The organism is Nonomuraea sp. NEAU-A123 (assembly GCF_018603905.1).
GTDB lineage: Bacteria > Actinomycetota > Actinomycetes > Streptosporangiales > Streptosporangiaceae > Nonomuraea.
In genome coordinates this window covers 57,672-115,342 of sequence record NZ_JAHFZZ010000031.1, presented here as the reverse complement: position 1 = coordinate 115,342, position 57,671 = coordinate 57,672, and the positions used below count along the sequence as shown (strand labels likewise).

Annotated in this window: 41 protein-coding genes, 1 pseudogene and 1 CRISPR repeat array (2 of these 43 cut by a window edge); of the genes and pseudogenes, 22 read left to right on the top strand and 20 right to left on the bottom strand. The window is 67.6% G+C overall.

The genetic code is table 11. From position 1 onward, the window contains the following. Both KLK06_RS52470 and KLK06_RS52465 read left to right on the top strand, forming a co-directional pair. Positions 1-144, top strand: partial view of an extracellular solute-binding protein gene (locus KLK06_RS52470; protein WP_214643382.1) — the 3' portion only. 1,128 nt of this gene lie to the left of the window's left edge; 144 of the gene's 1,272 nt are visible here — the last part of the coding sequence; the start codon falls outside the window, past its left edge; it ends in the stop codon at positions 142-144. A 65-nt stretch (positions 145-209) separates the two neighbouring features. After that, a complete protein-coding gene (locus KLK06_RS52465; RefSeq protein WP_284735390.1) occupies positions 210-1,490 on the top strand; it encodes a Gfo/Idh/MocA family protein in 1,281 nt (426 codons plus the stop codon). A gap of 49 nt (positions 1,491-1,539) precedes the next feature. Here KLK06_RS52465 and KLK06_RS52460 read toward each other — a convergent pair whose 3' ends face one another. Then, a complete protein-coding gene (locus tag KLK06_RS52460; RefSeq protein ID WP_214643381.1) occupies positions 1,540-2,139 on the bottom strand; it encodes a GNAT family N-acetyltransferase in 600 nt (199 codons plus the stop codon). A 209-nt stretch (positions 2,140-2,348) separates the two neighbouring features. On the opposite strand from KLK06_RS52460, the gene KLK06_RS52455 reads away from it, so the two are divergent. The 4 genes from KLK06_RS52455 (at position 2,349) to KLK06_RS52440 (ending at position 9,045) form a co-directional block, all read left to right on the top strand. Beyond that, positions 2,349-3,962, top strand: a complete 1,614-nt coding sequence (locus KLK06_RS52455; protein ID WP_250907407.1) for an FAD-dependent oxidoreductase — start codon at positions 2,349-2,351, stop codon at positions 3,960-3,962. Positions 3,963-4,012: 50 nt separating this feature from the next. After that, entirely contained in the window at positions 4,013-5,248 is a 1,236-nt protein-coding gene (locus KLK06_RS52450) for a cytochrome P450 (protein ID WP_214643380.1), read from the top strand. A 140-nt stretch (positions 5,249-5,388) separates the two neighbouring features. Then, entirely contained in the window at positions 5,389-7,131 is a 1,743-nt protein-coding gene (locus KLK06_RS52445) for a pyruvate dehydrogenase (protein ID WP_214643379.1), read from the top strand. 285 nt (positions 7,132-7,416) lie between these two features. Then, positions 7,417-9,045 carry a hypothetical protein gene (locus KLK06_RS52440; RefSeq protein WP_214643378.1) on the top strand — a complete coding sequence of 543 codons (1,629 nt, stop codon included), beginning with the start codon at positions 7,417-7,419 and terminating at the stop codon, positions 9,043-9,045. Between the two features lie 94 nt (positions 9,046-9,139). On the opposite strand, the gene KLK06_RS52435 is transcribed toward KLK06_RS52440, so the two are convergent. Beyond that, positions 9,140-10,003: a LysR family transcriptional regulator gene (locus KLK06_RS52435; protein ID WP_214643377.1), complete on the bottom strand. Its 864-nt coding sequence runs from the start codon at positions 10,001-10,003 to the stop codon at positions 9,140-9,142. A gap of 92 nt (positions 10,004-10,095) precedes the next feature. Between KLK06_RS52435 and KLK06_RS52430 the strand changes: the two genes are divergently transcribed. Beyond that, a complete protein-coding gene (locus KLK06_RS52430) occupies positions 10,096-10,833 on the top strand; it encodes an SDR family oxidoreductase (RefSeq protein WP_214643376.1) in 738 nt (245 codons plus the stop codon). Here KLK06_RS52430 and KLK06_RS52425 read toward each other — a convergent pair. Then, positions 10,820-11,188 (bottom strand): hypothetical protein, encoded by a 369-nt coding sequence (locus KLK06_RS52425; protein ID WP_214643375.1) that lies wholly within the window; start codon positions 11,186-11,188, stop codon positions 10,820-10,822. The two genes, KLK06_RS52430 and KLK06_RS52425, sit on opposite strands and share 14 nt — an antisense overlap. Before the next feature lie 460 nt (positions 11,189-11,648). Here KLK06_RS52425 and KLK06_RS52420 point away from each other — a divergent pair, with 460 nt between their 5' ends. The 11 genes from KLK06_RS52420 to KLK06_RS62800 all read left to right on the top strand — a co-directional run bounded on the left by KLK06_RS52420 (position 11,649) and on the right by KLK06_RS62800 (position 22,317). Further along, on the top strand, positions 11,649-12,536 hold the full coding sequence (locus tag KLK06_RS52420; protein ID WP_214643374.1) for a LysR family transcriptional regulator: 888 nt from the start codon (positions 11,649-11,651) through the stop codon (positions 12,534-12,536). Positions 12,537-12,674: 138 nt separating this feature from the next. Then, on the top strand, positions 12,675-13,055 hold the full coding sequence (locus KLK06_RS52415; RefSeq protein ID WP_214643373.1) for a VOC family protein: 381 nt from the start codon (positions 12,675-12,677) through the stop codon (positions 13,053-13,055). A gap of 212 nt (positions 13,056-13,267) precedes the next feature. Continuing rightward, complete coding sequence (locus KLK06_RS52410) at positions 13,268-14,500, top strand: serine hydrolase (protein WP_250907406.1); 1,233 nt, start codon at positions 13,268-13,270, stop codon at positions 14,498-14,500. A 182-nt stretch (positions 14,501-14,682) separates the two neighbouring features. Then, entirely contained in the window at positions 14,683-15,090 is a 408-nt protein-coding gene (locus KLK06_RS52405; RefSeq protein ID WP_214643372.1) for a hypothetical protein, read from the top strand. A 209-nt stretch (positions 15,091-15,299) separates the two neighbouring features. Continuing rightward, positions 15,300-16,829 carry an FAD-dependent monooxygenase gene (locus KLK06_RS52400; RefSeq protein ID WP_308168866.1) on the top strand — a complete coding sequence of 510 codons (1,530 nt, stop codon included), beginning with the start codon at positions 15,300-15,302 and terminating at the stop codon, positions 16,827-16,829. 368 nt (positions 16,830-17,197) lie between these two features. Beyond that, complete coding sequence (locus KLK06_RS52395) at positions 17,198-17,593, top strand: VOC family protein (RefSeq protein ID WP_214643371.1); 396 nt, start codon at positions 17,198-17,200, stop codon at positions 17,591-17,593. 235 nt (positions 17,594-17,828) lie between these two features. Further along, positions 17,829-18,329 (top strand): hypothetical protein, encoded by a 501-nt coding sequence (locus tag KLK06_RS52390; RefSeq protein WP_214643370.1) that lies wholly within the window; start codon positions 17,829-17,831, stop codon positions 18,327-18,329. 99 nt (positions 18,330-18,428) lie between these two features. After that, on the top strand, positions 18,429-18,551 hold the full coding sequence (locus tag KLK06_RS52385) for an integrase (protein ID WP_250907405.1): 123 nt from the start codon (positions 18,429-18,431) through the stop codon (positions 18,549-18,551). A gap of 411 nt (positions 18,552-18,962) precedes the next feature. Next, positions 18,963-19,847, top strand: coding sequence for a DUF2637 domain-containing protein (locus KLK06_RS52380; RefSeq protein ID WP_214643369.1), 885 nt, complete (start codon positions 18,963-18,965; stop codon positions 19,845-19,847). Between the two features lie 137 nt (positions 19,848-19,984). Next, a complete protein-coding gene (locus KLK06_RS52375; RefSeq protein WP_214643368.1) occupies positions 19,985-20,146 on the top strand; it encodes a hypothetical protein in 162 nt (53 codons plus the stop codon). Beyond that, positions 20,143-22,317: an FtsK/SpoIIIE domain-containing protein gene (locus KLK06_RS62800; RefSeq protein WP_214643367.1), complete on the top strand. Its 2,175-nt coding sequence runs from the start codon at positions 20,143-20,145 to the stop codon at positions 22,315-22,317. Before KLK06_RS52375 ends, KLK06_RS62800 begins: the two co-directional genes overlap by 4 nt. A gap of 170 nt (positions 22,318-22,487) precedes the next feature. On the opposite strand, the gene KLK06_RS61005 is transcribed toward KLK06_RS62800, so the two are convergent. After that, on the bottom strand, positions 22,488-23,165 hold the full coding sequence (locus KLK06_RS61005) for a hypothetical protein (RefSeq protein ID WP_250907404.1): 678 nt from the start codon (positions 23,163-23,165) through the stop codon (positions 22,488-22,490). 550 nt (positions 23,166-23,715) lie between these two features. Between KLK06_RS61005 and KLK06_RS52360 the strand changes: the two genes are divergently transcribed. Continuing rightward, positions 23,716-24,363, top strand: coding sequence for a hypothetical protein (locus KLK06_RS52360; RefSeq protein ID WP_214643365.1), 648 nt, complete (start codon positions 23,716-23,718; stop codon positions 24,361-24,363). Positions 24,364-24,926: 563 nt separating this feature from the next. Here the strand turns inward: KLK06_RS52360 and KLK06_RS52355 are convergent. The 16 genes and pseudogenes from KLK06_RS52355 to KLK06_RS52280 all read right to left on the bottom strand — a co-directional run bounded on the left by KLK06_RS52355 (position 24,927) and on the right by KLK06_RS52280 (position 52,940). Further along, entirely contained in the window at positions 24,927-27,110 is a 2,184-nt protein-coding gene (locus tag KLK06_RS52355) for a DEAD/DEAH box helicase (protein ID WP_214643364.1), read from the bottom strand. Beyond that, positions 27,110-28,438, bottom strand: coding sequence for a BREX system ATP-binding protein BrxD (gene brxD, locus KLK06_RS52350; protein ID WP_214643363.1), 1,329 nt, complete (start codon positions 28,436-28,438; stop codon positions 27,110-27,112). Before brxD ends, KLK06_RS52355 begins: the two co-directional genes overlap by 1 nt. Before the next feature lie 25 nt (positions 28,439-28,463). Then, complete coding sequence (gene pglZ, locus KLK06_RS52345) at positions 28,464-31,298, bottom strand: BREX-2 system phosphatase PglZ (protein WP_214643362.1); 2,835 nt, start codon at positions 31,296-31,298, stop codon at positions 28,464-28,466. Between the two features lie 35 nt (positions 31,299-31,333). After that, on the bottom strand, positions 31,334-35,218 hold the full coding sequence (locus tag KLK06_RS52340) for a hypothetical protein (protein ID WP_214643361.1): 3,885 nt from the start codon (positions 35,216-35,218) through the stop codon (positions 31,334-31,336). A gap of 54 nt (positions 35,219-35,272) precedes the next feature. Continuing rightward, positions 35,273-37,516 (bottom strand): BREX-2 system adenine-specific DNA-methyltransferase PglX, encoded by a 2,244-nt coding sequence (gene pglX / locus KLK06_RS52335; RefSeq protein ID WP_214643360.1) that lies wholly within the window; start codon positions 37,514-37,516, stop codon positions 35,273-35,275. Beyond that, positions 37,513-38,901, bottom strand: coding sequence for a BREX-2 system adenine-specific DNA-methyltransferase PglX (pglX, locus tag KLK06_RS52330; RefSeq protein WP_214643359.1), 1,389 nt, complete (start codon positions 38,899-38,901; stop codon positions 37,513-37,515). The genes pglX (KLK06_RS52335) and pglX (KLK06_RS52330) overlap by 4 nt, the downstream gene beginning before the upstream one ends. Further along, positions 38,898-43,547 carry a BREX system serine/threonine kinase PglW gene (pglW, locus tag KLK06_RS52325; RefSeq protein ID WP_214643358.1) on the bottom strand — a complete coding sequence of 1,550 codons (4,650 nt, stop codon included), beginning with the start codon at positions 43,545-43,547 and terminating at the stop codon, positions 38,898-38,900. Before pglW ends, pglX (KLK06_RS52330) begins: the two co-directional genes overlap by 4 nt. 933 nt (positions 43,548-44,480) lie before the next feature. Further along, positions 44,481-46,355: an NAD-dependent epimerase/dehydratase family protein gene (locus tag KLK06_RS62795; protein ID WP_214643357.1), complete on the bottom strand. Its 1,875-nt coding sequence runs from the start codon at positions 46,353-46,355 to the stop codon at positions 44,481-44,483. After that, positions 46,352-46,999, bottom strand: a complete 648-nt coding sequence (locus tag KLK06_RS52315) for a histidine phosphatase family protein (RefSeq protein ID WP_214643356.1) — start codon at positions 46,997-46,999, stop codon at positions 46,352-46,354. The genes KLK06_RS62795 and KLK06_RS52315 overlap by 4 nt, the downstream gene beginning before the upstream one ends. Further along, complete coding sequence (locus KLK06_RS52310) at positions 46,996-47,748, bottom strand: phosphotransferase (protein ID WP_214643355.1); 753 nt, start codon at positions 47,746-47,748, stop codon at positions 46,996-46,998. The genes KLK06_RS52315 and KLK06_RS52310 overlap by 4 nt, the downstream gene beginning before the upstream one ends. Further along, positions 47,745-48,596: a class I SAM-dependent methyltransferase gene (locus tag KLK06_RS52305; RefSeq protein ID WP_214643354.1), complete on the bottom strand. Its 852-nt coding sequence runs from the start codon at positions 48,594-48,596 to the stop codon at positions 47,745-47,747. The genes KLK06_RS52310 and KLK06_RS52305 overlap by 4 nt, the downstream gene beginning before the upstream one ends. 34 nt (positions 48,597-48,630) lie before the next feature. After that, a complete protein-coding gene (locus tag KLK06_RS52300; RefSeq protein ID WP_214643353.1) occupies positions 48,631-49,143 on the bottom strand; it encodes a topology modulation protein in 513 nt (170 codons plus the stop codon). 78 nt (positions 49,144-49,221) lie between these two features. Next, the gene (locus tag KLK06_RS52295; protein ID WP_308168865.1) at positions 49,222-50,289 is read right to left on the bottom strand and encodes a hypothetical protein; all 1,068 of its coding nucleotides are present in this window, start codon (positions 50,287-50,289) and stop codon (positions 49,222-49,224) included. Further along, on the bottom strand, positions 50,274-51,584 hold the full coding sequence (locus KLK06_RS52290) for a carbamoyltransferase C-terminal domain-containing protein (RefSeq protein ID WP_250907402.1): 1,311 nt from the start codon (positions 51,582-51,584) through the stop codon (positions 50,274-50,276). The genes KLK06_RS52295 and KLK06_RS52290 overlap by 16 nt, the downstream gene beginning before the upstream one ends. A gap of 268 nt (positions 51,585-51,852) precedes the next feature. Further along, positions 51,853-51,987, bottom strand: a pseudogene (locus KLK06_RS60995) (hypothetical protein); the annotation flags it as partial. 5 nt (positions 51,988-51,992) lie between these two features. Further along, positions 51,993-52,940: a thymidylate synthase gene (locus KLK06_RS52280; RefSeq protein ID WP_308168864.1), complete on the bottom strand. Its 948-nt coding sequence runs from the start codon at positions 52,938-52,940 to the stop codon at positions 51,993-51,995. Positions 52,941-53,139: 199 nt separating this feature from the next. On the opposite strand from KLK06_RS52280, the gene KLK06_RS52275 reads away from it, so the two are divergent. The 3 genes from KLK06_RS52275 (at position 53,140) to KLK06_RS52265 (ending at position 56,197) form a co-directional block, all read left to right on the top strand. After that, positions 53,140-54,345: a hypothetical protein gene (locus tag KLK06_RS52275; protein ID WP_214643350.1), complete on the top strand. Its 1,206-nt coding sequence runs from the start codon at positions 53,140-53,142 to the stop codon at positions 54,343-54,345. Beyond that, on the top strand, positions 54,345-55,268 hold the full coding sequence (locus tag KLK06_RS52270) for a bifunctional diaminohydroxyphosphoribosylaminopyrimidine deaminase/5-amino-6-(5-phosphoribosylamino)uracil reductase (RefSeq protein WP_214643349.1): 924 nt from the start codon (positions 54,345-54,347) through the stop codon (positions 55,266-55,268). The genes KLK06_RS52275 and KLK06_RS52270 overlap by 1 nt, the downstream gene beginning before the upstream one ends. Positions 55,269-55,516: 248 nt before the next feature. Next, positions 55,517-56,197: a DUF6193 family natural product biosynthesis protein gene (locus KLK06_RS52265; protein ID WP_214643348.1), complete on the top strand. Its 681-nt coding sequence runs from the start codon at positions 55,517-55,519 to the stop codon at positions 56,195-56,197. Between the two features lie 319 nt (positions 56,198-56,516). Then, positions 56,517-57,671: a CRISPR direct-repeat array (repeat unit 28 nt; unit sequence GGACCATCCCCGCGAGCGCGGGGCCGAC) (it continues 1,364 nt past the right edge of the window).

The window sequence follows — 57,671 nt, the reverse complement described above, 5'->3', positions numbered from 1 at the left end:
CCGATCGCCGCCCCGCCGAAGGGCGCCCTCCAGGTGGATGACATCCTCAAGCGCGTCACCGAGGAGGTCGTCTTCGCCAAGACGACACCGGACGCCGCCGCGCAGAAGTTCCTGACCGAGGCCAACGCCGCCCTCGCCGGCTGAGGCCGGTACCGCAGGGCCGGGGCCGTCAGCGGCTCCGGCCCGTCATTTCTACTCGGGGAGAGAAGTTGAGCACCAGGTACGCCTTCGTCGGCCTCGGTCACCGCGCCCGGATGTACATCGACGCCCTGCTGGGCGACTGGCGGGACACCGGTACGATCGTCGGGCTCTGCGACACCAACCAGACCCGCATGGACTACTACGCCGAGCGCATCGGCGGCGAGGTGCCCCGCTTCCGTCCGGACGAGTTCGGCAAGCTGCTGGAGCTGGCCGACGCCGTCGTGGTCACCACGGTGGACGCGACGCACGCCCGCTATGTCGTCGCCGCGCTCGACGCGGGGCTCGACGTCATCGTGGAGAAGCCGTTGACGGTGGACGCCGAGGGCTGCGAGGCCATCGCCGCCGCCGCCGAGCGCAATCCGGGCAAACTGGTGGTGACCTTCAACTACCGCTACTCGCCGCGCAACTCGGCGGTGAAACGGCTGATCAGCGCGGGCGAGATCGGTGATGTCACCTCGGTCCACTTCGAGTGGGCGCTCGACACCATCCACGGCGCCGACTACTTCCGCCGCTGGCACCGCGACAAGGTCAACTCGGGCGGCCTGCTCGTCCACAAGTCCACCCACCACTTCGACCTGGTCAACTGGTGGCTCGCGGCGGCGCCCGAACTCGTCTTCGCCCAGACCGACCTGCGCTTCTACGGCCAGGCCCTGCCCCGGGGCCCGCGCCCGTCCCGCGGCCAGGGCGCGCCGGGCCTGGGCACCGACCCGTTCATCCTGGACATCTCCACCGACGAGCGGCTCAAGCGCCTCTACCTGGACGCCGAGCACGAGGACGGCTACATCCGCGACCAGGACGTCTTCGGGCCGGGCGTGACGATCGACGACAACATGTCGGTCCTCGTCCGCTACGCGAACCGGGCCATGCTCACCTACTCCCTCACCGCGCACGCCCCCTCCGAGGGCTACCGCGTCGTCTTCAACGGCACGGCCGGGCGCGTCGAGCTGGAGGTCTGCGAGCGATCGTGGACGCCGCCGCACGCCGCGATCGACCCGAGCGCCGCCACCAAGCAACATGCGGCCGGAGCCTGGGAGCGGCTCACCCTGCACCGGCACTGGCAGGAGCGCGAGGAGATCCCGATCGAGCAGGGAGAGGGCGGCCACGGCGGCGGCGACCGACTGCTGCTGAACGACGTCTTCCGCGGCCCGAGCGAGGATCCACTGGGCCGTCCTGCCGGGTACCGCGACGGCATCCGCAGTGTGCTGGTGGGAGCCGCGGCCACCCGCTCGGCCGCCACCGGCCGCGCCGTTCGCCTGACCGACGACGGCACCCGCCTGGCCGACGCCTGACCGACGGCCGGTCACCCCGGCGGGCCATCTATGGGAACGCCGGCCTCCGTCAGGTCCTTGATTGCCGGCGGGGGGAGGAGCCTGGCCCACCCGCCTGTGAACCATGCAGGACGACCTTGGCGTCTCGTCCCAGCTCCAGGTACATCCGGACCTCGTCGAAGCGGAGGTCGCCCACCTCGATGATGTTGGGCAACCTGCCCCACTCGCGGAAGCCGAGCCGCTCGTAGAGGTCGATCGCTCCGAGGTTGTTGCCGCGCGCTCCTAGCGTCAGGGTCTCGATGCCGGCCTGTCGTGCGTGGTCGATGAGTGCGCTCACGATCAACCGGCCCAGTCCGAGTCCTCTCGCCGAGGGGTGCGCCATGATCTTCCCTATCTCGGCGGAGCGCGTGAAGATCGGCGCCGACCCACGCATCCAGAGCCCCATTCCTTCGACCCGCCCGTCCACAAGGGCCAGTGCCAAGGCCGCATCGTCGCGTTGTACGGCATCGAGCACGCCGGCCAGCCAGGCGTCGGCCTCGTCGCGGTCGGGTGGCTCCAGATAGCCGACCGCGCCTCCCGATTCGACGACCGCTCGCAAGACCCTGTGGATCTCGGCGCGGAGGGCTTCATCGGCGTTGACCGGCCAGAACAGCTCAATTTTCGGCTTCATATTCGACCCATTATGGCTAGACACACCGGGTGAACGGTTGGGTGGGCCTGTCCAGCGGGTATGGCAAACCGTACGTCCGGGGAAGGCGTTTCGGCATCTGTCTGATGCTGCCGCCATGGCCGTTTTCATGTTCGGGGGCAGAGACGGCCAGGCTTTCCTTTCGCGTGCGGACGGGACGTAGCTGTGCCCCCGTCTCGCTGGGGGTTCTGATGCGCGTGATCGTTGATCTCACGCGGTGCCAGGGTTACGGTCAGTGCGTCTTCGCGGCGCCGGGCGTCTTCGCCTTGCACGGGCAGGAGGCGCTGATCTACGACCCGAACCCGGATGACGCCGAGCGTGATCGGGTGATGCGGGCGGTGGGGGCGTGCCCCGTCCAGGCCGTCCACGTCGACGGGCCCGTCACTCCTGTGGCGAAAGGGAAGAGGCGCGCGCGACCGGCCGCCCAGAACGGTCAGAGAACCAGGTGGAAGGGCCGCATCGTCATCGTCGGCGCTTCGCTGGCGGGCCTGCGAGCCGCCATGGTGCTGCGGCGTGAGGGGTTCACCGGACCGTTGACGCTGATCGGCGACGAACAGCACGAGCCCTACGACCGGCCGCCGCTGTCCAAGCAGGTGATGGTCGGGCAGGTCCCGCCCGACCACACCGCGCTGCCCCGGTTCGGCGAGCTGGACGCCGAGTGGCTGCTGGGGCAGCGGGCGGTGGGGCTGGACCTGCCGGGCCGGCAGGTGCGTCTGGCCGATGGCCGGCAGGTGGGCTTCGACCGGCTGCTGATCGCCACGGGGATGAGCGCCCGGCCCTGGTTCAAGCCGGAGGAGGCGGCCCTGGACGGGGTGTTCGTGCTGCGCACGATGGAGGATGCGGCCGGGCTGCGCCGGCACCTTGCCGCCACTGACGGGCGGGTCCTGGTCATCGGCGCCGGCTTCACCGGCTCGGAATGCGCCTCGGTCTGCCGGGAACTGGGCCGGCCGGTGACGGTCGCCGAGCGCGGTCCGGCCCCGCTGTCCGGAGCGCTGGGCGGAGTGATCGGCGCGATCGCCGCCGACATCCAGCGCGAGCACGGCGTGGACCTGCGCTGCGACACCTCGGTCACGGCCCTGGAGGGCGACTCGTCCGGCCGGTTGCGCTCCGCGCGCCTGTCCGACGACAGCACACTGGAGGTGGACACCGCGGTGGTCGCGCTCGGCGGAGTCCGCAACGTCGAATGGCTGGACGACTCCGGCCTGGCGGCCGGCGTATGGGGCGTGGCCTGCGACGCGGGCTGCCGTGCCGTCGATGTCAACGGCGTCGTCACCGACGACATCTTCGCCGCCGGGGACATCGCGCGCTTCCCTCACCCGGTCTACGGCTACCAGTTCGTGACTCTGGAGCACTGGGGCAACGCCGTCGCCCAGGCGGAAGTGGCCGCCCACAACATGCTGTGCGACCAGAGCGAACGCTGGCCGCACCTGTGGCTGCCGGTCTTCTGGTCCAGCCAGTTCGGCCTCAATATCAAATCCGTCGGGGTGCCGACCTTCGCGGACCAGGTCGTGATCGCCCAGGGTTCGGTGGAGGAGCGGCGTTTCGTCGCCGTCTACGGCTATCAGGGACGCATCACCGCCGCGGTCACCGTCGACCAGGCGATGTGGCTGCCCTTCTACCAGCAGCTGATCGAGCGGGCGGCGCCGTTCCCGCCCGAGCTAGCCACCGCAGAGGGGCCCGTCGAGCTGCGCCCGGTCGCGGCAGAAGTGTCCGACCACGTCGCGGCCACGCAGAACGCCACGGTCGTGGTGACCGGCCACGACCCCGGCGAACGCCGCGCCACGCTGGTACGCCGCCGCGCCTGACCGCCCAATCCTGAACCGCCGCGTACAACTCCGCACAAGGAACCGTCACCATGCCGCAGAGCAGCACTCCGACCAGCGTCTACGAGCAGGTCCTGGACCAGTCGAACCGCGCGAACCCCTACCCGCTGTACGCCGAACTGCGCAAGACGCCCGTGGCGCGGCAGGACGACGGCAGCTACGTGGTCAGCACCTACCGGGAGATCGTCGCGTTGCTGCACGATCCGCGCGTCAGCTCCGACCGGCTCAGCGGCCCCGACGTCGGGCGGCCCGGCGAGGATGAGCGCTCGGGGGAGCCGCCGACCTCCTTCATCCATCTCGACCCTCCCGCCCACGATCGGAGCCGGCGTGCCGTGATGCGGCACTTCGGGCCGCCGGAGACGCCCGGCCGGATCGAGGGCATGCGCGGCCGGATAACCGAGATCGTCACGACGCTCATCGACGGGTTCGAGGGCAGGGATCAGGTGGACATCGTCCACGACTTCGCCTACCCGCTGCCGGTCACGGTGATCTGCTCGCTGCTGGGCGTGCCTCGAGAGGACGAACCGCGTTTCAGCAAGTGGGCCGACGCGCTCATCGAGACGCTCGACCCCAGGACCGAGGACCCGGAGCGCCTGCTCGCCACCACCCAGCGCGAGATGAGCTCGTACCTGAACGATGTGATCGAAAGCAGCCTCGCCAACCAGGGCGACGACCTGCTGTCCACGTTGGCCGCCGACGACCCCACCTGCGGAGGGCTGTCGCGTCAGGAACTGCTGGCCAACGCCATCTTGCTGTTCGTGGCCGGCCACGAGACCACCGTCAACCTCATCACCAACGGCATGCTGACCCTGCTGCGCCACCCCGACACCCTCAACAGGCTGCGCGAGGAGCCCGAACTGATCGACCCCCTTGTCGAGGAGCTGCTGCGCTACGAGCCGCCGGTGCACTTCGCCCTGCGGCGCATCGCTCTGACCGACATCGACATCGCCGGCACCACCATCCCCCAAGGCGCCTCCATCGTCCTGGCACTGGCCGCCGGCAACCGTGACCCCGACCGCTTCGACAACCCAGACCGGTTCGACCCCGACCGCCCAGACAACGAGCACCTGGGCTTCAACAGCGGCATCCACTACTGCTTCGGCGCGCCCCTGGCCCGGCTCGAAACACAGCTCGCGCTGACCGAACTCGTTCACCGGCTACGCAATCCCCGCCTGCTCACCGACCCGCCCCCTTACCGGCCGAACCCGCGCCTGCGCGGCCCCAGCCACCTGCCGGTCGCCTTCGACGGGGTAGCCCCCTCCTCGTGATCACCGCACTCTTCGTACCGGCGGAAACGGGAACGCTAGGGGAATCCAGCAGGACAAGGCGATTCGATGGAGATTCGGCTGATCGAGGGCGGGGGCCCGCCGGTCGGCCGGGGGTTTCGAGCAGACGGGGGCGTCGGGATATGGCCAAGCAAAGCGTCGCGGAGCAGTTCGTCGACATCCTCGCGCGAGCCGGGGTCGAGCGATTGTACGGAGTCGTCGGTGACAGCCTCAATCCCGTCACCGACGCCGTACGCCGTCATCCGGCGATCGAATGGGTGCAGGTGCGGCACGAGGAGGTGGGAGCGTTCGCGGCAGGTGCGGAGGCGCAGCTCACCGGGCGGCTGGGCGCGTGTGCGGGCAGCTGCGGCCCTGGTCATCTGCATTTGATCAACGGATTGTTCGACGCGCATCGCAGCATGGCGCCGGTGCTGGCGCTGGCCGCGCACATCCCCAGCGCCGAGATCGGCACCTCCTACTTCCAGGAGACCCACCCGGAACGGTTGTTCGCCGAGTGCAGCCACTACTCCGAGCTGATCTCACACCCGGAGCAGATGCCACGCATCCTGCAGACCGCCATCCAGCACGCCATCGGCCTGGGCGGGGTCGCCGTCGTCAGCATGTCGGGAGACATCGCCGGCCAGGACACCGCGCAGCCGGGCGCGGAAGTGGCGATCCTCACCCGGCGACCGGTCGTACGTCCCGCCGAGGCCGAGGTCGCCGAGCTGGCCAGGCTGGTCGACGAGGCCGAGAGGGTCACGCTGTTCTGCGGCAGCGGCACCGCCGACGCCCATCAGGAGGTCATGGCCTTCGCCGAACGCGTCAAGGCACCGGTCGGACACGCGCTGCGCGGCAAGGAATGGATCCAGTACGACAACCCGTTCGACGTCGGCATGTCCGGCCTGATCGGCTATGGCGCCGCCTATGAGGCGATGCACGAAGCCGACCTGCTCATCCTGCTGGGCACCGACTTCCCCTACACCGCGTTCCTGCCCGAGGACGTACGCGTCGTCCAGGTCGACATCCGCGCCGAGAACCTGGGCCGCCGCTGCAGACTGGACCTGGCCGTCTGGGGCGACGTCCGCGAGACCCTGCTCGCCGTGGCGCCGCAGGTGCGGGAGAAGAGCGACCGCCGCTTCCTGGACCGGATGCTGCAAAAGCACGCCGCCGCCCTGGAAGGCGTCGTCACCGCCTACACCCGCGACGTCGAACGGCACCGCCCGATCCACCCCGAATACGTCACCTCCCTGCTGGACGACGAGGCCGCCGACGACGCCGTCTTCACCGTCGACACCGGCATGTGCACCGTGTGGGCGGCCCGCTACCTGTCCCCGAACGGCCGGCGCCGCCTGCTCGGCTCTTTCAGCCACGGATCGATGGCCAACGCCATGCCACAGGCCATCGGCGCGCAACTGACCGACCGCGGCCGGCAAGTCATCTCCCTCTCGGGCGACGGCGGACTCTCCATGCTGATGGGCGACCTGCTCACGCTGACCCAGTACGATCTGCCCGTCAAGATCGTGCTCTTCAACAACTCCGCGCTCGGCATGGTCGACCTGGAGATGATGGTCGCCGGCTTCCCGCCGTACGGCACCACTTACCCCCACACCGACTACGCGGCCATCGCCCGCGCGGCCGGAATCCACGGCGTACGGGTCGACGATCCACGCGACGTGCGGGACGCGCTACGCCAGACGCTGGACCACGACGGACCGGCCCTCCTCGATCTCGTCACCGACCCCAACGCCCTGTCCATGCCCCCACACATCACCGGCCAGCAACTGGCCGGCTTCGCCACCACCACCAGCAAGCTCGTGCTCAGCGGCGGCGTGGGCCGCATGATCCAACTTGCCCGCTCGAACCTGCGCAACATCCCGCGCCCGTGACGCGCGTCATGGGTTCAGCCCCGAACACAGGTCAACGAGCGCCGACCACGAAACCACGTCAGCCAACCCACAACTTCTGAAACACGCCCGGGGAAACGGCGACACGGTCCATCCGACGCGATGATCTTAGGCGCGGGGGCCCTTCGGCCCGAGCCGGATCGAGCGCTTCCAAACATCGACAACCCGGGCATATGCTTTCGAAAATCTGCCGCCGAGCAGCGCCGAAGCCCCCAGGGGGACATGATGCCACGGCGATCTGGGCTGTTGCGCTGGTCAGCTGGCATCGTGGCGGTGGCGCTCGCGGTGTCGGGACAGTCGGCGCCGGCCGCAGGCGCCACCGGAAGCCCGTCCAGGGCGGGGGACTTCGTCGTGTACGGGTTCAGCCAGTCGGACGTGCACGAGGAGGACCCGCAGGTCTACGAGCTCGACCCGGACACCACCATCCGCGCGATCGGGAAGTGGTCCACGGCGGGGGACGAGGCAGCTGACTACAACTTCGCGCAGATCGACCGCTACCACGCCAAGGGCATCAACTTCATGGGCAGCGGCACGGCGAGCGTGATCTTCCCGAAGGACTTCGCCACCGCCGAAATCTTCGACGACATGTCGACGCGCGACGCGGACGGCAATCCGGTACCCCATGACGAATTCGGCTTTCCGGAGCCGGCGCGGCGGGGCAACATCTTCAACCCCAAGTACCGCGAGTACCTCCTCTCCTGGGCACGCATCCAGGTCGACGGCGGAGTCGACGGGCTCAACTTCGACGAGATCAACGCCGGATTCAGCGGCGGGTCGAAGTACGGCTTCAACGGCAACGAGGGCTTCGACGACTACGCGATCGCCGACTTCAACCGGTACCTCCTGGCGAAGTATCCGACCTTCACCGCCGCGGACTGGAAGTCGCGCTTCGGCATGACCGACGACAACATCCTCCGTCGCGACGTGCCGGCCGGCGACCTGGCGGCCAACTTCAACTACCGCGATTACCTGCGAACCGGCGGCTGGAACCTAGACCCCCTGAACGCGGCGAACGCGCTCGCTCCCGAGTGGGGCCGGGTGGTCGCCAACCGCATGTACGCCGAGGACACGTCGTTCACCGCCACGTACATCCGCCGGTACTGGAAAGAGACCGTCGACGAGATGCGCGCGTACGCCTGGCGCACCCAGCACCGCGGCATTCTCATCTCCTCGAACGGGCTGTGGCCCTACGTGGACTTCAACAGCGTCGGCATGTACCCGTGGAACCCGGACGAGCAGACGCCCGACTTCCGAGGCGCCGACTATGTGCCGGTGGTCGACGGCCACCTCAACGGCGCCAAGTCGCTCCAGTCGCAGTACCGCTACCTGAAGGAGCAGAGCGCCCGGATCGCGGGCCACGTGCCGGTCGTCGTGTTCATCGACTGGCCGAACGACATGATGACCAACTATCTCAACCTGCCGCTGCAGGAGAAAAGGGACTACTGGCAGATCTTCGGCGCCGAGGCGTACGCGAACGGCATCTTCCCCGCCTTCCACCTGAAGGACACAGTCGGCAGCCCCACCGCGACGGACCTCGGAATGATGGACTTCTTCAAGACGTACACCCGCTTCTACAAGGACCATCGCGCGATCTTCAAGGACAACGCGATCGGCACCCAGGCGGTACGGGTGGGTGTGGCCAACGTCGCGGCGAGCCTGCTCGTGCAGCGCGGTACCAGCAAGCGCTCCATCCACCTCGTCAACCACAACTACGACCAGGGCATCGCGCCCCAGTCAGGGTTCGTTGTGCAGGCTGACCTGGGCTCCTGCCCGCGCCGCGTCTCGTTGGTCTCGCCAGATTTCCCGCCGTCGAAGTCACCGGCATTCTCCTGTCGGCACGGCAAGCTGAAGCTGACCGTCGACCGCCTCGACTACTACGACATCATCCAGCTGTAGCCGAATCCAGGCGTGAGGCGCCCGACCGCCTGATCGACCAGTGGAGAGACCAGATCGGGCGCGGCCTGGGTCACTCCGCACCACGGGCGCAGGGTCATAGCTGTGCGGCCGTGCGGACCAGCCCGGCGAGGGCGAGGGAGTGGCTGTGCGCGGGCCAGGCGATGTGGGTGACGACGGGGGGCGCGTCGGTCAAGGGGACGGCGGTGTGCTCGGTCCACAGCCAGGCGCGGGCGGAGTCGGGGATGACGGCCACGGTGCGTCCGAGGGCGATCAGCTGGGCCAGCTGCGTCTGGTCGTGGATCTCGGGGCCCGGGCCGGGTGGGTACGTGCCGTGGCAGGGCCAGCGGGCGAGCGGAAGATCGGGGACGTCGCTGACGTCGGCCAGGGACAAAGTCTTGCGCGCGGCGAGGGGGTGCCTGGCGGGCAGGATAGCGATCTGCCCCTCGGTCAGCAGTTCCTCGCTGTCGAACCCGGCGAGGGAGTTGAACGGCGCCTGCATGAGCGCCACATCAGCGCGGCCATCGCGCAGCAGCCCTTCCTGCTCACCAATGCCGCACGGCAGCACCTCGATCTCGGCGGCGTCGGGCTCGGCCGCGTAGGCGTCGAGGAGCTTGTGCAGCAGCTCGTGAGACCCGGCGGCCTTCACCGCCAGCACCAGGCGATTGCGGGGGCCACCCGGACTGTCGGCGCCACCGGCGCGACGGGTGCGGCGAGCGGCAGCGGTGGTCGCGTCGAGGGCTGCGCGGCCTTCGTGCAGCAGCACCTCTCCGGCGCTGGTCAGGGAGACGCCGCGGCGATTACGTTCCAGTAGGGAGACGCCGAGGCGCCGCTCGAGCTGCTGGATCGCCCGGGACAGCGGTGGCTGGGCCATGCCGAGGCGCTCGGCGGCGCGGCCGAAGTGCAGTTCCTCGGCGACGGCCACGAAGTACCTCAACTCGCGGGTCTCCAAGGTGTCCACGGCTACAGCATACTCAGTGATACCTACCGGGTATTACAGGGCACCGTATCGGTGTTGGATGCGCCGCTCGTCCGTGAGCGAACATCAACGGCATGAGTGAAACGAAGTTCGCGCTGGTGACCGGCGCGAACAAGGGAATCGGGTACGAAATTGCGACCGGGCTGGGCGCCCTCGGATACCGCGTGGGCGTGGGAGCCCGCGACGAGGCCCGGCTCGAGACCGCCGTTGAGAAGCTGCGCGCCGCCGGGGTGGACGCATTCGGGGTGCCGCTGGACGTGACCAGCGACCAGAGCGTCACCGATGCCGCGGAACTGATCGAACGGCAGGCCGGGCGCCTGGATGTCCTGGTCAACAACGCCGGCATCTCAGGAGAGATGGGTCCGGGGTGGGTGCAGGACCCGACCACGCTCGACCTCGACGTGGTCCGCACAGTCGTGGAGACCAACGTCATCGGTGTCATCCGGGTGACCAACGCGATGCTGCCGCTGCTGCGGCGCTCGACCTCGCCACGCATCGTCAACGTCTCCAGTGCCGTCGCCTCCCTGACCCGGCAGGCGGACCCGGACATCGAGATCGGCCCCATCATGGCGGCCTACGCGCCGTCGAAGTCGTTCCTCAACGCCATCACCGTGCAGTACGCCCGGCAGTTCACCGGTACGAACATCCTGATCAACGCCGCCTGCCCCGGCCTGGTCGCGACCGACTTCACCGGCTTCCATGGACCCCGCACTCCTGAGCAGGGCGCGGCCACAGCGATCCGGCTCGCCACGCTGCCCGACGGCGGCCCGACGGGGTCGTTCTTCGAGGACGACGGCGTCATACCCTGGTAACCCTCTGCCTGTCGTGACCATGCTGCAAGCCCTGGCGTGGCTCGACGCCGAGGGCGGTGTGCTCGTCCAGCAGCATGCGGGCCTGCCCGTACGACAGCCGGACCAGCCCGGTTTCCGGGCACACGTCGCGAGGGCTGACGCCGAGGATCTCCTCCGACCGTGCGACCGTTTCGTAAAGCATCCGCCACAACGTCTTCTCCTGAAGGTGGACGTTGCGGCGGGCGATCAGCCGGTCGATGACCATCTTCGAGCGGGCCGGGGTCTCGGAGCCCGGCGGGGCCATCCGCTTCGCCCACGCCGGCACCTTCGGGCCGTCGTACTCGTGCTCGCCGCACCAGCCCAGCCACGACAGCACCGACGCCCGGCGGGCGTTCCAGGTGTTGACCGCAGTTTCGCCCCCCGGCGATGCCGGGGGCCGTGTACGCGCTGAACAAGATCAAGCCAACTGTTGGTGCGACCGCACGTGTCGCGTGCCGCCGCATGCCCTCGTCGGGCGAGGCTGCCGTCCGGCGCCGGTTTCCCCGGCCCGGTGGATGAAGGCAGTTCTCTGCGACGAGAGGAACATCACGATGAGGCACATCCGAGGGATGTGTTACCCGGTCGCCGCCCTCTAGGCCAGCAGGGGAGGTGTTGGCGCCGTCTTCGGCCGTGCGAGTAGGGCGGCGGCCGGCCGGAGAGCGCGCCGGACGCGACGCTGCTGGTAGCGCACCTACACCTCGATGTCCACGTACTTGTATGTCAGACTTGCCCGCCAAATGAGGGTCTTAACCGGTTTGGAGCCTTCAGGGTGACTCGAGGTCGGGGAGGGAGGGCCTGTGGAGCTGCGTGACATTGAGATCTTCCTGACCCTTACCGAGGAGCTGCACTTCGGCCGCGCGGCCGAGCGGCTGCACGTCTCCGTGGCGGCGGTCAGCAAGGCGATCAAGAAGCAGGAACGGGCCATCGGCGTCGAGCTCTTCGCCCGTGATAGCCGCAATGTTCGGCTCACGCCGGTGGGTGAGCAGCTCCGCGACGACCTGCGCCAGGTGCATCAGGGGTTGACGCAGAGCCTGGAGCGGGCGCGGCTGGCGGGCCGGGGAAAGACCGGCACGCTCCGGGTCAGCCTGTTCCCGGCCAACGTTCAGGAACTGCGCCGCTACTTTGAGACCTTCCGCGCCCGGCACCCGCAGTGGGAGCTGCGCCTGCGCGTGTCGGCCTACCGGGACCCGTTCGCCCAGCTACGCGACGGGGAGACCGACATCCTGGTCACCTGGCCGCCGGTCGAGGAGCCCGACCTCACGGTGGGTCCGCTGCTCTTCGCCGAGCCGAGGGTGCTGGCCGTGGCCGGCGACCATGCGCTCACCAGACGGTCCTCGGTCTCCCTGGAGGCGGTCAGCGACTTCCAGCACGTGTCCGTCGAGTCTGCGCCCGGCTACTGGTTCGACCACTACGTCCCGAGGCTCACCCCCAAGGGCCGGGCGATCGACCGCACCGCCGCCGTGAACAACATCGAGGAAGTCTTTATGCACACGGTCCTGGGCGAGGCCGTCGCCCTCTTCCCAGTCCACGTGAGCAGGTACTTTCCCCGCCCCGACATCGCCTATCTGCCCGTCAAGGACATGGAGGCGCTGCCGTACGGGCTGGTGTGGCGCAGCGACGCGGAGAACGACCTCATCCGCGCCTTCGCCCGCGTGGCGCGCGACCTGGGACCGCTGCGCGATTGAGACCGTCAACCGTGGGGTTGACGACCGTTGCGATAGTCGCCGTTGATCCGCAGCACTGCCCGGCGTGATGCTTGATCCATCCAAAGAACACGCCCGTCGGGAGGTGGATGGAGATATGTCCTTTTCTGGTGCTGTGGCGTGAACATCGTCTCTTCCACGGTATCCCTGACCGTCGCTGACCCGGCCGCTTCCAGCCGGTTCTTCACCAGTCATCTCGGCTTTCGCGAAATCCTGACCGGCGAGGAGTTCATCGCGCTGGGCCGTGACGACGCGGCCGTCGACCTGGTCCTGATGGAGCGCGACCTCGAGCGGTGGCAGCCGGGACAGGGACTGGCAGAGGTGATCGTGGTGTTCACGGTCACCGGCCTCGCCGCCGAGTACGAGCGGCTGCGCCGTGAAGGCGCCCCCATCACCATCCCGCTCCGGCGGGAGCCGTGGGGTGAGCTGCTGGTGCAGCTCACCGACCCCAACGGCGTGGCGATCCAGCTCATCGAGTGGATTTCCCCGATCACGGGCTGACTCCTGGCTGGCCGACCGGGTCGCGTCGTTCACCGTCACCGCCATCACCGCCGACCACGCGGAGGCGTGTCAGCGGCTGCGTCAGGACGGCGACGGCCCGGTATCAGAGCGGTCGGTGATGGTGACTTCCGTGAACGGTTCAGCGATCGCGGCCTCGGGGCTGCGAACTGGGCCACGCGAGCAGAAATCGAACACTTGATGCAAGGAGATTCATGATGGGACACAGCAACGGCGGCTTCTCCGACACGGGGCTGCACAGACTGCGTGAGGTGCTGGCTCGGTATGTCGAGTCCGGAAAGATTCCCGGGCTGGTGGCCCTGGTCGGCCGGGGCGGCCAGACGCACGTCGAGGCGATGGGGACGATGCGTCATGACGGTGGCGCGCCGATGCGCCGGGACACGATCTTCCGGATGGCCTCGACGTCCAAGCCGGTCACGATGGCGGCGGCGATGGTCCTGCTGGATGAGTGCAGGTTGCGGCTGGATGACCCGGTCGATGCGTGGCTGCCGGAACTGGCCGACCGGCAGGTGCTGGCGCGGGCGGACGGCCCGCTGGAGGACACCGTGCCGGCACGGCGGCCGATCACCGTGCGGGACCTGCTGACCTCCACGTTCGGGCTCGGCGTGGACCTGACGTTGATGGGCTCCCCGATCATGGCCGCAGTTCTGGAGCGGGCCAACTACGGCGGGGAAACGGGGCCGGCGCCCGACCCGGACAAGTGGATGCGCAGCCTCGGCGAGCTGCCGCTGGCCTACCAGCCCGGACAGTGCTGGCAGTACGATCTCAGCCACGACGTCCTCGGCGTGCTGGTCGCCAGGGTCACCGGTCAGCCGTTCGAGACGTTTCTGCGCGAACGCGTCTTCGACCCGCTGGGGATGAAGGACACCGCCTTCCACGTGCCCGCCGACAAGATCGACCGGCTGCCGCCCAGCTACGCTCCCGACCCGCAGACAGGACAGTTCCACGTGTGGGACGAGGCCGCGAGCGGACGCTACAGCCAGCCTCCGGCCTTTCAGCATGGCGGCGGCGGGTTGGTCTCCACCGCCGATGACTACCACGCCTACTTCCAGATGCTGCTCAATGGCGGGATGCACGGGAGCGAACGGATTTTGTCCCGGCCCGCTGTGGAGCTGATGACCACCAACCGCCTCACCCCCGAGCAAAACGCCGCCCGCAACGACCTGGCCAAGAACAACGTCCATGTGTCGTTCGGCCAAGGGCAGCAGGGCGGCTGGGGCTTCGGGATGGCGGTGCGCACCTACCGCGGCGACTACGCGTCGGTCGGCCAGTTCGGCTGGGACGGCGGAACCGGGACCACGGCCTACGCCGACCCGGACAAGCAGCTCACCGGAGTCCTGCTCACCCAGGTCGGGCTGTCAACCCCGGATCCGGCGCGGCTGATCCACGACTTCTGGACCACGCTCTACCAGGCCATCGACGACTGACACCGAGCCCGCACCCCGCTACGCCCACGCCCGGTAGGCCCGCTCTCCACCCACGACATCCAACAGGCGGCCCCGGCCTGAGCCATCGAGATAGCCCGGGCACCAGCAGGACCGCATTGCACCATCCGCCTGTTCAACCGCAGTCCGTAACAGCTTCAGCCGTACACAAGGAGCACACCACCATGTCCATCAACCTGACCGACCAGGACAAGACCACCCTGCGCACCGGCGCGTACGGTGCCGTCTCGTTGCTGGCCGCCGCCGGAGCCGCCGGCTCGCCCCACAGGATCGCCACCGACGGCTCCCTCGCCCTGGCTTCTGCGACCGGCCTGGTCGGGCACGTGCTCGCCGCGAAGACCAAGGACATCAACCTGAACGGCAAGTCGGTGGCTGAACTCGCCGACCATGTGCTGCCGACCCTGACGGCGGCCATGAGCCTGCTCAAGCAGCAGGCTCCGGCAGAGGCCGGCAACTTCCGCAGCACCGTCCTCGTCGCCGTCGAAGCAGCCGCCCGGACCCACCAGGGCGAGCCCAGCCCCACGCTGGCCGAGATGATCCGCAAGATCACCGGAGCCCTCGACGCCGCCTGATGGATGTCGACCTGCGCAGCTACAGCAAGCGCTTGGGACTTCCTGGTACGCGAGCTGATGGGCACGCAGCCGCCGGCCTGCCACCCGGCCCCCATCCCCGTTGACCCCGAATTGCTCGGCGAGCTCTTCGCCTGAGCGCGACACCAAAGACGAGGAACCATGAAAACCCAACCCCCACCAGCGACCACGGACCGCAAAGGGAGTGGCAAGTGATCGAGGCCGACGTGATCATTGTGGGCGCGGGCCCGACCGGTCTCATGCTGGCTGCTGAACTGCGGCTGGCCGGGGTGCGACCGCTGGTACTGGAGCGGCAGCCGCAGCGCCGGGTCACCCCCAAGGCCGGTGGTCTCGGCGGGCAGATCCTGGAGCTGCTGCGCTACCGAGGCCTGCTGGAACGATTCCAAGCAGCCTGCACCGACCCCGTGCCGGCCCCCCGGTTCCCGTTCGGCGGCGTGCATCTGGACTTCACCCAGCTGGCGGATCCCCCCATGCACGCCCTGCCGCTTCCGCAACAACTGCTTGAGCAGCTGCTCGACGAACGCGCCGGCGAGCTCGACGTCGACCTCCGCCGCGGACACGAGGTGGTCGGGGTGAGCCAGGACGCCGCCGCGGTGACCGTGGACGTACGGGGCCCGGACGGGCCGTACCAGGTGATCGCCCGCTACCTCGTGGGCTGCGACGGCGCGCGCAGCCGGGTCCGTGACCGGGCCGGCATCGGCTTCCCCGGCACCACCTATCCGGAGGTCAACCGGCTGGCCCAGGTCACCCTGCCCGACACGGTGACCATCCTCGGCAACGGCGATCTCGACGTCCCCGGCTTCGGCACGATCCGCGCGGGTTTCACCCGGACCGACCGCGGCCTGTTCGGCGTCAGCGCGTCACCCACCTCCACGGTCGTCTCCCTCTACACCATCGAAGACGAGAGCACCGAATACGACGACGACACACCGATGACCGTGACCGAGCTCCAGGACAGCCTCCGCCGCGTGCTCGGCGTGGATCTGCCTGTGGGGAAGGCGCTTCGGCTGTCGCGGTTCACCTTCAAGGCCCACCAGGCCGAACGCTACCGCCACCGGCGGATCCTGCTGGCCGGCGATGCGGCGCACCTGTTCCCCGCCACCGGGGTGGCAATCAACGCCGGCATGCTGGACGCCGTCAACCTGGCCTGGAAGCTGGCCGCCGACATCCACGGCTGGGCGCCGGCCGGCCTGCTGGACACCTACCACCACGAACGCCACCTCGCCGGCGCCCGCACCATGCTGCACACCCGAGCCCAGGTCGCGTTGCGGCGCGGGCACGATGTGGCCGCCGAAGCGCTGCGGGAGGTCTTCCAGGAGCTGCTCGCTGACGAGTCGCCGCTGCGCCGCATGGGGGCGCTCGTCGCCGGCACCGATATCCGCTACCCGATGCCCGGCTCCGACCAGCATGCGCTGGCCGGGACCTTCGCCCCCGACCTCACCCTGCACACCGACCAGGGCACGACCAGCGTCGCGGAGCTCATGCAGACCGCTCGGCCCGTCTTTCTCGACCTCGCCGACCGCCCGGACCTGCGCCAGATCGCCGGAGACTGGCAGTCTCGCGTCGAGATCCATACCGCCAAAGCCGATCAGCGACCGGCCGACGCCGTGCTGATCCGCCCGGACGCCCACGTCGCCTGGGCCGCGACCATCGACGAACCCGCCGACACCGCCGCGCCCGCGCTGCGCGAAGCACTCACCGGCTGGTTCGGCACACCCTGAAACGACGACCAGACCGCCCACGCTGACGCATACGACTGAACGACAGGCCGCCTGCTCGGCTCATGATCATATCGGTCGGTTCGGGCCCGGGCCTGTCCGCCGGTCCGCGACCACGGCGACTCGGTTCTCGGACGGCCAGATCCTCGATGGGCAAGTCGGCGTCGCCGCAGGTGGCGGCCCTACTCGCTCTGGTCAACGCGTGAAACCTCTCGATACCCGGAACCTGTTCTTCGCAGACCTGTTCCTACCAGGGCTTCTCGCGTACCTGATGCCGGGTCAAGCCCGTCTGATGTCCCTGGTCAGGAAGATCTCGCAGCTATCGGACGGGCGGCCTACTCTGAGCCCCGTCCGCACCATCTAGGAGAGTCATGACAAGTAGGTTCACCGAGTTGACCGTTGACTGCCACGATCCGGAGAGGCTCGCGACCTTCTGGTGCGAGGTCCTGGACTTCAAAGTGATCGACCGGAGCGAGGGCAAGGTCGAGATCGGCTCCTGGGTGCCGACCATCGAGGACGTCCGGGCCCGTCAGATGCCGCCCACGCTGGTGTTCATCCAGGTGCCCGAGGGCAAGACCGTGAAGAACCGGCTTCACCTCGACGTCAGCCCGATCGACGGCAGCACCGAGGACGAGGTGACCAGATTGCTCGGCCTCGGCGCCACCAAGACGGATGTTGGTCAGGGCTCAGACCGAAACTGGGTGGTCATGGCAGACCCCGAGGGCAACGAGTTCGACGTCCTGCGCACCCTGGCACCGCAGAACTAGGTCGAGGCGTGCGCGCTGACGGCCCTCGTGGGCGTGTCCAAGGCGCGCTCTATCACCGTCTCGCTTCTCTCCACGGCTGCGAGGAGATCGGCCAGCAGCGGGGCCGCGACGAGAACAATCAGCCCTGGGCGACTCAGAAGGACGCGCAGAAGGCGCTGCGCGAGGCCCTCGGCAAGGTGGACAAGGGCGAGTTCGTCCAGCCCAGCAAGCAGACCCTCGGGGCCTACCTCGACGAGTGTGGGTCGCCGGCCTCAGACTCGAACCGTCCACTCTGGCCAGCTACAAGAAGAACATCCGGCTCCACCTCAAGCCCTACGACATCGGCAAGGCGCTGACCGGACCGAAGCTGACCGCGCACTACCGCTACCTGGAGGAGAGCGGCCGGAAGGACCACAAGGCCGGGGAGGGGCTGTCGGCCCGCACCGTGCGGTACGTCCACACCATCCTGAGCGCCGCGCTGTCGGAGGCCGTGGACGCCGGCCTGCTGGGCCGCAACCCGGGGGACAAGGCCAAGCCGCCCACCGCCAAGCAGGCCAAAGCGCCCGAGATACACCCTGGACGGCTGCACAGCTCAAGGACGTCCTGGTCTGGTCGCGCGACCACAGCCACTTGCACGTCGCCTGGCACCTCCTGGCGCACACCGGCATGCGCCGCGGCGAGCTGCTCGCGCTGCGCTGGCGGCACATCGACCTGGAGGCCGGAACGGTCAGCGTCCGCCGGTCGGTGGCCGTCGTAGGGGAGCGGTCGTGAAGGAGGGTGACACCAAGACCGCCAAGCCGCGCGTGGTCGATCTCGACGCCGCCACGGTGGCGTTACTCAAGGCGTACAACTGAAGATGGTCGCCGAGCGCCTCGGCCACGCCGACCCAGCCATCACTCTCCAGGTCTACGCTCATGTCATGCCCGGCAATCAGCGAGAGGCCGCCGACTGGTTCGCGGCCCTGGTCGAGGGCGCGTGATCCTCGTGCTCGGACCCACAAGTATCAGCGGAGTGTCACGGCTCGTTCTGGAGGCAGAAATGAAAATGCCCCGAGCCTGTGACCTGCACATTCTCAGGGCCTTCATGGTGTCCGAGGGGGGACTTGAACCGTTCGCCTATCTCCTGAGTAGCTTCGACGCTCCGTGGCTGGACATCTCGTGCCCGGAATAGGCGTGCCGGAGGCTGCGCCTGGACCCGAGCTCAACCAGATCGGGTCTTTCTGCGCGGCACGCGCCTATGCCAGGGAAGTCCAGCAGCTGCCCGTTCGAGATCTTCAGCAGACGATTGCGCTGCTCCCAGGACAGCGGCAGTACGGCGGCCAGGGCTCGGTGACTGCAACCCCGAACCCCGGCCTGTGACCCAGCAACCTGATTGACCCAGGAGCCAGGCCATGCGCCACCCTTCCACACCACCGATTGCCCGGGAAGCGATGTCCGCCGAAGCGACCTCGCTCAAGCACTCCCGGCGCTTCTTCATCAACCTGTTCCAAGCCCATCGCGAGGCCACCGCGCCGATCGTCACAAGCCCCTCCAGCGTTGGCACAGGCCAGCTTGGAGACCGGGTCATCCTCGGCTTCGCGGTGGCTGTTCTGCTGGCGGTCGCCGCTGCTGCGGCCTATGTCTCGTACCACCACTTCTATGGCCTGGCGATCGCTCTTGGTGAGCGGCACGACATGGCCGTGCTCTACCCGGCGATGTCTGATGGCGTGATCGTCATGGCCTCGCTGGTGATGGTCTACTGCTCGCGTCGCAAGCTCCGTGTGCCAGCCCTGGCATGGATCGCGCTCGCCCTGGGAGGTGCGGTGACGTTGGCGGCCAACGTGGCACATGGCTGGTCCGGGGGACTCGGATCGCGCCTGGTCAGTGGCCTGGCACCACTGGCGTTCGCGGGCGCGTACGAGCTGCTGATGTGGATTGTCCGCAGCACCCGGCGACCGTCGGTCGAGGCCCCGGCGGACGAGCACGTGTGCCAGCCCTCCGAGACCGTCGGCGAGGTGGAACGGGTGCTGCCGGTGTTGCCCGCCGACCGTTACGAGGCGGCACGGCTCAGCTACATCGACAGCCTCAGCGAGGGCAAGCAGCGCCTCGGCCGACGCCCGCTGATGCGCCGGTGGGGGCTGGAGCAGCGCGAGGCCGAGGAGATCATCACCGAGGTGGATAAGGAGCGGTGCCAGGCCACCGAGCTGGACGCCTCCGAGACGACCGAATCGGAGGCCGCCGCACCGCCACTGGACGGCTCACAGCCGGTTGGTTCGAGCGAGGCGGAAGCGGCTTGAAGACCGGCCTTCTGATCCCTGTCATCTGTCTGTTCCCGTTCCTCCAGTGCCCCACCCGTGAGACGACTGCGGGTGCCCGGGCTGCCGGGCAGCTGCGGGCGGTCGCCCGCCGTGCTGGTTGGGGCCGCACGCCCTTTATGGCGGTTCGCGTCGCCGGGGTGGTCGTGCTGCTCATCCCGGCGGACGTGCGCCGCCTCGCCGGACACGCCGTGAAGGCGGTATGGATCTTCGTCGAGGCGCTCGCCGTGCACGCAGAGATCCTCGGGTCGTTGGTCACCCGGACGGAGGTGAGGGCGTGACCGTCATAGAGGAGATGCACGGCAGCGTCGTAGCCGCCCTTCAGGACGAGAGCTCGCCGCTTGCCCACGAAGCCGCCTCCACACCCGCCTCGGAGAATCCAACGCAGGAGGTTACGAACGAGAACGACGTCCTTGAGGGCAGGGTGGTCCTGGTCGATCAGCCACACGAGCCCGGCCCGGTTGATCTGCTCGCCGAGTTGGCCGCGCGCCGACAGGAGCGGTCGCCGCTGATTCCGGTGTGGTTGAAGTCGCGGGCCGACGCCTTGCAGGTGCTCAAGTGGCAGGCCGAGCACACCGGCTACGTGCTGGCCTATCACGTGCTGCACACCCCGAAGTACGCGGCCAAGCTTACGGCCCGCTCTCCGGCCGGCGCCTGGCGCCTGCTGGTCGAATTGGTTCGCTGGCTGTTCGACCTGGAAGGCCGCCCGGTCCGCCGGGCAGCGGTGTCGAAGGAACAGGCCGCCGAGTACCTGGCGCTGGCCAGGCAGCGTGATGGCCGGGTCAAGGCGCGGCTGTGGACGGTTCTGGTGGGCGCGATCACGCTGGTCCTGGTGGGCATCTTCGTCGCGGTGGCCGCGCCGACGTGGGCGCACTGGGCGATCATCGGTGTGCTGGTCAGCGCGGCTGGCCTGATCGGGTCGCCTGCCGACAAGCCTCTTCTGGATCGCGCGGTCATCTCGAGCCACGTGCGCAAGCTCACCAGCGACCAGGTGGTGGACGCGCTCGGCTCACTCGGCATCTCGACCATCAACCAGGCGCTCGGCAAGAGCGGGCGCGGCATCACCTTCCCCGCCCCGATCATGCGGGACGGGCCTGGCTGGCGGGCCGAGATCGATCTCCCGCTCGGCGTGACCGTGTCGGAGGTGCTGGACAAGCGCGACAAACTCGCCTCCGGACTGCGCCGTGCACTCGGCTGCGTCTGGCCCGAACCCGTCTCCGAGGAGCACCCCGGCCGTCTGGTGCTGTGGGTGGGCGATCAGGAGATGCGCAAGGCCAGGCAGCCCGCATGGCCGCTGCTCAAGTCGGGCCAGGTCAGCCTGTTCGACCCGATCCCCTACGGCAATGACCAGCGGGGCCGCCCGATCAAGATCCTGCTCATGTTCGCCAACGTGCTCATCGGCAGCATGCCGCGCTACGGCAAGACGTTCGCGCTGCGGGTGCTGCTGCTGGCCTGCGCGCTCGACCCGCTGGCCGAGCTGCGGCTGTTCGAGCTGAAGGGCACCGGCGACCTGTCGGCGCTGGAAAAGGTGGCCCACCACTACGCCAAGGGCGCCACCGACACGGCCAAGGCCGCCTGCGTCGCCTCGCTGGCCGAGGTGTACGCCGAGCTCGACCGGCGGGCCGAGGTCATCGACGGCCTGCCACGCCACCAGGCGCCCGAGTTCAAGGTCACGCCCGAGCTGGCGGCCCACAAGGACCTGGGGCTGCACCCGATGGTGGTCGCGATCGACGAGTGCCAGGAGCTGTTCGCCGACGACGAGTACGGGCAGGAGGCCGCCAAGTACGCCACCGCGATCATCAAGCGCGGCCCGGCCCTGGGCATCATCCTCATCCTGGCCACCCAGCGCCCGGACAAGGACAGCCTGCCCAAAGCCATCTCGGCCAACGCGGGCATCCGGATCTGCCTGCGGGTGATGGGCTGGCAGGAGAACGACATGATCCTCGGCACCGGCCTGCACCAGGCCGGCGTTAAGGCCACCATGTTCACCCTCAACGACAAGGGCATCGCCTGGGCGGTCGGCATCGCCGAAGACCCGCTCATCGTCCGATCGGCCTACCTGGACGGGCCCACATCGGAGCTGATCGCCGAGCGTGCCTACCAGCTCCGCCAAGCCGCCGGGACGCTGTCCGGCCAGGCGATCGGCCAGGAACCGGCCAAGCGGGCCTCCTACGACCTCCTCGCCGACATCCTGACCGTCACCACGGCCAACGAAGAAAAGCTGTGGGACAGGACGGTCGTGGACCGGCTGGCCGAACTCCGGCCGGACGCCTACGGGCAATGGGCCGGCCTCGAAGACGACGCCAAGACCGCCACGCTGACCGCCCGCCTGAAGGAGTACGGCGTCAAGACCGAGGACACCTGGGGCCGCGACAGCGCTGGCAAGGGCCGCAATCGGAAGGGCTTCAACCGCGCCGATGTCACCCAAGCGCTTGCCCAGCGGAAGATCTAGTCACCGCGCCCTGCCCCCTGCTGAACGCCCCTGACGCCATTTCAGGGGCGTTCACACGAGGCCACTAGAGCGCTAAACACCAGGCCAGAGCGCAGCCCTTCGCTAGTGGAGCTGCTAGACCTAGCACGCCATGTGCTAGAGATCACCTACTTCATACGCGTAGAGGACTCTTAGCACTTCGGTTCCAGGTAGCGGGGATCGACCCTTCCGACCCGCCCGTCATCGGCTTTGACCTCAATTTGGCCCAGCCCGTTGGCCTCTCGTTGAACGGTCACGCGCTGGCCTTGGCGGAGTTGGCCGTGAGCCGGATCCTTCATTGGTCCGCCGTACTCATCACGAAGCCACAGGTCTTGAGCTCGAACCTCGTAGCTGTCACACGCTGGTACGGATGCGTTCGAGGAAGCCGCACGGTTGTCCGCAGGCATGCTCGTCGACGATCCAGCTTTCTCGGCACCTCGCCCGCTGAACATGAGGCCTGCTACAAAAACGCCCGCCACAATGAAGAGGGCAAGAAGACCTGCGCTTGCCCAGGCGAGACCTTTGTGCTGGCGGATCCACCTCGCCAAAGGATTGCCTGACTCCTGCGGCGGGGGCTCGTCTTCTAGACGAGCCTTACCCGCATCGACCAGCGTCCCCCGGACCGATACCCACTGTTCGACCTCATGGGTCAGGAGTTCTTGGGCTGTGTTGCCGTCTCGGCAGAGCATGCAGGCCCTGACGAAGTTGGCGACGATCTCCTTATTCGGCAGCCTGTCATCGTCCTCTTTTCGATTTAGGAGCTGACCCACGGTGCTCTTAGAGAGGGCCGGGGTTGTTGAGTTGGCGCGCGAGCCAGCAAGCTTTTCCATTTTCCGTAGGGATGGTTGGCCCGCCCACCCTCTGAGCGCTTTGAGCTTTTCGCGAAATTGATGAGCATTCCTAGCTTCTGTCGGATTTGGTCGTCCGTCTCCCTGTCCAGACACTCTCCAGCCCTTTCCTGTGCGTCTACGGACACCCTTGGGACATGCGTGGACATAAATCGATCATGTCCATCACCTGGGAAGATGCAAGCGTTTTGTCTATTTTTTGTCTTCATGTTGCTAGACGGTCTTTGCTTGCGATCAGATGTCCATTGTCCGCAGCCAAGGCGTGCTCAAGCTGCGGACAGCGGAACACAAGCACGGCGACATTAGGCCGTAAATGCACAGAAAGGCAAGTTGCATGAAATACGCGCAAAAGAACGAAAGTGGCGTTATTGGGATGTTGTCCGCCCCAAGCGCCGATATACTCCGTTCGACCCCCAAACCACCCAGACGGCGGACGTGGATCAGTCGCATGGTCCTCGCCGCAAGCGGATTGTCAGCGGCTCTCCTGACTACGTTGGTGGCACCTACGCTGGCCCAGGCCGACAGTCCCCGCGTGCGGGTGAGCAGCGGTCACGACGCCACGATCCGCAACGGGCCCGCCGCCATCGGTCAGGGCTACGTCATCGGAAACGCGCTAACCGCCCGACCAAACCGCCCAGGGGTCGCGTTCGACATGGTGGGCCCCGACGTCCGCGGATACCGCTATGGCATGATCCACGGAAACTTCCGTCTGTGCGCATGGCTCATCGTCGAAAACGTCAAGGCCGTTGGTCCTGTCTCCACACCCAACTGTCCAGGAGGAGCAGCAGGACGCGTTCTGCCGGTGCAAAAGTTCATGTATCGGCTGCCCAACGGGCAGCCGCTGCGCAACTGCGAACCGGGAACATGTAGCGATGGCTCCTCGGCGGCGGTCCAGCCCGCACAGTGTGCCCAGAAGTTCCCTGGCGGCGTCCCCGTCTTCGGCAACGTTTTGCCCTGGCGGACCGCTGCCGCCCCTCACGACCTCTACGCCACGATCAAGGCTGCCTCTTATGAGGTTCGGTGGCGCTATGTGACCCGGGACGGCAACTGGGTCATGGTCCGTGATACCCACGCCGACAACAGTGCGGCCCGCCGCAACGCCGGCTTCCGGTTCCAGGACTCGAACTGGTTCTTCGTGCCGCGCGCCTGCGTAGTGGATAGCGAAGGACGGCTTCGCTGACTCGAGCCGGTGAGAAGAGATAGCTAGCGCTGGTGACCGGCCAGAAGGGGTGGCGGTCACCAGCGGGACGTCGAGGTAGACGAGTTGCGGTGCTTGGCAGGGTCGCGACGGTCGACGCCGATCACGGTCACGCTACGCCGCCGAATGCGGCCGAGACGGCTACAACTGGCACCACGTCAACCAGTCCACCCACCCCCAAGGCATCGTGAAGGCCGCTCACGGATGGGTCCCCGCAACCTGCGTCCGCTAACGGCCTGCGCTGGTAACGGCAGCGTCGGGCCGTGGCCTGGTCACGGCGGCGCCAGTCTGACCAGCGCAGGATGTCAGTGATCAAGCGGTGCTGGGTCAACCGGCGTGCGGCCAGCAACTGGCGGATCGGTTCGGAAGGCTCTCGGCCTCGGCATTCAAAGCTCACCTGCCCACGTCAGCGCGCTTTCGGGCTCGGACTGTCGACGACAGTCCGACATCCGGCCGATTCCCCGCGACGACCGCCTGGAGGAGCAGCCATGGTGTCCCGGGTCCTGTTGCCTTTCGGCCACTGGCATTTGTATCGATTTACAGTCCTACACACTTGGGGAAAGTTGCAGGCGGACAGGCTCGGTCAGCGAGGTTCGGGCTCCGGCAAAGTCAGCCAACCGAGCTGCGACCGTAGCGATCGCCAGCCGTTCTGGTAGGACGGCGGAGAACTTTAACCCAGCAACGGCGCGGCGGTCGACTTCTGGCAGAGCCAGGATCTGGCCCTTGCGAGCTCTGTCCAGGGCTTCTCGCCAAGTAGCGGACGTCAGATCTTCGCGCAGTCGTACAGAGAAGTCCGTCGGCCGCTGGATCGGGTCGGCGATAGACGGCAATGTGGCGGTGAGCGTCGCGTTCGCGCGGTATCCGGCCCAAGTCCACCAGTGAACGCCGTCACCTGCGCGGGTGATCAGGGTTCCTCCGGGATGTACGGTGCCGGGCGCTTCCTCCTCTCGCCATTCGGCTAGCTTGGCCTGGGCACGGCGGGTCAACGACACCGGTGGATCCGACCCAAGTAGCACCTCACGCATTGCCCGTGTCAAGCAGTAGGACAGTCCGGCGATGCCGTAACTCGTCCACTTGGCGACGCCACCGCCTTCGGCCGGCTCGACGAAGGCCCGCCTGCGCGTCCAATCGATGAAGGTCACCCGCCAACTCCGGCCACCGAGCAGGAGCAGGCGTGGTCCTGCTCTCTCCTCGGTCAGCACCGAGGGGTCGGTCTGCCCGATCTCCTGGCGGCCGGCCAGTACGGTGAACTGCGGTGGTGCCGTGAAGGAGGCGGTCAGCTCGATGAAGTGGCGTCGTCCGAAGCGTTCGTCGGCCTCGGGGCCGATGAACAGCAGCCCGCCCTCCTCATTGAGAAACCCCTTGTCAAGCATGTGCCGCAGGATGGGAGCCGCCGAGCGGTCAAAGGGGGCCAGGCCGTTCCACTCCTCGGGCCACAGCTGGTCGCCGATCCGGTGCTGCTGGAGGGTGACGGCGAGCAGTTGCTGCGCCACCAGGTGGCGTGGTTCCGGCGGTGCGGTCACTGGTTCGACCCACCCCCGTCCCCACAGCAGGAGCAGACCCGCAGCTTGGAGCAGCGTCTCTCCTCTGGTTGCGAGGAAGAGGCAGTTGCGTACGGTGCCGGTTCGCCGTCCGGTGCGGCCGATGCGCTGCAGGAACGACGCGACAGTAGTGGGTGCGTCGACCTGGATCACCCGGTCAAGGTCGCCGACGTCAATACCGAGTTCAAGCGTGGAGGTGGAGACGATGACGCAGTCGCGGCCCTCCGCGAAGGCGAGCTCCGAGCGGGCACGCTCTTCGGTGGAAAGCGAGGCGTGGGAGAGAAACACATTCACCTCGCGGGCGCGCAGAGCAGCGCCGAGCTGCTCCACCTGCCGCCGCGACTCGCAGAACACCAGCCGTTTCTCGCCTTGGTGTAGCGAGGTAATCAGCTTCGCGGCATTGTCGAGCGAGCCGACATAGTCGAGTTCGACGTCGCCGGCTGGGCGAGAGCCTTCCGAACTGGAGCCCTCGGAGCCGGAAGCGTTTGAGCCGCGCACGGCCGCGACCGCGCGCGGGACTTCTGGTGCGACTACCTGACCGATCCGTTTTCCGGCGCCAGATCCCTGCAGCCATGTGAGCAGTTGCTCCGGGTTCCCCACCGTTGCCGATAGGCCGATCCGCTGGATGGCGCGGTTGGCCACGCGCTCCAGCCGCTCTAGCACGGCCAGCAGGTGCCAGCCGCGGTCGTCACCGGCGAAGGCGTGAACCTCGTCGACGACCACTGCGCGGACGCGGCCAAGTAGGTGCGCGTGGTCGGTCTTCACGCTGATCAGCATCGCCTCGAGCGACTCGGGGGTGGTGAGCAGGATGTCGGGCGGGTCGGTCCTGATCCGCTGCCGCTGCGACGCACGGACATCACCGTGCCAGAGCGCGGCCCGGCGTCCGAGCCACTGGGCGTAGGAGTCGATGCGAGGGAGGAGGTTGTTGAGCAGTGCCTTGAGCGGGCACAGGTAGAGCACCGATGCGCCGGTCCAGTGCTGTTGCGCCATCACAGACAACAGGGGGAAACAAGCGGCCTCGGTCTTGCCTCCTGCGGTCGGGGCGAGCAGGACCGCGTCCTCACCGTCCATCAGCGGTCTGATCGCCGCGCGCTGCAGCGGGCGCAGGTCGGGCCAGCCAAGGCTGTTCACGATGTGGTGCAGGACAACCGGGTCGAGTCTGTCCAGGACGTCGCTGCGGTCCGCCATCACAGGTCCAGGTCGATGCCGTCGGCCGAGGCTGCGAGGTTCCGTTCAGTGTCAGTGAGTTCGCTGCTCTGCACTGTCAGGGTGTAATGCCGACGGGGGTCGAAGTCCTCGAACTGGTCGATGCGGTCGAGCACGTCGCCGACGAGCTTCTTGAGGAACAGCCGGGGAGCCACGCCAACCTTGCCGCCCAGTGCCCCGCCGACCGCGCGCGCCAGATCAGCGATGTACGCATCAGCGGCGAGGTCCTTGATCCGGTCCGGGGCATCGGCTCCGGCGGCGTAGAGGTCGCGGACGGTAACCCCCAGATTCACCAGTGATTCCCAGCTGAAGCCGGGCAGCCGGATCTGCACGGCGCGCGGGTTGTCGAAGCGCGGGTCGGCGGTGAAATCGGTCGCCAACCGCTGGGCCAGCGGCGCGAGGCGCTGCGCTCCCTGCTGCCCGTCGTAGAACGCAGGGGTCCCAGTGATCACCAGATACAGTCCGGGGAAGCGGCCCGAGTGCACTTCGTCGATGAGCTGCCGCAGTGCGTTGAGCGCCTTATCGCGTGCGTCGGCGCGTACCCGCTGCAGAGTCTCGACCTCGTCCAGCACGACGAGAAGCCCGGGGTGTCCGGAGTCGCGCAGCACGGTCAGCAGTCCCTGCAGGAAGCCGAGTGCGCCGAAGTGGTCGAGGTCCCCCCGCACGCCTGCGAACCGGTGCGCAGCGGCGGCGACGTGCGGCTGTCCGCCAAGCCAGGCCAGCACCGCGGCGGCGGTGGTTTCGTCTCCGGCGGCGAGCGCGGCGCGGTAGCCGCGAAGCGCGGTCGCGAAGGACGGCGCGTGCCGTGACACTTCGGTGAGCCGGGCGGCCAGTAGCTTCTCCACCTTGGTGGACAACTCGTCCTCGTCCGCCCCGGCCGCGAGGGCGTCTTCCTCCAGCGCGTAGAACCACGCGTCTACCACAGACCGCAGCGCGCTCGGCGGGAAACTGGCGGTGGCGAGTCGCTCGGTTAGCCGCCGGTAGACGGTCTCCAGCCGGTGCAGGGGCGTCTCGGTCTCCGAGATCTGGATCTCGGCGACGGCAAAGTTCCGACGTTTGGCCCGCTCTCCCAGCCATCGCGCGAAGAACGTCTTCCCCGATCCGTACTCTCCCCGCACGGCCTTGAACACCGAAGCGCCCGAGCCGACGGCGTCCAGTTCGGCGTCGAGCGCCGACTCGAATCGGTCGAGGCCGGTGGCAAGCAGGTCCAGCCCGCTCTCGGGGACAGCACCGCGCCGCAACGCGTCAATCACCGCCCGTCGGCGTACCGCGCTGACCTGGGGGGAACGGGATGGCGGAGCGGTGTTCACGCCTGCCAGTCTCCCATCGTGCTCGTCATACCAGCTCGAACTGGTCTCGCAGCAGTCCGGTGTTCAACCGCAATGTGCGCCCATCGGGCAAGGTCTCCAGAACCTGCACTCCGTCATAGTTGAGTAGCTGGCGCAGGACGGCGGCAAAACCGTCAGCACGGCCCGCTGGGTAGCTGACGCGCTGGGCCAGGGCGGTGACCGGGAGCGCACCGGTGTCGGCCAGTGCCCGCACCGCCATTTCGACCTTTTCCATGGGAGGCTTGCGCGCCAGCAGCGACACCTGCGCCTGGAAGATCTCCGACGCCAGCAGAGCTTTCACCAGGGCGTCACCGGGGGATGCCAAGCGAGGAGTGAGAAGGGCCTCATCGCCACCGAGCTCAAGCACCACATCGAAGAGCGCTTCACCCATCGCGGCCGGCGCTTTTGACATCTTCGAAGCGCGCCGCTTCGGCTCCGGTACCGCCGTGGGGACCAGAGCGGCGGGGCCGGGGGTATCCGGCTCCTCCGACCACCATGCCGGACGTTGGTCGCCGAGTTCACGCCAGCCCTTGGGTGGCTCCGCGCCGAAGGGCAGGAACGCCAGTACGGGGATGGTGATCTCGGCCAGCGAGGCTCCGCCGTGGTAGCCGGCCTTCTGTGCCGTGTAGCGGGAGTCCGCGTCCCACAGCGCCACGATCGAGGCACCCGGGTTCGGCCACACCACCCGCGGGCCGGACAACGCGACCTCGGCCTCACGTAGCGAGCCGCCGGATGTGCGGTGTCGGGCGGAGGCGATGTCGTCGCCGTCGATCTTTGCGCCGTTGCGGTCCACGACATGCCCGTGGTCGCTGGTGAGGATCACCGCCATGCCTTGGACCGCGGCCACACGCAGTAATTCCCGCAGCTTTCCGATCTGGTCGAGCCGCCACGCGCCGTCGCCGAGCTTCTGCTCTTTGGCGAGCCTGTCGTCGATGGTGTTCAGTACGACCGCCACATGTGTGTGTTCGTCGGCGAGAGCTTCGGTCAGCTCGGGCCCGAACGCGTCGCCGGCGCTCTCTCCCCGCAGGTCATCCTTATGGAAGATCGCGGCTCGGCCCCCGCTCCAGAACCGGTGGCCGGGGAACAACCGCTTCTCGTCAGCCTGTGCGCCCTTCATCAGTTTCCCAGCGAACAAGGATGTCCGGGAGACCGTGGTCAGCGTTGGGAGGGCGGCAGCCATAGCGCGCCGCTTCGGCGGTCGGTCCGCCAGGTCCGGCACCGGGTCATACTCGGCCCAGTGTCGGCGGAGTTCCTCGCCAAGTTCGGTGGCGATCGCCGCGCTCATCCCGTCCAGGAGGAGCAGCAGCGTGCGCCGCCCCGTCTTTGCGGTTACGACCGGTTTCACGACCCGAGTAAGGAAGGACTCCACGGTCAGCATTGAGCCGGATTCCGTACCCGCCGCCGTCCAGGTGGCGAGCGTACGCGCGAAGGCCTGGTCGATCTTGCGTCGTTGTTTGCGCACCCCGGCGCCTAGCGTGTCGTAGGCGGCTTTCAAGTGGGAGTTTGGGTCGCCCCCCGCCTCGATGTGCTCCAGAGCCTGGTCAATCCAGCCGGTTTCGGCGATGTGTCGTTCGATCGCCGCCGCGACCGTCTCAGCGTCGGTGGGTGGGTCAGTGGCGAGCCACCGTGCGAGCCGCTGTCCCATCCGGGTCCGCTCAATGCGCACCCGCACGTCCGGTTCGGCTGCCAGGAGATGAGCGTCCAGATCCTGTACGGCCTCCGTGAGCGTCTTCGCTTTCCCCGCAGCCAGTGCCTGCCCAGCATGCGAGAACCGGGCCTCGAGCCCAGCCACCAGCACCGGGCTGGCTTCCACGGCGGTCTCGGCGCCGAATTGCCGGGTCAGGGAGGCGGCCCGGTCCAGCACCGTGCCCGTAATCCGTCGTGCCTCGCGCGCCGTGTCCTCGTCGCCCCCGGTACGGCCTGCCTCCAGCAGGTTGATTACGAACTTTTCGCAGGATTCCGCGAAGGTGGCAACGAGCATGTCGAGGGCCTCGCCGGCCGCGGGCGGCTCCTCCCCGAACCACCGCTCGGCCCGCCCCCGAGCTCGGTACGTCTGGGTGTCGGCCTCGGCATGCAGCCACAGTGCCGCGCACACCAGCCCGAACGGCACCGCCTCCGCTCCGTGCTCGGCCTCCACCAGTGCGAGCAGCGCCCGCCCGGCGAGGCTCGCCTGGTCCTCTTCACCAAGGAACGCCGCCAGCCCGGTGCGCTCCGGACCGCGCAGCGTAAGCAGCCGCTCTGGCCCGCCGGGGGTGAGCGCCCACCGAAGCAGTATGTGGGTGTCGAGACCTTCGTGCGTCCGTCCCGTTCCGTCGGTGTCGTAGCGGCCGAGACGCAGGCGACGCGACGTGAGCGCCGACAGCGCGGTACGGCGGGACAGCATCCCTCCGGCGAGCAGCGGCCAACCCCCCGGGGGAGTGGCGTCGAGGAGGGCTTCGGCGGCCCAGCCGTCGGCCCTCAGGCGAGGGTCGATCTGTTCGGCGCCGAACGCGTCCCGGACGACGTTCCAGCCGTCGACGGTCTCGATGCGCTGCTTGTGCGTGCGGGCGAGGATCGCCGGGTCCAGTTCGCTCTGCTCCCGGTCGGTCAGCACCACCAGCACCGCCGGTCCTTCGGCGTGCGCCGCCAGGTGGCCGAGCGCCAGTTCGTGTACGGCCAGCGGCGAGGGGGCAGCCGCGATCCGGGCCCGCCGTTCCTCGCCCCAAGCCAGGTCCTCGGGCCCATCCCACTCAGGCGCTGAGCGCAGCAGCACGACCCGCCGCCGCTCGCCGCCGGTCAGGGAGTCTGTCAGCGACGACTGGGCGGACAGGAACTGGGCGACGGTTGCGGAGGTGAGCCGCATCGCGCCTGTGTACTCGTAGGTAGTCGCTGTGACCATCAGTCCACGACCCGCCAGTTGATCTCGATGTTGGCAGCAGGGTTCGTCTTCGCCAGTTCGGCCAGCTCAGACTGCAGGTCGCTGGCCGCCTTGGCCGCCGTCGTGCGCTTCGTTCCCTGACGGCTCCCCCCGCTGGAAGTGACACCGCCAGGGATGGGGATGGTTTTGGAGCCGGTGTTGCCCGGCACGCGGGGATGGCTCGAAGGCGTGTCCAGGTCCACATCCACCGCTCTGCGGCCCGGCGAAACGGGCGGAGGCTGGTTGCGCTTGACCAGCGCGGTGACCTCGCGGCGGGTGATGTCCAGAGCAGCGATGAGGTCGGCCGTCAGTTGGTCGGCCTGTGCCACCCCGCGCAGGGACTCCAGCAGCGCCTGCCCCTCAGCGCCCTGTCCCTCGGCCAGCTCCAGCGTGTCCCAAGCCGCCGCGGTCAGCGCCTGCGCGACGTCGTGCGCCCGCTTGACGGAGGTACCGTAACGGTCGGCGCTCATCTCTCCAAGATCGAACCGGGCCAGTGTCTCGATGGTCTTTTTCGCTCCGCTTGCCCCCGCTGCGCCCTGACCGACGGCTACCAGTTCCTTCAGCAGATCACGCGAGCGCCGGGCAAGCGTCAAACGCCCCTTCTCGTCGGTCTCGTCCAAAGCGAGGAATGCGGCATGCGTCTCCAGGCGGCGGACCAGCTCCGCCGCGGGTTCCTGGTGCGCTCGGGCGCTCTCGACGATCTGCCGGGCGAACTGGTTCACCATCCGCCCACGCCGCAGCGTCGGCGTCTTGTTCCCGAAGATGGCCTCGTATCGCCGCCGGGCCTCGATCCAGTCGTCCTCACTCGGCAGCGGCTGGCTGCGCAGCGCATCACCCGCCTTGACCTGCGATAGCTCCGGCGCTGGGTCCAGTGGGACTCCTCCGCGCACCCACACACGGTCGTCCATCTCCGCGAACGCAGCGACGACCAGGTTGGCGAGGAACGGCTCCAGCCCGCGCTTGTCCGGCTTGTCCGTCCAGTCCACAAGAGTGATCAGACTGAGGTCTCCGATGAAGCCCTCACGCTGCGCCATGCGGCGGAAGTGATCCGCCCAGCGGGTGGACAGCTCGAAGTACGCCTCCTTCTGGTGTCCCAGCTCCAACTGCTCGGCCATCCGCTTCATCAGCTTGCGGTCCTTCTCGGGTACCTCGGCCCGACGGTCGCGGGCCTCGGCAGCCGTACGTATGTGAGCGAAGACGGTCCTGGCGTCGGCCGGTTTCACCGCGACGCCAGTGCCGTCCCGATCCAGGTCCGGGTGCGCGGGGAACTGGTGGGCGAGCAGCTTGCCCGCGATGTCCCTGATGGCGTCCCGCATCGGTTTGGCGAAGGAGATGGTCAGGCCGCCGATGTCGGGCAGCGCCACGAGGTGGTCGTCGAAGTCCAGCTCGACGTCGGACGCCTTCTTATCCGCCAGGCCGTACGCCTGCTTGAAAGCGGTCTTCACCTGTCTGAGCAGGGCTGCGTGCTGGGTCTCCAAGAGGCCCTTGGCGCGGGCCCGGTTGTCGGCATTGAGATGGGCGGCGTACTGCGTGGCAAACCGGTGCTCGTTGTCGAGCGCCTTGTCGATGACTAGGAGCCTGCGGAAGTCCGCGAACCGCTGAGCGGACAGGTGAGTGGGCACCCAGGCGATTGTGCGGGCTGGCTCGCCCTGCCGCTCCCGCAAGGCACGCATACGGTTGACGTCGTCGACAGGACCGTACGCCCCTTCGTCGAAAGGCAGGTCGACGACGATACGCCACCGGCCATCGAGCTGTGGCTGCAGCTCGTGGTCGGGCAGGTCGTCCTCGTCAGCGATGTTGCCGAAGATCACCTCTGTCGAGCGGTTGGAGCCGCGCCAGACGAGGTTCAGGTCGTCGGCGCCGAGCCTGCCGTCTGATCGGTTTACGCCCAGTTCATCGGCGAGCAGTCGCTTGACGAGTGCCATCCGGTTGCCAGGGTTGTCGTTGACAGCGGCGTTCGCGATGATCGAGTCGACGTCGACGCCGGACAGTTCCAGCCGCACACCCGCGTTGGCCCCGGTGCCGGTCTCTTTGACCTCGGGGAAGCGGGCGGCCCACTCGGCCACCTTGCTCTTGATGATGCCGACCTCGCTGCCCGGGATCGGCGCGGTCACTGAACCGTGGTTGAGCGCGCCGAGGCGGCGGTTCGTCAGGTCGCTGAGAGCGGGCACGCTGGGCGCGAGCGCCGAAAGCAGCAGTGTGCAGATCAGACGGTTGTCCCCGACGAAAGACTTGCAGCGCTGGGCCAGACCGGGGTCGGTCACACTCTCGGGCCGATGCACGTACCGCTCGACGTCGTCCTCACTGACGTCGTATGAGGTCAGCAGGTACGGTCGGAGCTTCGTCTTGTACAGCCTGTCGGCGGCTTCGAAGACCACCTTCAGGCTGTCCACGAACGGCTTGTCACCACCGTCGGCGAGCACCGGGTACAGGTCGCCCACCGGAACCAGATCCCCGAGCCGAAGGTCGTCCCGGCGACGGGCGAGTAGTTGGCCCATCAGCTTCAGACCGGTGCGAGAGCGCTGCAGTGCGGAGGAGATGTGGACCAGGGTGTCTATGAAGGCGGGCGAGAAGGGATAGGTCAGCCGGAACGAATCCTCGTCCGCCCCCGTCGTCCCCTTGTCCGAGCCGAGAAGAGTGTCCCACACCTGCGGGCCGACCTTCTTGGTCCGCTCGAACGCCGCGTCGATCAGCACCTCCTGGCCCGGCCGGGGCTTCAGCAGGCGGGCGTGCGCGATCCGCGGGAGGTCCCGGTCCTCCAGCGTGATCTTGTCGAACCGTCCAGAGGCAAGATTCAGCGTGTCCTGGATCGACGCCTCCGCCGCGCCTGAAACCTCCTCGCCGACCAACTCGCGCAGGTCGCGCTGGCGGGCGATGAACGACACGATCGGGATGGCCCGCCTGGCGTCCCCGCCCTCCACAAAGTTCGTGATCTTGCTGGCCTCGCGGGCCACAAACCTTTGGTCGTGGATGAGCGTCGCCAGCCACAGGATCAGCTCGTCCATGAAGAGGATCAGGCCGTGGTAGCCCAGCGACCTGGCATGCTCCGCGATGACGGACAGGCCGGCGTCGAGAGAGATGAACCCGTGCTCGTCCTCGGCGGCGTTCTTGGCGAACCCGGGCAGCAGATGGGTGCTCGCGTCATGCACGAGCTTCGCTCGCAGTTCGGCCGGGGTGCTCGGGTGCACGAGGTCCAGCGGCGCACCACCGTCGTGCGCCTCCTCGGCGGAGAGTGCCGCGTCGAGCAGCGCGGGTGTCCAGGCGAACGACTCGCCCCACTCGTCGTACTCGTCCACCTCCCCGCCGCTGTAGCCCAGCCCGCCGATGACCGCCGCGTCGCCCATGCTCTCCCGCATGGCCCGGATGTCGATGAACAGCGCGTCCGTCCGGTATACCTGCGGGATTGTCGCGTCCGGGTGCAGCTTCTTGACGTGGCTGACATAGCCGCCCAGCACCCGCTGCTCCAGGGCCTTGGCACCGAGCATGTGGTACGGCACGAGCAGGAACTTCTTACTGTCGGTGTCCAGCCACTCGTGCTTGGCCAGCACCGGATCGAACTCGCCGCGTGCGCGGGCTGCCGGGTTCCCGCTGAGCAGCGCGTACAGCACGGCCATGAAGTGCGACTTACCGGAGCCGAACGAACCGTGTAGGTAGGAGGCCTTTGAGGTGCGCCCATCGAGAGCGGACTTGATCAGCCCGAGCGCCTCGTCGAAGTTCTCCAGCAGCCGCTCGGTGACGACGTAGTCCTTGAGGGCGTGCTCGGCCCCCTCGGTCGTCACCGCCTCGGCGAGGCTCAGCACGAAGTCCGAGGTGGAGATGGACTCCTTGATGTCGATGACATCCCTCAGGAAGGGCTGCTCTGCCATGGACTGTCTCGTTCTCCTTCGCTGCCGTCTGTGTCGTGTACTCGATAAATCCCACTACCTTTTCGGGGCGGTACGCCATCTGCGGGCGGACGCGGACGGCCGCCAGTCCCGCAGGTCGTCGTCGGTCAGGCCGTGCTCACCCTGAATCTGCTGCCGATAGCTCGCGAAGAAGTCGGCCGGGGAGCCGCTGTACATCGCGTCGAACTCGTGATGCCACTGATACAACCACTGCTGCAACTCCAACAGACCCGCCAGGAACGGCGTGATCTCCTCATCCGTCAAGGGATGGTTGGTGAAGTAGGTGGCCAGCGCCTGCGCCTGCTCCCGGTGGTCCCAGCCCGCCCAGCCGTAAAGATCGGGGGTGCCGGACGTGGTCAAGGAGTAGGAGATGAAGCGCTCCTTGGGCACGTCCAGCTTGCCACGCGCCCGCCAGTAGGACGGCTTCACGAAATCGGCTGAGGTGTACTTTGGCGGCACGGGGATCGAGTCCCGGATCTTCCGCTTGACAGGCTCATTCGGGGCAGCGTCCTCCTGCCGCTGCATAGCCCAGATCTGCTCCCAGTCGACGCGCCTCTTCAACCCGGATGGCTTGTAACGCAGGGTGGCGAGGAACGGCACGTGCTCGTCAGCCATCAGGTCGGCGACCACGGGTATCAGCTCCCGACGGGGGGCATAAAGGGCGGCGACCGAAACGAAGTCCTCGTCACGGGAGAGAGCGTCAACGAGCCGGGCAAGTGTGACGATGGCAGGCTGCCCGTTCTCGTCGTACCAGTGCTTACGCTTCTCAATACGCTCTAAAAGCCATGACCGCAGTGCCTTCTCCTGAAGCGCGTCCCACCCCTCGGTCGCCCAGCGGCGTTTATACTCCGGCCTCTCGATCATCCCGATTGCCCGGGACGATTCGATTACGTTGATGCGCTTCTGTACGACCTGCTTATAAGGTTCAGGCCAGCGGTCCTGGACCTCCTGGATCATCGCGAATCCGTGTCGCTTGAACCATTCATCGGAGGCCTCCCCTTTAGCCACCTTGCGAGCGAGCACGATCTCGAAGGCGCGCTCGCCGAGGGCGATTTCTGGAATGTCGGCCTCTTCCGGAGTGCGCAGATCCTCGGAGTGGAGGTTGTAAAGGGAGTAAACTTGCCAGTCCAACTCCTCCTGGAGTGCGATCATCCGGGCCCGAACCGAGTGCCACTTCGCCTTGGCTTCGCGCAGGGCAGCAGCAGTAGGGGCGGTGGCTGCGGCGACGGCGTAAGGACTGACTGCTATCTGTTCCGAGGCGAGCGAGTCAAGGGACGTGGCGAGAACGGTGGGGTGATCCGCGGGTAGAGGAAACTGCTGGAGCTTGGTGCCGGTGAACTCGTAGCGGTCAGACCAAGGGTGAATACTGACACGAGCACCAGAATCTCCCATTGGGTCGCCGCCCTTAGGATAGCTGACCATCTTAAGCCAAAAACAAGCCGTGGCACTATTGAGGAGACCAAGCAGCCAAAGGTGTGTCTCCAGCGGAACGGACTTCAGAAGCTTGATTACTGGTGCGGTCTGCTTGAAGAGGAATTTGACTCGGTCGAGAGCAAATTCATTGTGAGTTGAAACGAATGCGAATGCCAACGCCCACGAATGAGCATTCGCATCGCGTGGTAGCTGATGCCATTCCCACCAGGGTCTACCCGCTGAAAAATATGTCGCTCCAGAGAAGGTGGCACGATTTCCTAATTCGGCCCGGTATGGCCACAGCGCCTCGGATGACAGGATAGTATCAGGCATATCTATGGCGCTTCTATCCTTAGCGTATGGAAAGAACGCTCGATTCTCTGCGAGGACCATCCAAGAGCGAATATCTTCGCCCACTGCGATTGGCATCGTGAGTTCTCTAACAGGCCCCCGCCAGCACCTTCCTGGGCGGATCATCACATCGTCAGAATGTGTCATCCCCACAAAGCCGATTCGCTGACATAGGCCAGCTAGTGTTGCATGCGAGGACGCTGAGATGGTCTCTACCATCTCAAGTCCACCGGCAGCCAGAATCCACGGCTGCTTGCCGAAGTACCGTTCCCGCTCTAGGTCATCTACCGAAACCCACGGACTGACCGATCCCGGCTGATCGATCTGCTCTACGATGGCTCGCCAGACCAGCCCCTCCTCGCCGTCCTCCGGCGTGGAGGGCTCGCCCTGAACGCTTCGAACCGTCCGGACGGTCTCTGAGCGGAGTCTGCCCGTGCGCCGCGTGCCGACCAGGATGACCGTTGGCGTCCCGTGGCCAGGGATGTACGCTCCCGACGTATCGATGACCTCGGTCAACTAACCTTGTGAGCAAGAAATTCCTCAATCAGCCTGGTGCCAAACTCCCGCTTCATGAAGGAGTTTGCTGTGATCTGGCCAACCAGGCCGTAGCCGCGTCCGTCAGCGTCCCCCTGCTTGGCCAGCCCGAAGAACCGCTGGACGAACGGCACCGAAAGTGCATACGTCCCCACGCATGCGCTGTACAGCTCCCGGTACAGCTCGTTCAGCTTCTTATCCTTGACTTGGTTATACGGCGGATTCCCTACCACCACGTGGTAGCGGTCCGGCTCCAAGATGCTGAGATGTTCGTGCACGTCCTCTACGGAGTAGGCGAACTCCGCCAGCGGGTCTCGCGGCGACTCCTCGCCCAGGGTCAGTTCGAGTTGCCGTTCCTTGATGAGGGAATCGCCTACCGCAAGATGGATGGGCCAGTCGTACTTGGCGGCTTCCGCCATCGTCTGCATGCCCGCCGCTGCCATCGCGGCGATTAGGAGGCGGAACCGGGCAATCGCCACCGCGAACGGATTTACGTCCACTCCGTGAACCGAATCTAGCGCTGCCCGCACCCGCTCGTGCATGTCAGCGTCCGGCCGACGCTCGGCCCAGAGCCGTACCAGTCGCCGGAACGCACCTAACACGAAGTGGCCCGATCCGCAGGTCGGGTCGATCATCTTCAGCTTCTCGAAGCCGAACTCCCGCACCGCCGGGTCCATCGTCCGGTCGAGGATGAACTCCTCGACAAACACCGGAGTCTGGAGCAGCTTGTAAACCTCACGAGCGGTCTCGGACATGTCTTGATACAGGTCGCCCAGGAATCGGGTGTCCCAACCTCTCGTACCATAATCGTCCAAGGGGTCGGTGAAGTCGTGAATGAGCATGCCCGCAACGTTTCGCTCACGCCAGAACTCCACCAGCCTCCGTGCCCCGTCGTGCGAGAGCGGGACCTGGAAGAGCGGGTTGTGCCTCCGGTCGAACAGCAGCCGACCCGCCTGGCCCTCTCCCAGCTCCGCGAAGGCACGTTCCAGCCAGCCACGATACGTGGGGTCGGGGTCGTTCTCGACGTATGCCTCGTACCGCGCCTGTGCTAGATCTCGGCGCTCGGCTGCCGGAGCAGTCAGATAGGGCTCCGGAATCAGCCCGTTATCCTCGCAGAAGCGTACGAAGACCGTGCCCAGCACCCACGCCGCGGCAACCTGCGTGATGCGTCCCTCATATTTCTTGCCATCACCGTAAAGCCAGGTGTTCCAGGTCGTTGCCGTACGGCCCAGTTTGCGTGCCTGATCGTACTCCGCGCGCAGCCGCGTACCGACCTCCGGCAGGGCCTTGGCCTGCTCGGCGAGATCGGTCTCGACCGCCTTGACCTGCTGCTTCAGGTCGTTCAACAACGCTTTGCGGTCGATCATCTCGTTCCTTCCGACACCGTCCGGCCATTCGCGCCGGCTCGGTGCTGGTTGCTCACCCATGAGTCCGGTAGTTCAATCCATTCGCCCAGCCCCGTCTGGTACGGCACTGCGACCGTGCCCAGCCGCGGCTCGCGCCCTGGATCGCCCTGCGGGCAGAGGAGCCATAGGCCGCGCCTGCCCTGCCGGGCTGCCGCCGCGAGCCGATCGAGCACGCCCATCGCGTCGTAGCGAGCGAACACTCCGGCGTCTGTCAGCAGCACCGGGCCGGTGCCGGTCTCCAACAGCTCCTGCACGTTGAGCTCGATCCGGCCCCAGGCCGTGCGGGCGTACTCAGCGAACTTCACCGCCGCCCGCGTGCCGGGCTCGGCGACGTCTGCGCGGAGGATGGTTTCCCAGGTGGGCTTCGTGCCCGGCGGTACCAGCTCGTGCATGACCTGGAGAAACAGCTCAGTCACCGAAACCGCCTGGGCTTCGAACCTGCTGGACGCACCCGAGATCTCGGCGACGGCTGCCCGGGTCAGTCCCGCGCGCACGGTCAGTACCCGGAAGCCATCCCGCCATGTCGAGGCGGCAAGCCGTTCCTCCGTGTGAGCCGCGCTGGCGATCAGCGGGTCGTCGGCGTACCGGGTAATGCCGGTGTCAGCCGTGGTCTGCCGCCAGGCACGCACAGTGAGATAGCTGGAGGCGATGTCCAGGCGCGTGGGCAGATAACGCAGGGTCCCGGTGTCCTCCCGAGTGGACAGGGCGAGGTCGAATCCAGCGTCCCGCAGAGCCTTGGTCAGCGCTCCTCCGGCCGACAGGTCGTGCCCGCTACGGCCGTCCGTCAACTCGGGAAAGCGGGCGCGCACCCGCTCGTGAACATCGTCGGCGGTAAGGCCCGGCTGCCGTCCCTCGGGCACACCGGGGATGAGCCGTATCAGACCAGCTTGCGTGAGACGCAGAGCCCGCACCAGTGCCAGACCGCGGGGGTAGATCTCCAGTCGCGGGGTGGCGGCGGCGTTCCGAGATGCGGCAACGGCCAGCTCGACCATACGGCGCTCGTCCCACTCGATGGCGCCCGGCGGAGGTGAGATGGCCGCCAATTCGCTCAGGACGGTCGTCGCGGTCGGCAGCGTGTCGAGCTTCGCGAGGCGGTCGGCTACCTGCCCCAGGCGATGTGCGTAGTCGAGCAGGCCGGGAGCGGAGGGGGTGTCAGGGGCGTCGTTCTCGCCGACCTCCAGAGCGAGCAGGCCTGCGCCCGTCGCCTCGTCCTTGGCTTCGCGATTAGCGGTGTGCCGGAACGCGCTCTCCTCCGGGACGAGCTGCTCGACCTCCACAATGGCCCGCACGGCGGCCAGGGCTATGGCCCGTCGTTGCTCGCGACCCTGTAGGCGGGTGCCGCGCCGTATCGCCAGCGCATCAGCGATCTCAGCAGCTGAGGCGACTCGGCCAAGCTCGATCAGCAGCGAAAGGATCTCTTCACGCAGCGTCTGCACTGCCGGAAGTTTCTTCCATCGCGTCCGCTGCGTCTTCAGCATCTGCGGGATACGTCCACGGCTCAAGCCGAGGGCGTCGGAAACGTCTTTCTGCTTCGGCCAGACCCCGACGTCGGGCAGTTCGCCCCCTACATCGGGCAGGCGCAGCAGTAGCCGCACCATCTCGACCTCGTTCTGGTTCGACCTGTTCTTCTTCAGCTCTGGGACCAGCAGCGCGGCGAGGGTGTCAAGACTGACGGAGCGCAGGGCACGTTGGGGAAGGTCATCTGCGCCGCCGGTGACGGCGAAGGCGTTCACCAGGGCGGTCTCCGCGGCGCTGAGCCTGTCCAGCTCATCCTTCGCGGCGCGCCGACCCTCTGGGGTGAGCGGGGAGAGAGGCGTCTGGCGCAGCCGCTCGCCCCACTCGCGCTGACGACGCTGGATCTCGTTGCGCGTCTTGGCGCCCAGCCCAGGGGCATTGACGAGGTTACGTTGGCTGTAGTCCAGTAGTTCGCCCACCGTCGTCACGCCCAAGCCGTACAAGAACGACTCAGCGGCTAGGGTCAGGCCGGCGGCCGACAGGTGTGTTTCGCGGGTGACTTCGGCGGCGAGCCTGTCACGCTGCTGCTCTGCCGACTCTGGCTCGGCGTCGGCGATTATCGGAACGGCCTGGGCCGGGCTTGCCTGCTCGGCCGGAGCGGGCGCCGGGTGACGGGATGCCCGCGGGCCGGAAGGCGCCGTCTGCGCCATGTCTAGGAAGATCTTCTTCCAGGCGTCTCGCATCGGCTTGAGGTCTCGGAAGCGTTGCGCGGCGTCCCTGTGGAGGGCCTTCCGGAAGAACGCGACGAGACCGTCCCGGACCGCAGGGTCGAACGCGTCAGCGGCGATCGTCGGGCACTGCCACTCCTCGGGATCGGTCTGGCGGGGTGAGACCTTGCCGTCGCCCCATTTGGGCAGCTCGGCGGAGGCCATCTCGTGCAGGGTGACAGCGAGGGCGTACCGCTCGGCGTGGGCGTCGTATACCGAGCGGGTCAACGATCCGATGAACGGGTCGAGGTAGCCGTCCGTGCCGGCCTCCGTCTCCTGCACCGGGTAACCGGCCAGGGAGAAGTCGATCAGCACTAGTTCACGGGTGCGGTTGGGGCGGACGCGGATTGCGATGTTGTCCGGCTTGATGTCGCGGTGCCAGACGCCCTCGCCCTCCAGGAAATCGACCGCGCCGAACAGGTAGTCGCCGTACGCATCCAGCTGGTCAACCTGTAGTCGGCCGCGCTCGCGCAGTTGCCGCGCCACGGTCTCCTCGCGGCGGCGCGTTCCGCCCGCGGATTCCCCGTTCTCTTCTGGATCTCGCTCGTCGCCGACGTACTCCAGGACGAGAGTCGTACGGCCGCTGATGACCAGCGGCTCCGGTTCGACCAGCCGGATGATGCGGGAGTCGGCGCGGAGCCGTCCCATGACTTCGGCTTCCCGAGCCAAGACCTCGCCTCGGCTGTCGGACAGGGCAACCTTCAGCACGGAGAGTGCACGGGCACCGCGCATCGCCGGGTCCGCCTGCAAGTCGCGGACGAGAAAGGCACGGCTCGTCGAGCCGGTTCCCAGTCGGCGCCGTACCTCCCAGCGACCGGCCAGCACGTCGCCCGCGACGACCTCCAGCGGGTCTTTCTCCGGGGCCTGCGCCACCGCGTCGGTGTCGGCCGGGCCGGAGACGGGGGCGGTCAGCGCGTCCTCGACGTACTCCAGCATCTCCAGGAACTCGTCGACCGTGGCGAGCCGCTGCGCCGGTCGGTAGGCGGTCGCGGCCTGGACCAGATCGTCGATGTCCTCCGACAGGCCGTCCACGATCGCGCTGGGTCGCAGTCCCTCCCCGGCTTCCAGTCGCGCCAGCAGCTCGGCTTGGCTCGCGGCCGGGGGCCTACCTGTCACCAGCAGGTAAGCGAGGACGCCGAGCCCATACACGTCGAGGGCGATGGGGTCGGGGCTCACCGCGGTCAGCTCGGGGGCGAGGTACGCGTCCGAGTCGTCGGCCAAGTGGATCGTCGACAGAGTTGTCGGGGCGAACCTCGTCATGCCCTGCGATGGTCCGCTGCCGCTGCGTTGCGTGGCGATCTGCCAGTCGGAGATCTGCAGGTGTGGGGCGCGCCAGGCAGCCTCCTCCCCGATGGCCCTGCCCTCACGGCCACGGTCGCGGGGGACCACGTGCACGGATCGCGCGGCCAGCGCCCGGTGATGGATGCGGCTGGAGTGCGCCGAGCGCATCGTCTCGGCCAACTGCCGGACCAGGGCCATACGGCCGAGGATGTCGAGCTTGTCGCCGTGCTGAACCAGGTAGTCATCCAGGCGCAAGGTCTGGGGGTGGTACTCGAAGATCAGCGCAGGGCCGGCCGAGTGCCCTGAGGGGTCATACTGCTTCAACTGGACGACGCCGGGATGGTGGAAGCGACGGAGTACGGCCGCCTCACGTCGGGCAGCGTTCTCCACCGACGCGCGGATCGAAGCGTCCGAGCCGCGCTCACGCAGGTAAATGCGTACCCGGGCCAGCTCGGGCAGCTCGCTGTGGCGGGCCAGATAGTCAGCCCAGGTGGGGCCGGTCTCGAAGGACTTGCGCTCCAGGAGGTACGGACCGACCTTGTACTCGGCATCACTGCGGCGGATGCCCACCTGCTCCAGCGCGGCTTTGATTTCGCGGGAGTCTCTCGGGGCGATTCGCCGCCTGTCGTCTCGCGCGGGCCGCTGCAGCATTTCAACGAGCCCGTCGATCGTGTAGACGCCGTTCTGGTCGTGGGCGGGCAGGCGCACCCTGAGCGAGGAGTCGGTGAAGCAGACCGCAGCGGACACCCACACGCGCTTGCCGCACTGCCCCAGCAGTGCCGCCAATTCCTTGGCCTTCTTGTTCACCAGGTGCAGGGGGTTCCCGTGGGGGATGCAGCGGCCGTCCTTGGTGGTCTGCACCCAAGTGCCGTTCTCGGTGGTGAGGCTGCCGCGCCAGTGCTTGAGTTCGACAATGCACACGTCGCCGGGGGTGACGACGAGAAGGTCGACTTCACGCACATGCCCGGCGTGCGCAGTGAAGGTGAAGTTCGACCAGGCCCGCCAAGGCTCGGCGTCCGGCAGCTTCTCGCGGATGGCCTCCAGACCGCGGCGCTCGTGGTCGAACTCGGACTCGGTGACTGAGGTCCACCGACCTTCGAGCATGCGCTCTCTCCGCTGTCGATATTGCGCCCCGTCGGCCGCCGAACTGAAGCTGAATTCTCCGCCCAAAGGTAAAGCAACGGCAATACTACAGGCCAAATTTTTGAGATCGTCAGGGCGTTCAACCGTTTCGCCCTTAATGGGTCTGGAGGGTGAACTTAGAGGTCGTGTGTGCTCTCGGTGAACCCCTCCTGCTCAGCCCGAGCGAGCGACGCGGTCGCCGACTGTCCCATCTCAGCGAGCCACTCGCCCCTCCCCAGAAAACCAAGCTGTCCTACAAAGCTGGACGTTCATTTGAAACGGTCACATAGGCATTTACTTCGCACAAACTACGAATTAGACATGAAGTCTCCTTGTCGAGGCGTATACCTCAGCCAGCAGGCGCTTTCACCTGCAAGGTACACACGCGCTCCGCCGATCTGAACAATGATGCCAAATAGCCCAAGGAACTCACGGGTAAGCGGTAGGCAAGCAAGTTATCGCTCGTATGTTCGCTACCGCTTCATGTCATCACGCAACAGCCCTTGCATGGACGGGAAGAGGTCAGGTGGTCGCGAACTGGCTTGACCCGAGCCACCGGCGATTGTCTCGGAATCCCGTTTTGGCGTATTAATCCTTTTGTGGCCGTGGGATGCCGCTCGGACATCGGCATCTCACGGCCGCGCCGCCCGGGCTCGGGCCTATGCGGGGCGGCTGTGCCGAAGTTGGGCCAAGGCGGTTGGTGCTCAACCCCGGCGGGGGTGGTCGGGCGCGTCGGGGCGTCGTGGCCGGGGCGTCTCGGGCGGTGTAGCCGTCAGCGTTGGCGACCCTTGCTGAAAGGCACGGATCTCGGCGTCAGCGACCTTGCGGTCAAGCAGTGCGTACAGCTGGGAGGTCTCCGTGCTGGCCTGGCCGAATCGGTGGCGGACCGTTTCGATGACCACCCCGGAATTCGGCTTAGACTGCTTCCACCGCGACGGGCAAACGGCTGCGATTGGCGGTGAGCCATTCGAGCTGCGCGGTCATACCAGTGAGCAGGTCGGTCGTCGGAGACCAGCCAAGCAGCCGATGCGCCGTGGACACGTCCGCACAGGTGACCGGGACATCGCCGCTACGCGCACTGGTCGAGCGGACGGTGATGGGCTGGCCGGTGATTTGACGGGCCAGCTCGACGACATCGTTAAGGCACGTGGTGCCACTGGCTCCGACATTGATCACGCTGTTCGGCAGGTAGATGGTCCCTGCCGCGATGGTCGCGGTGATGGCGTCGTCGATGTAGGTGAAGTTGCGACGCTGCTCACCGTCGCCGTAGATCTGAACGGTCAGGCCGGTCGTGGCGGCGGTCAGGAGCCGCTGGACGAACATGTCTTCCCGTTGGCGGGGCCCGTAGACGGTGAAGTACCGCAGGGCCACGACGGTGGTGTCACAGTCGGACCGGGCAGCATGAGCGAGGCACAGTTGCTCCTCCGCGAGCTTGGTGACCGCGTACGGGGAGGCCGGCCGCGGGTGGTCGGATTCAGCGCTGGGCCGGCCGCCGGTCGCACCGTAGACGCTTGAGGACGACGCGACGACCAGGCGCGGGATGCGCAGCCTCGTGACCGCGTGCATGAGCCGCTGGGTGGCCGAGATGTTGGAGGCGACGTAGTCGTCGAAGTCGGGACCCCATGACGGCTGAACGCCCGGGACGCCGGCCAGGTGGAAGACGACGTCGGCGTCGAGTAGTAGGGGCTCGATGGCGCAGGTACGCAGGTCGCCCGTGGCGAAGATGAACCCGGAATGGTCACGGATGTCGGCCAGTTTCTGCGCGGTGCTGTGGTGCTTGGTGGGGTCGCGGCGGTCGACGCCGATGACGGTCACGCCCTGTTCGAGTAGCGCTTGGCATAGGTGTGAGCCGATGAATCCGGCTGCGCCGGTGACGACGGCCCGGCGGGGAAGCATGGTGGGTGCGTTGTTCGAGAAGGCCGAGACGGTCATGGTGGTCCTTCGCGGTCGGCGGAGATCGGTGATGAGCGTGCGGCCATGGGCGAGCAGCTCCGCGTTGCCTGCTTCGTGGCCGCGTACCAGTGAGGTGATGGCTTCCAGGGCGCCGAAGCGCTCCAAGAGTTCCTGCTCGGCGGGGTCGAGAGGGCGGCCGTAGCCGTCGAGAAACGCCGCACGAAGGTGGGGGGCGCGCTGCCAGTAGCGGTGTTCGAGGCGGCTGAAGTCGCGGATGCGGGCGTCGAGGCGGGCGTGCTCGAAGTCCATGACGCCGACCTCGCCGGTTGCCCTGACGACCCAGTTGCGCGGCTGGTAGTCCAGGTGGCACATGGCGATTTCGAGGGTCTCGGCGGCCATCTGGTCGGCCCAGGCGTGCAGGACGCGGAGGTCGGAGGGGGTGATGAGGGCGGCCAGTTGGGCGCGGGCAGCCCACCAGCGCATGCGTTCAGCCAGGTAGGCGGACACACCGGTGCTGGCGTGCGGATCGGGTGAGGCTTGGTGCAATAACCGGAGGACGCGGCCCGCGGCACGGTGGGCCTGTCGTTCGGCGAGGGAACCCTCCGGGAGCTGTGCGGCGCGCTGTCCTGGCAGGACGGTCAGCAACAGGGACAGGCTGTCGGGGTCGGCGTGGACCAAGTGCGGGGCATGTTCGCCCAGGGACGGCACCCAGGTGGCATAGGCGCGGGCTTCGGCGCGGAACCGGTCCGGGCTGTCGTGGTGCTTGAGAATGTAGCGATTGCCGTCGTCAGCGGCCAGGAGCATGAGGTGCGACGGAAGGTCGAGGCGTGGCAGCCGCATGACGGAGCCGAGATGGCGGCGGGCCATGGCTATGAGATCGTTCTCGACGGCGTTCACGAGCTGGCCAGCGCGGTCAAATGGGCGGTGTTGTTGTGGTGCAGCAGCATCCAGCGTTCGTCGTCGAATCGGTTGCGGTGAAGTTGCCAGTGGGTGATGGAGGCGTGGTCGACGGTGAAGCTGGTCATCAGGCTGGGGCGCAGGTCCAGCAGCAGGGTGTGGGTGGCGAGCACGGTTTCGCCGTGAGCGGCGAACAGGACGCGCGCCCCTTGGTGGTTGCGGATGAGGTCGGCGAGGACCTCGCCGGCGAGCTTGAGGTAGCCGTTCCACGTGTCGGAGCCCGGCGCCCATGGCTGATCCGGGCGGGCGTGTGGGCCGCCGCGGAAGGCCGTCTTCACCTCGTGCCAGGGCTTGCCGTCGGCTTCTCCGTGTACGGGGCCGTCGAGCGTGTTGCTGATGATCAGTGGCAGGTCGAGGGTGTCGGCGAGGATACGGCCGCTCTCCCAAAGCCGCTGCCGAGGCCCGCAGTACAGGTGGGTGAAGGGGTTGGCCTCATGCTCGGAGACAAGGCGGGCGGCGGTCACGGTCATCTGCTGGTGGCCGAGGTCGGTCAGCCCCGTGCAGGTACGGGGCCCGCCGACGACGCCGTCCGCGTTGCATTGAGCCTGGCCGTGCCGGACGAAGATCAGTTCGGTGACGATCACTTCAGATCCTCCGGAGTGGGGCGGACGGTCGACCATGGATGCCGGTAGCCGCCCTTGCCGAGGTAGGGCAGGGTGAGCAGGTGGTGCAGTTCCGCGTATCCGAGGAACTCGTCGATGGACACGGGTGGCAGCCCGGCGTCGGTGAGCGGCAGGTTGTAGCAGCTCAGTGCAACGGGATAGGTCTCGGGCGGGAGCGGTCCGTCGGTCATCGCGAGGGTGACCAGTAGCTTGGCCAGGTCGTAGCCGAATGGCGCCAGGGTGAGATCGTCAAGGTCCACCATGACCGGCCCGCCGCTGGTGATGAGGACGTTGCGCGGGTTGGTGTCCTTGTAGAAGGCGGCTGGCGTGGCAGGGTGCGGAGCCAGGAGCGGTTGGACGGCGGCCATCTGGCGCGCGTTGATCAACCCAGCTTCGCAACGAGTGCGAAGCGCCGCTATCCGCGGCGAGGCGAAGTCGGCCAGTTCGTGGCTCCCGGACAACGGATGCGCGTGGGTGAGCAGGGCGCGGTGCAGGTCGCTCGCCCACACGTCGGCGTGGGCCTGGCCGAGGGCGGCGGCCACCGCAGGCACGTCGGCGACCACGGCGTGACGGCCGTCGACGAAGCCCAGTTCGAGGCGAGTGGCATGCACGGCCACGAGGGGCGGCAGTTGCAGTGACTTGGCGTGTTCAGCGAGCCATGTGTGGTGGGCGACGGCCCGCTCGAGGTCGTTGCGCGTGGAGTACGGCTTGCTGAAGGTGTTGAGGGTCATGGCACGTCGCCTCGTGTGGCGATCAGGTACGTGATGGTGGAGGTGGCTACTACCGGCCCGTCCTCGATCCGGGCGCGCAACGCCGTGGCGATCGCGTCCGGATCGGCGGCCATGCTGGGCGGCAGCTCGTACTTGGGGCTGGTGGCGAGGTAGGCGGCGACGTGGTCCAAGCCGGTGAAGGCGAACCGGTGCTCCTCGTGCTCCACGCGGATGATCGCCAGGCTCGGCGCGATGAGGGTCTCCAGGTTGCCGCCGTGCGCCGTCTCGTACAGGCTCGGCCGCAGCTCCGCACGGGGGTCTATCCCGGCGGTGGCGACCAGGTGGTCGAGGGAGCGGTAGCTGTCAGCGGACTTGGTGGCCAGGATGGCGATTCCGGCCGGAGAGAGCATGCGGCCGATCTCGGAGATGACGGGACGTGGGTCGGGCGCGTGATAGAGACAGAACGCGGCCACCACCAAGGCGCAGGAGGCGTTCGCGACCGGCAGCCGGTGGAAGTCGGCCCGGACATACGTGATCGCCGTGGAAGCGTCGGCGAGCTGCGCACATCTGATCTGGGCACGGGCGGCGGCCAGCATTGCCGCTGAGGCGTCGATGGCTAGCAGCCGTCTCGGACGCAGACGCTCCGCCAGAATCCGGGTGCTGGTGCCGCGGCCACAGCCGATGTCGGCGACGACCGCCTGCCGTGGATCGGCCAGCTCGTCGGCGGCCAGGTCGGCGATGACCTCGGCGACAGGCCGTCCCTGAACCTTGGCTCGGTGCAACGCTGACGTACGAGCGGCCAGGCGGGATCCGTCCCTGTACAGATCGGACGTGACGGCCCGGTGGGTGAAAGCGTTGCCTGCCGACATCACGGGCGCCGCCCATCCATGCCGCCAGGGCGGGTCAGCGGCTGGCGGCTACCCGCTCCAGCCAGCGGCGCGTCTCGGCGCGGCCGGTGAGGAAGACCACGCGCTTGCCCGCAGCCTGCTCGTTGATCTTTGCCAACACTGTGGGCCGCATGCGTCTCCGGTAGGTGGCCACATAGGTGAGCACGCCCCAGCGGATGCGGTTGTAGACGCCGGAGGTGTGCTGGCCGGCGCCATGCCGGAGCTGGCGGGAGAAGATCCCCCGTAGCGCGACCCAGGTGGGCACGTCCATCATCACCACGGTGTCGCACGCCTCCAAACGGACGTGCAGCGAGGAGTTGTAGTTGCCGTCGATCACCCAGCGCGGGGCCGCGACCAACTCTTGCTGGGCGGCCTCGAACTTCTCGGGCGGGAGCGGGTTCCACTCGTCGTCGAAGTAGACCGCGTCCAGATGGGTGACCGGTACATCCAGCAGTCGGCCGAGTTCGCGGGCCACGTGAGACTTGCCGCTCCCACCTGACCCGACGATGGCGACTCGGTTCATCTGCATGGCGCTCCACGATAGCCGGGACGGACGTGACCAGCGGGGCAATGGCAGGCGAGTCGAGGAGGTCCCACGGGGCCGTGCTCATCGGCGTGCCCCGATCGTCTGAGGGCGGAGAGGGGCGAGTTCGGCCAGGATCTCCTGCAACGTCTGCAGTTGGCGGCTGAGCCGGAACACCTCCAGCTTGGCCAGGCAAGCCGCGATCAGGTCGGCGTGCTCGGTGGTTCCGGCGATGGACCACAGCCGATGCACCGCGGTGACCACCTCGGCTCCGTCATTGACGATCAGCTCGTCGGGGACGAACCGCTCTGCGTGGGCGATCGTGGCGGGCGCGAGTGGCAGGCATCCGGCCAGCACCGCCTCGAAGATCCGCTGGGTCATCTGGCCCACGGCGGCATATCGGTCTGGCAGCAGCAGAACCGTGGCCAGGCTCTCGCCGTACATACGGGACACCTCGCGGAACGGAACCCTGCCGACGAAGGTGACGTGGGGCCACCGGCAGGTGTCGCGCCATTTGCCGGCCACCCAGTGCGGCAGGCGGGCCGCTGCGGGCGCAAAGTAGCGGTGGAACGCCTCGTCGCGGTCGTACTGGTTGCCGATGTAACTCAGTGGGAACGGCCGAGCCTGAGCGGCGAGCGCTACCGGGTCTGCCGCATCCAGAAGGGCGTCGTCCAGCGGGAACAGCAGCGAGCGGGCGCCCGCCGAGGGGGTCATCGCGGCTTCGCACACCACGACGTCCCTGTGGCTGCGCAACGGGTCGCTCGGCGGGAGCTGGCGGTCCTTGTCCCAGATGATCGTGGGCAGGCCGAGCCCGTGGGTGTAGTGGCCGAGGAGTTCGGCTTGCCGATGCAGGTCGCAGGTGTGCCCCTGGGCGCCGCAGGCGGTGGTGTTGCGACCGGGGATCGGCCAGCGCCATTCGGTGAATAGCACGTCGACGTCGGGCAGGCCCGAGTCGAACCGGTAGGGGGCGGCGATGTGGTCCCCGGCTTCGGCCAGGTCACGGTTCGGCTGAAGGAATACCACTTGATGGCCTGCGGCCTGGATGGCGTCGATGAGCGGGCGGCGGTGGCTGCGCCCGCCGTCCGGGGTGTCGGTGATGCCCGACCCTAGAAAGCCCCAGAAGCTGTAGCCGATCTTCATGATGTGATCCACCGGCCTTCCAGTAGCAGGGCGTCTAGGCCGCTGTTGGCCAGGCAGTCCAGCGCCATGGCCGGAGTGCCGCAGATCGGGCGGCCTTTGACGTTGAGGGAGGTGTTGATCAGGACCGGGACGCCGGTATGGCGGGCGAACGCGGTCAGCACGGCGTGCATGAACGGGTTGCCGTCCTTGGTGACGGTCTGCACGCGTGCGGTGTCGTTGGCGTGCACGACGGCGGGGATCTGCTCGCGGGCCAGCTCGGTCACGCCGGATGCCATCGACATGAACGGCGCCTCCTGGCCGAGGGTGAAGTAGTCGGCGGCGCGCTCGGCCGTCACCATGGGCGCGAACGGGCGGAACGGCTCTCGGAACTTCACCGTGTCGTTGAGCCGCGCGACGACGCCTGCCCACAGCGGGGAAGCCAGGATGGAGCGGTTGCCTAGCGCCCGGGGGCCTGCCTCGACACGCCCCTGGAACAGGCCGACGATCTGACCGTCGGCGAGTTGTTCCGCCAGGAACTCGGCGGCGTCGCCGCAGAGCTGATGCGCCGTCAGGCCCTGCCAGGCTGCGAGGTCAAGCGGATGGTCGGGGAAGGCGGGGCCGAGGTAACACGCGCCCGCGATGCCGGCCAGAGGGCTCGCGCTTCCTGCCAGGTGTACGGCGGCGGCTGCGCCGATCGCAGTACCGGCGTCGCCCGGAGCAGGCGGCAGGAACACCTCCGCGAAAAGCCCCGACTCGATGATTTTGCCGACGGACACGCAGTTGGTGGCGACGCCTCCGCCGAGACACAACCGCTTCATCCCGGTACGCGTCCTGGCCAGGCAGGCCAGATACAGCATCACCTGCTCCGTACGCTCCTGGAGCGCGGCGGCCAGGTCCCGATGGGCCTCGGCGATCGGCGCGTCTGGAGCTCGACGTGGGCAGGTCTCAGCGGTGAAGCGGGGAGTCAGGCGGGTGTAGGACGACGAGAGCACTCTGGGCGCGAAATAGTCCGGGTTCAGGGCGAACCCGGACTCGGTGATCGGGATCGCGTGAGCGAAGAGGGTACGGAAGCGAGCCGGGTCGCCCAGGGCGGCCAGAGCCATCACGGTGCCCTCCTCGTCACCGCGCCGCCAGCCCAGGTGCTCGGTGACCGCGCCGTAGGCGTAGCCGAGTGAGGCCGGGTCGGTCAGCGCGTGAAGGGGGTGCAACACCGGTCGGCCCGGCTCGGGCTGGCGTCCGATCGCGAGGGTGGTGGTCTGGGCCTCGCCGAGGCTGTCCACGACCAGGACGGCCGCGCTCTCCCACCCGGATGCGGCGAAGGCGTACATCTGGTGAGTTCGATGGTGCAGCAGTGGGTGGATACGAGCGTGTGGAAACCGGCGGCTCAACCCCCGGGCTCGACGAACGGACCGCAGCCCGACCTTGGCGAAGCTGGCCGCGCATCAAGGCACGCCCACGGGTCGCGGGGTCCGTGAGCATGCCGAGAGCCGTCGGAACGACCCGCAGATAGTGGAGACCGTGAAAGTTGTAGGCGACCGCGTTCACCTGGTCCGCAGTGACGCCCGCCTCGCTCAGCAGCCAGGCGACCGCGTGCTCGGGATAGGCGCGAGTGTGCTTGGCCCCGGACAGACGCTCTTCCTCGACGAACCCGATCAACTCGCCGTCGACCAAGAGGGTCGCGGCCGAGTCGTGCGTGTAGGAGCACAGGCCCAATACGACATATGGCGGCATCGCAATCACCGCGCCAACGGCGCGGATTCGCCCCGGCTCTGCAGGGCCGCGTACCAGGCACGAAGCCCTTCGCCGAGCGGGCCACCGATGCCCTCAGCGCTGCGTACGGCGACTTCACGGTGGCCACGCTTCCATTGCTGATAGCTGGCCAGGACCGCCGCCATGGTGTCCCATCCGGAGTGGTGGACCCGCCGGCCTGACCGAACATCGGCCAGCAGGGCGTCGAACCCCTCCCAAGGTGTCTCCAGGGAGGGGAGCTTCCCGGACGCCGTATCCGGCTGAAGGACGGCGACCGCCTTGTCCAGGTCGCGCTCGTACAAGTGGAGGGAGTCGACATGGTGGTGGTAGTCGCCCAGCTCGGCACCCAGCCAACCGGCCATCAGCTCGTGCAGGGTGGTGGCGGCGAAGATGTCGTAGGGCAGGCCGGTCCACAGGTCCTGGCTGCGCATGGTGGTGGCCATGTGCAGGCGGCCCTGACGTAGATGAAAGCGGTAGCCCAGCGTGCAGGGCACGTCCCGATGCCCGCCGGCGTCGCGGGCGGGGTCGTATAGCTGGATGACCGCCCGTCGGGAATCGGGGTCGCCCTGGAGAGTGGCGAGCGCATGGGCGAGCTGGTCGACGTGGCCGTCCCAGCAGCGCATTCGCGGCCCGTAGGCGCCTCGTAAAATGCCGTCGTCCTCCGCGTACTGCCGGAGTTGACTGTTGAACTCGTAGATCCAGGGCGCATCGGATCCGGACAGAATCCAGACGGTCTCGGCGACGGCGAAGGCGGTGTTCAAGACGCGGCCAGGAGGAGCGTAGAGCAGCCGCGCGCGAGGGTCACCGAGCAGCAGGCGCACGTCGAGTAGCTCACGCGTGTCCATGCCGCGCGGGCTGACCTTCTCCCCGTCGATGGTCAGTCTCACCGCACTGGCGAACAGCTCGGTAATCGTGCCACCGGAAATGGTCGTCACTGATGTCCCCTTCTTGGGCAGGTGTCGGGCGATAAGGAGTCCCCGAACCGAGCAGCCTGGCCGGAACGTGACTCCGGTGCCGGACAGGCACAGATCCATCACAGCCTGGTGAGAGACCATGGCGGGAGGGGAGACTGGGGGAAGCACGAGGAAGGCTTTCCGCCCCCTTCCCTCCCTCTTCGCGGTGAGGTGCATACGGATGGATGATCAGGTGACGCCCGAGTGGGCTATACGGCTCCGCCAGGCCAGGCTGGACCGGCTCCTCAGCCAGAAGGGCCTGGTACGGCGCATGCGCCAGGCCGCCGGGGACGACATGCCGCTCGCGCAGACCGCGAGCCTATGCCGGAACATCCGCTACTGGGAGGCCGGCACCTACAAGCCCAACGCCATCGACCGCATGCTGCTCTGCAAGGCCCTCGACATGAACGAGCCGGAGCTGTTCGGCGGCCAGACCCCGAAGACCGCGACGCCGCTTCGACGCGACGCACGGGCCTCGATACCCGCCGGGAAGCAGTTCGGCGACGTTCTGGATCACCTACGCGAGCAGTGGCACCTGCTGGTGCAGCGCGACAACCTGCTGGGCCCCCGGCACACGATCCCGGCGGTCTGCGAGCAGATCACCGTCCTTGAGGAACTGCTCGTCCCCGCCCGCGGAAGCGACCGCGTCGAGGTGCTCCGGTTGGCGACTCGATATGCCGAATCAGCGGCGTGGCTGCATGAGGACGCCGGAGACATGGAGCAGGCCGAACGCTGGACCGACCGGGCGGCCACCTGGGCCTACGAAATCGGCGATGACCAAATGATCTCGTGGACCATGTTCCGGGGCAGCCAGCAGGCAATGAGCGGCCGACGAGCCGGTGACGTACTCGGCCTGGCCACCTCCGCGCTCCGGCAGACTGACCTGCCCGCGCCCATGCAAGCGGCGATCATCCAGCAACAAGCCCAAGGACACGCACTCGACGGCGAGGAACGCCCCTGCCAGCGGAAGCTGGACCAGGCGCACGCGCTGGCCGCCTCGGTGCACGATGACGGCGACGCCCGAGGAGGACACGGGTCGTTCTGTACGCCCGCCTACGTCGAGATCCAGCGCGCCCGCTGCTGGCTGGAGCTGAAGCAGCCCGCCCGCGCGGTCGCCACCTACGAGAGCGCCCTACCTGCCTTGCCTGCGGTTTACCGACGAGACCGCGGAATGGCCCTGGCCGGTATGGCTGCGGCCTATGCCGGCCAGGGGGAGCCCGAACACGCCGCCACCACCGCCGGTGAAGCTCTCGACATCGCTCGGGCCGCCGGTTCGGTAAGGATTATCAACGTCCTGGCCTCGGTCGAGCGCTCGTTGAGCGTCCATCGCCGGCTGCCGTCCGTGGCCGCGTTCCGGCTGGCCCTGGCTGACGCGGTGGCCAACTGATGGCCTCCAGTCTTGAACTCCAGGCCATGCGGCGGGCCATCGCCCTGTCCGCCCATGGACTCGGCTCCACGAGCCCCAACCCGCCAGTCGGCTGCGTAATCCTTGACTCCACCGGCCAGCCGATCGGCGAGGGCTACCACGCCCGCAAGGGCGAAGCCCACGCCGAGGGGAATGCTCTGCTGGCCGCCGGCCCCGCGGCAAAGGGCGGGACAGCTGTGGTGACCCTGGAGCCCTGCAACCACGCTGGGCACGCACCTGCCTGCCGCCGGCTCCTGATCGATGCTGGGATCGCCCGCGTAGTCATCGCCCTGACTGATCCCACCTCCAGAGGGGAGGGCGGGGTGAAGGAACTACGGAAGGCCGGCGTGAGCGTGGAGACCGACGTGCTCGCCGGGGAGGCGATGCTCGTGCTCGGCCCATGGCGAGCCGCGCTAGCCCTGAGCCGCCCCGTCCTCACCTGGGTCTACGCCGAGACCTCCGAAGGACGGACGGGCGCCCTCAAGAACGTCCCGCCGGCGCGCGACCTGCTCCTCACCGCCGATGCCGTCCTGGACGCCGATGGCCGCTTGGATGAGGCAACCCCGCGCAGCCATGGATCGGGCATGATCCGTCTTCCGGCCGACCCCCTTCTACTCGAACACCGGGAACTGCTGAGGACGCTCCACTCGGGCGGAGTACGCCACCTACTGCTCGACGGCGGAGCGGACCTGGTCGCGACTTTTCTGGCAGACGATCTCGTGGACCATGTCGTCGCCTACCTTCCGGATCCGGGCCCGTCCTCTCAGCCACGACTCACCGGCCAGGAACTGATGGTGCCGGATGGCTTCTGGCTCACGGGAGTCAGCCGCATCCCGCGTTACGTGAAGGTCAGCGCAATTAGGATGGACCGAATGGGGCAAGTTCGCTCCACGCCGTTCGCCTAGCCAGATCTGTCGTCTGCTGTTGATTTTCACTGCCCATATCATGAGACACCGCCCTGACCTTGTGCTCTGCCGCAAGTCTCGCCGCATGGTGGGATTGATCAATTTCAATGGGATGGCGGATTTATCGGTTGGAGCGTCAGACTGCGGCGGTGACTTCCAACATTTCTCGCCCTGTCCGACGAGAGCCTTCACCTGCAGACCCTTGTCTCTATCCAGACCTGGCGTCTGCGGGCAGTCTCGTCGCAGCGGTGGAATTGGTAGCTGCCACCCTCGGACTCTCTCTGGGCAAAGTTCTTCAAAGCGACTCGGATCCACTGCGGTGGGCAGGCATCGCGAGCACGACTGCCGGCCGCGAGCCCTACTCAATAAACATTGGCTCCGTTGAGCGGTGGTTCATCATCGAGGCTTGGTGCCAAGGGGTCCGGCTCATCTCAGGATCGACACCGGACCTGGCGGAGATAGCCCGCGGAACGGACGCGTGGCGCAATGGCGCAAGACTCTGCGAGATCCAGCGAGAGGCCCCTTTCATCCAGGTCAGCGAACTGGCCAAAGCCCATGAGCGCGGTCCCGCCGATGCGGTCACCGTAAAGTGGCGCCTGCTTCGTGAGAGCGTCCAGGAAAGCCCGATTCAAGGAGTGCTCCCCTTGGTCGAGGCCGCATACGCTGAACCGAAGCTTCGCCAGCTGTATCCGTTCACGAGCCACTGGTCCCTTCACTTCACCACCTGTACCGGCTATCCGTTCTCGTGGGATGCGCCGTTCGTTGATCCAATGGGAGACGGCCGATACCGGGTCTGCGGGCCCTCGCGCGGGATCGTCATCGGCGAAGCCGACACGGCGGAAGAGGCCATCGCCATGGTTGTGGGCGGACTTCCGGCGGACTCCGGTCCAGCATTCGCCGACACCGCCAATGATCTTCAGAGGTCATAGAGCGGCAATGTGCAGATCGCGGCACCATCTTCGCGAGCTCGGGGCCGATCGCTACCACGAGGCGTACTGCACCCTTGACCAGGGACCATCCCCGCGAGCGCGGGGCCGACTCACACAGCGCCATCCGACTACCGGCCAGCAGGGGACCATCCCCGCGAGCGCGGGGCCGACCTGAACGGCGAGAGTGGTGCCGCCGTCCTCCAGGGACCATCCCCGCGAGCGCGGGGCCGACTGCTCCGCCGACGTCGAGCCCTTCGAGGATCAAGGACCATCCGACAGGCGGTGGGCTGATATGGGCGCTACAGACATCGGACCATCCCCGCGAGCGCGGGGCCGACGGCAGCGGGGCCGAGCTGCGCGTGAGGCACGCCGGACCATCCCCGCGAGCGCGGGGCCGACCGCGCTGTCACCACCGACCGTACGACGCGCATGGGACCATCCCCGCGAGCGCGAGGTTGACAGGTCGAGCAGCGGGTTCGACCCGGGATAGAGGGGATCATCCCAGCGGGCGCGGGGCCGACCTCATGAGCGTCATCTCACGCACAGGAGTCGCAGGACCTTCCCCGCGAGCGCGGGGCCGACAAACGGGCGCGGTCCTCGGGGGTCGCGCCGAACGGACCATCCCCGCGAGCGCGGGGCCGACTCGGAAAGTAGAGCCAGGCAGAACGTCAGCATGGGACCTTCCCCGCGAGCGCGGGGCCGACGACGAAATACGAGTCACCGGGCACCGACAGGTGGGACCATCCCCGCGAGCGCGGGGCCGCCGTACCAGCACGGCCGGGGCAGAGTGAGCCCGAGGGACCATCCCCGCGAGCGCGGGGCCGACGCACATTTTTTCGTGCCTGAAACGAGATGATCAGGACCATCCCCGCGAGCGCGGGGCCGACGCCGACTGGTCCGAGATCAGCAACCGCATCCGGGGACCATCCCCACGAGCGCGGGGCCGACTTCTCGCCCGAGCTGCCCGCGGTCTACATCGTCGGACCATCCCCGCGAGCGCGGGGCCGACTTGCACGCTGGGCAAGGGCAAGATGCACTGACGGGACCATCCCTGCGAGCGCAGGGCCGACGCGGTCCTCAGGTCCACGATCGGCGGGAGCGGCGGGACTATCCCCGCGAGCGCGGGGCCGACCTGCCTCCCGCACCCCAGCCTCGCATCCCCGTCGGACCATCCCCGCGAGCGCGGGGCCGACACCATGCCGAGCTCCATGTCGCGACGCTGATGCGGACCATCCCCGCGAGCGCGGGGCCGACAGCGGTTCAAGGGGACGCTGTGACGTCTGCCTGGGACCATCCCCGCGAGCGCGGGGCCGACTCAAAGATGGCTTGAAGCTGGACAGGCCAGAGGGGACCATCCCCGCGAGCGCGGGGCCGACTGCGCGATCGGCTCCTCCAACAACTACACCTCGGGACCATCCCCGCGAGCGCGGGGCCGACGTGGCGTGGGACTCGATCGCGCGGGCCCAGTGGGGAC

Excerpts from the sequence above, each read along its gene's own strand:
- KLK06_RS52460 (WP_214643381.1), bottom strand. The coding sequence starts at position 2,139 with ATGAAGCCGAAAATTGAGCTGTTCTGGCCGGTCAACGCCGATGAAGCC.
- KLK06_RS52455 (WP_250907407.1), top strand. The coding sequence starts at position 2,349 with ATGCGCGTGATCGTTGATCTCACGCGGTGCCAGGGTTACGGTCAGTGC.
- KLK06_RS52450 (WP_214643380.1), top strand. The coding sequence starts at position 4,013 with ATGCCGCAGAGCAGCACTCCGACCAGCGTCTACGAGCAGGTCCTGGAC.
- KLK06_RS52445 (WP_214643379.1), top strand. The coding sequence starts at position 5,389 with ATGGCCAAGCAAAGCGTCGCGGAGCAGTTCGTCGACATCCTCGCGCGA.
- KLK06_RS52430 (WP_214643376.1), top strand. The coding sequence starts at position 10,096 with ATGAGTGAAACGAAGTTCGCGCTGGTGACCGGCGCGAACAAGGGAATC.
- KLK06_RS52410 (WP_250907406.1), top strand. The coding sequence starts at position 13,268 with ATGATGGGACACAGCAACGGCGGCTTCTCCGACACGGGGCTGCACAGA.
- KLK06_RS52405 (WP_214643372.1), top strand. The coding sequence starts at position 14,683 with ATGTCCATCAACCTGACCGACCAGGACAAGACCACCCTGCGCACCGGC.
- KLK06_RS52395 (WP_214643371.1), top strand. The coding sequence starts at position 17,198 with ATGACAAGTAGGTTCACCGAGTTGACCGTTGACTGCCACGATCCGGAG.
- KLK06_RS52385 (WP_250907405.1), top strand. The coding sequence starts at position 18,429 with ATGGTCGCCGAGCGCCTCGGCCACGCCGACCCAGCCATCACTCTCCAG.
- KLK06_RS52380 (WP_214643369.1), top strand. The coding sequence starts at position 18,963 with ATGCGCCACCCTTCCACACCACCGATTGCCCGGGAAGCGATGTCCGCC.
- KLK06_RS52375 (WP_214643368.1), top strand. The coding sequence starts at position 19,985 with ATGGCGGTTCGCGTCGCCGGGGTGGTCGTGCTGCTCATCCCGGCGGAC.
- KLK06_RS61005 (WP_250907404.1), bottom strand. The coding sequence starts at position 23,165 with ATGGAAAAGCTTGCTGGCTCGCGCGCCAACTCAACAACCCCGGCCCTC.
- KLK06_RS52355 (WP_214643364.1), bottom strand. The coding sequence starts at position 27,110 with ATGGCGGACCGCAGCGACGTCCTGGACAGACTCGACCCGGTTGTCCTG.
- pglZ (WP_214643362.1), bottom strand. The coding sequence starts at position 31,298 with ATGCGGCTCACCTCCGCAACCGTCGCCCAGTTCCTGTCCGCCCAGTCG.
- KLK06_RS52340 (WP_214643361.1), bottom strand. The coding sequence starts at position 35,218 with ATGGCAGAGCAGCCCTTCCTGAGGGATGTCATCGACATCAAGGAGTCC.
- pglX (WP_214643359.1), bottom strand. The coding sequence starts at position 38,901 with ATGATCGACCGCAAAGCGTTGTTGAACGACCTGAAGCAGCAGGTCAAG.
- pglW (WP_214643358.1), bottom strand. The coding sequence starts at position 43,547 with ATGCTCGAAGGTCGGTGGACCTCAGTCACCGAGTCCGAGTTCGACCAC.
- KLK06_RS52310 (WP_214643355.1), bottom strand. The coding sequence starts at position 47,748 with ATGACCCTCAACACCTTCAGCAAGCCGTACTCCACGCGCAACGACCTC.
- KLK06_RS52305 (WP_214643354.1), bottom strand. The coding sequence starts at position 48,596 with ATGTCGGCAGGCAACGCTTTCACCCACCGGGCCGTCACGTCCGATCTG.
- KLK06_RS52300 (WP_214643353.1), bottom strand. The coding sequence starts at position 49,143 with ATGCAGATGAACCGAGTCGCCATCGTCGGGTCAGGTGGGAGCGGCAAG.
- KLK06_RS52290 (WP_250907402.1), bottom strand. The coding sequence starts at position 51,584 with ATGTACGCCTTCGCCGCATCCGGGTGGGAGAGCGCGGCCGTCCTGGTC.
- KLK06_RS52275 (WP_214643350.1), top strand. The coding sequence starts at position 53,140 with ATGGATGATCAGGTGACGCCCGAGTGGGCTATACGGCTCCGCCAGGCC.
- KLK06_RS52270 (WP_214643349.1), top strand. The coding sequence starts at position 54,345 with ATGGCCTCCAGTCTTGAACTCCAGGCCATGCGGCGGGCCATCGCCCTG.